55 protein-coding genes and 5 tRNA genes (2 of these 60 only partly in view) are annotated in these 55073 nt (G+C 70.0%); 36 read left to right on the top strand and 24 right to left on the bottom strand.

The window, feature by feature from the left end; genetic code table 11:
• From EDF28_RS09620 to csrA, 11 genes are all read left to right on the top strand, one after another.
• On the top strand, positions 1–529 hold the 3' portion of the coding sequence (locus EDF28_RS09620; RefSeq protein ID WP_123938087.1) for a flagellar motor protein MotB. It extends 401 nt beyond the left edge of the window; the window shows 529 of its 930 coding nt (coding positions 402–930); the start codon falls outside the window, past its left edge; it ends in the stop codon at positions 527–529.
• Between the two features lie 87 nt (positions 530–616).
• Positions 617–1495: a flagellar motor switch protein FliM gene (locus tag EDF28_RS09615; RefSeq protein WP_123292756.1), complete on the top strand. Its 879-nt coding sequence runs from the start codon at positions 617–619 to the stop codon at positions 1493–1495.
• Positions 1495–2199, top strand: a complete 705-nt coding sequence (fliN, locus tag EDF28_RS09610; RefSeq protein WP_123292757.1) for a flagellar motor switch protein FliN — start codon at positions 1495–1497, stop codon at positions 2197–2199. Before EDF28_RS09615 ends, fliN begins: the two co-directional genes overlap by 1 nt.
• Before the next feature lie 7 nt (positions 2200–2206).
• Entirely contained in the window at positions 2207–2734 is a 528-nt protein-coding gene (locus EDF28_RS09605) for a flagellar biosynthetic protein FliO (protein WP_123938086.1), read from the top strand.
• Positions 2731–3549 carry a flagellar type III secretion system pore protein FliP gene (gene fliP, locus EDF28_RS09600; RefSeq protein WP_123339579.1) on the top strand — a complete coding sequence of 273 codons (819 nt, stop codon included), beginning with the start codon at positions 2731–2733 and terminating at the stop codon, positions 3547–3549. The genes EDF28_RS09605 and fliP overlap by 4 nt, the downstream gene beginning before the upstream one ends.
• A 9-nt stretch (positions 3550–3558) precedes the next feature.
• Complete coding sequence (gene fliQ / locus EDF28_RS09595) at positions 3559–3834, top strand: flagellar biosynthesis protein FliQ (RefSeq protein WP_111084131.1); 276 nt, start codon at positions 3559–3561, stop codon at positions 3832–3834.
• Positions 3834–4592, top strand: a complete 759-nt coding sequence (locus EDF28_RS09590) for a flagellar biosynthetic protein FliR (protein ID WP_123292760.1) — start codon at positions 3834–3836, stop codon at positions 4590–4592. Before fliQ ends, EDF28_RS09590 begins: the two co-directional genes overlap by 1 nt.
• 6 nt (positions 4593–4598) lie before the next feature.
• Positions 4599–5792 (top strand): flagellar biosynthesis protein FlhB, encoded by a 1194-nt coding sequence (locus EDF28_RS09585; RefSeq protein WP_123938085.1) that lies wholly within the window; start codon positions 4599–4601, stop codon positions 5790–5792.
• Positions 5789–7843 carry a flagellar biosynthesis protein FlhA gene (locus EDF28_RS09580; RefSeq protein WP_123938084.1) on the top strand — a complete coding sequence of 685 codons (2055 nt, stop codon included), beginning with the start codon at positions 5789–5791 and terminating at the stop codon, positions 7841–7843. Before EDF28_RS09585 ends, EDF28_RS09580 begins: the two co-directional genes overlap by 4 nt.
• The gene (locus EDF28_RS09575) at positions 7818–8750 is read left to right on the top strand and encodes a hypothetical protein (RefSeq protein WP_123938083.1); all 933 of its coding nucleotides are present in this window, start codon (positions 7818–7820) and stop codon (positions 8748–8750) included. The genes EDF28_RS09580 and EDF28_RS09575 overlap by 26 nt, the downstream gene beginning before the upstream one ends.
• Positions 8751–8754: 4 nt before the next feature.
• Complete coding sequence (csrA, locus tag EDF28_RS09570) at positions 8755–9030, top strand: carbon storage regulator CsrA (RefSeq protein WP_123938082.1); 276 nt, start codon at positions 8755–8757, stop codon at positions 9028–9030.
• A gap of 22 nt (positions 9031–9052) precedes the next feature.
• Here the strand turns inward: csrA and EDF28_RS09565 are convergent, their stop codons facing one another.
• Positions 9053–11188 (bottom strand): acyl-CoA dehydrogenase, encoded by a 2136-nt coding sequence (locus tag EDF28_RS09565; RefSeq protein ID WP_123938081.1) that lies wholly within the window; start codon positions 11186–11188, stop codon positions 9053–9055.
• A 215-nt stretch (positions 11189–11403) separates the two neighbouring features.
• On the opposite strand from EDF28_RS09565, the gene EDF28_RS09560 reads away from it, so the two are divergent.
• Positions 11404–12867, top strand: a complete 1464-nt coding sequence (locus EDF28_RS09560; RefSeq protein WP_123938080.1) for a peptide MFS transporter — start codon at positions 11404–11406, stop codon at positions 12865–12867.
• A 181-nt stretch (positions 12868–13048) separates the two neighbouring features.
• On the opposite strand, the gene EDF28_RS09555 is transcribed toward EDF28_RS09560, so the two are convergent.
• The 5 genes from EDF28_RS09555 to EDF28_RS09535 form a co-directional block, all read right to left on the bottom strand.
• The gene (locus EDF28_RS09555) at positions 13049–13348 is read right to left on the bottom strand and encodes a hypothetical protein (RefSeq protein WP_123292766.1); all 300 of its coding nucleotides are present in this window, start codon (positions 13346–13348) and stop codon (positions 13049–13051) included.
• Positions 13349–13710: 362 nt separating this feature from the next.
• A complete protein-coding gene (locus EDF28_RS09550; protein WP_123938079.1) occupies positions 13711–17076 on the bottom strand; it encodes an ATP-binding protein in 3366 nt (1121 codons plus the stop codon).
• Positions 17073–17921, bottom strand: a complete 849-nt coding sequence (locus EDF28_RS09545; protein WP_123938078.1) for a DUF4194 domain-containing protein — start codon at positions 17919–17921, stop codon at positions 17073–17075. Before EDF28_RS09545 ends, EDF28_RS09550 begins: the two co-directional genes overlap by 4 nt.
• Entirely contained in the window at positions 17918–19447 is a 1530-nt protein-coding gene (locus EDF28_RS09540) for a DUF3375 family protein (protein ID WP_123938077.1), read from the bottom strand. Before EDF28_RS09540 ends, EDF28_RS09545 begins: the two co-directional genes overlap by 4 nt.
• A gap of 100 nt (positions 19448–19547) precedes the next feature.
• A tRNA-Val gene (locus tag EDF28_RS09535) sits at positions 19548–19620 on the bottom strand.
• Positions 19621–19979: 359 nt separating this feature from the next.
• Between EDF28_RS09535 and EDF28_RS09530 the strand changes: the two genes are divergently transcribed.
• The 3 genes from EDF28_RS09530 to EDF28_RS09520 all read left to right on the top strand — a co-directional run bounded on the left by EDF28_RS09530 (position 19980) and on the right by EDF28_RS09520 (position 20330).
• Positions 19980–20051 (top strand) — tRNA-Gly (locus EDF28_RS09530).
• An 82-nt stretch (positions 20052–20133) separates the two neighbouring features.
• A tRNA-Cys gene (locus EDF28_RS09525) sits at positions 20134–20207 on the top strand.
• 48 nt (positions 20208–20255) lie between these two features.
• Positions 20256–20330, top strand: a tRNA-Val gene (locus EDF28_RS09520).
• An 874-nt stretch (positions 20331–21204) separates the two neighbouring features.
• Here the strand turns inward: EDF28_RS09520 and EDF28_RS19565 are convergent.
• On the bottom strand, positions 21205–21318 hold the full coding sequence (locus tag EDF28_RS19565; RefSeq protein WP_260154805.1) for a hypothetical protein: 114 nt from the start codon (positions 21316–21318) through the stop codon (positions 21205–21207).
• A gap of 327 nt (positions 21319–21645) precedes the next feature.
• Between EDF28_RS19565 and EDF28_RS09510 the strand changes: the two genes are divergently transcribed.
• Complete coding sequence (locus EDF28_RS09510; protein ID WP_123938076.1) at positions 21646–22224, top strand: NADPH-dependent FMN reductase; 579 nt, start codon at positions 21646–21648, stop codon at positions 22222–22224.
• A 150-nt stretch (positions 22225–22374) separates the two neighbouring features.
• Here the strand turns inward: EDF28_RS09510 and EDF28_RS09505 are convergent, their stop codons facing one another.
• Positions 22375–22587 carry a hypothetical protein gene (locus EDF28_RS09505; RefSeq protein ID WP_123938075.1) on the bottom strand — a complete coding sequence of 71 codons (213 nt, stop codon included), beginning with the start codon at positions 22585–22587 and terminating at the stop codon, positions 22375–22377.
• 126 nt (positions 22588–22713) lie between these two features.
• Between EDF28_RS09505 and EDF28_RS09500 the strand changes: the two genes are divergently transcribed.
• Positions 22714–22929, top strand: coding sequence for a hypothetical protein (locus EDF28_RS09500; RefSeq protein WP_123938074.1), 216 nt, complete (start codon positions 22714–22716; stop codon positions 22927–22929).
• A gap of 647 nt (positions 22930–23576) precedes the next feature.
• Positions 23577–23807 (top strand): hypothetical protein, encoded by a 231-nt coding sequence (locus tag EDF28_RS09495; RefSeq protein WP_123938073.1) that lies wholly within the window; start codon positions 23577–23579, stop codon positions 23805–23807.
• A gap of 261 nt (positions 23808–24068) precedes the next feature.
• On the opposite strand, the gene EDF28_RS09490 is transcribed toward EDF28_RS09495, so the two are convergent.
• Positions 24069–24266 carry a hypothetical protein gene (locus EDF28_RS09490; RefSeq protein WP_123938072.1) on the bottom strand — a complete coding sequence of 66 codons (198 nt, stop codon included), beginning with the start codon at positions 24264–24266 and terminating at the stop codon, positions 24069–24071.
• Between the two features lie 151 nt (positions 24267–24417).
• Positions 24418–24543 (bottom strand): hypothetical protein, encoded by a 126-nt coding sequence (locus EDF28_RS19560; RefSeq protein ID WP_260154802.1) that lies wholly within the window; start codon positions 24541–24543, stop codon positions 24418–24420.
• A gap of 237 nt (positions 24544–24780) precedes the next feature.
• Here EDF28_RS19560 and EDF28_RS09485 point away from each other — a divergent pair, with 237 nt between their 5' ends.
• A complete protein-coding gene (locus EDF28_RS09485; protein WP_123938071.1) occupies positions 24781–25344 on the top strand; it encodes a hypothetical protein in 564 nt (187 codons plus the stop codon).
• 319 nt (positions 25345–25663) lie between these two features.
• On the opposite strand, the gene EDF28_RS09480 is transcribed toward EDF28_RS09485, so the two are convergent.
• The gene (locus tag EDF28_RS09480; protein ID WP_123938070.1) at positions 25664–26911 is read right to left on the bottom strand and encodes an MFS transporter; all 1248 of its coding nucleotides are present in this window, start codon (positions 26909–26911) and stop codon (positions 25664–25666) included.
• Positions 26912–26984: 73 nt separating this feature from the next.
• Positions 26985–27500: a GNAT family N-acetyltransferase gene (locus EDF28_RS09475; protein WP_260154797.1), complete on the bottom strand. Its 516-nt coding sequence runs from the start codon at positions 27498–27500 to the stop codon at positions 26985–26987.
• Positions 27501–27637: 137 nt separating this feature from the next.
• Here EDF28_RS09475 and EDF28_RS09470 point away from each other — a divergent pair, with 137 nt between their 5' ends.
• Both EDF28_RS09470 and EDF28_RS09465 read left to right on the top strand, forming a co-directional pair.
• Complete coding sequence (locus tag EDF28_RS09470; protein ID WP_123938069.1) at positions 27638–28039, top strand: NUDIX domain-containing protein; 402 nt, start codon at positions 27638–27640, stop codon at positions 28037–28039.
• Between the two features lie 150 nt (positions 28040–28189).
• A complete protein-coding gene (locus EDF28_RS09465; protein ID WP_123938068.1) occupies positions 28190–28837 on the top strand; it encodes an HAD family hydrolase in 648 nt (215 codons plus the stop codon).
• Positions 28838–29024: 187 nt separating this feature from the next.
• Here the strand turns inward: EDF28_RS09465 and EDF28_RS09460 are convergent, their stop codons facing one another.
• The 3 genes from EDF28_RS09460 to EDF28_RS09450 all read right to left on the bottom strand — a co-directional run bounded on the left by EDF28_RS09460 (position 29025) and on the right by EDF28_RS09450 (position 31595).
• Positions 29025–29510: a GNAT family N-acetyltransferase gene (locus EDF28_RS09460; protein ID WP_123938067.1), complete on the bottom strand. Its 486-nt coding sequence runs from the start codon at positions 29508–29510 to the stop codon at positions 29025–29027.
• 616 nt (positions 29511–30126) lie between these two features.
• Positions 30127–30585 carry a hypothetical protein gene (locus EDF28_RS19235; RefSeq protein ID WP_123938066.1) on the bottom strand — a complete coding sequence of 153 codons (459 nt, stop codon included), beginning with the start codon at positions 30583–30585 and terminating at the stop codon, positions 30127–30129.
• Between the two features lie 149 nt (positions 30586–30734).
• Entirely contained in the window at positions 30735–31595 is an 861-nt protein-coding gene (locus tag EDF28_RS09450) for an esterase family protein (protein WP_123938065.1), read from the bottom strand.
• 64 nt (positions 31596–31659) lie between these two features.
• Between EDF28_RS09450 and EDF28_RS09445 the strand changes: the two genes are divergently transcribed.
• Positions 31660–32259, top strand: coding sequence for a nucleotidyltransferase domain-containing protein (locus EDF28_RS09445; RefSeq protein ID WP_123938064.1), 600 nt, complete (start codon positions 31660–31662; stop codon positions 32257–32259).
• Positions 32260–32371: 112 nt separating this feature from the next.
• Here EDF28_RS09445 and EDF28_RS09440 read toward each other — a convergent pair whose 3' ends face one another.
• Together EDF28_RS09440 and EDF28_RS09435 are read right to left on the bottom strand one after the other, a co-directional pair.
• A complete protein-coding gene (locus EDF28_RS09440) occupies positions 32372–33187 on the bottom strand; it encodes a hypothetical protein (protein ID WP_123938063.1) in 816 nt (271 codons plus the stop codon).
• Positions 33188–33380: 193 nt separating this feature from the next.
• Positions 33381–34004 carry a hypothetical protein gene (locus EDF28_RS09435; RefSeq protein WP_123938062.1) on the bottom strand — a complete coding sequence of 208 codons (624 nt, stop codon included), beginning with the start codon at positions 34002–34004 and terminating at the stop codon, positions 33381–33383.
• Between the two features lie 577 nt (positions 34005–34581).
• Here EDF28_RS09435 and EDF28_RS09430 point away from each other — a divergent pair.
• Positions 34582–35046: a hypothetical protein gene (locus tag EDF28_RS09430; RefSeq protein WP_123938061.1), complete on the top strand. Its 465-nt coding sequence runs from the start codon at positions 34582–34584 to the stop codon at positions 35044–35046.
• A gap of 147 nt (positions 35047–35193) precedes the next feature.
• Positions 35194–35955 carry an SDR family NAD(P)-dependent oxidoreductase gene (locus EDF28_RS09425; protein ID WP_123938060.1) on the top strand — a complete coding sequence of 254 codons (762 nt, stop codon included), beginning with the start codon at positions 35194–35196 and terminating at the stop codon, positions 35953–35955.
• Here EDF28_RS09425 and EDF28_RS09420 read toward each other — a convergent pair.
• A complete protein-coding gene (locus tag EDF28_RS09420; protein ID WP_260154795.1) occupies positions 35940–37391 on the bottom strand; it encodes an MFS transporter in 1452 nt (483 codons plus the stop codon). The genes EDF28_RS09425 and EDF28_RS09420 overlap by 16 nt on opposite strands.
• Positions 37392–37526: 135 nt before the next feature.
• Positions 37527–37949 (bottom strand): helix-turn-helix domain-containing protein, encoded by a 423-nt coding sequence (locus EDF28_RS09415; protein ID WP_123938059.1) that lies wholly within the window; start codon positions 37947–37949, stop codon positions 37527–37529.
• A gap of 109 nt (positions 37950–38058) precedes the next feature.
• On the opposite strand from EDF28_RS09415, the gene EDF28_RS09410 reads away from it, so the two are divergent.
• The 3 genes from EDF28_RS09410 (at position 38059) to EDF28_RS09400 (ending at position 42493) form a co-directional block, all read left to right on the top strand.
• On the top strand, positions 38059–38931 hold the full coding sequence (locus tag EDF28_RS09410; RefSeq protein ID WP_123938058.1) for an oxidoreductase: 873 nt from the start codon (positions 38059–38061) through the stop codon (positions 38929–38931).
• Positions 38932–39004: 73 nt separating this feature from the next.
• Complete coding sequence (locus tag EDF28_RS09405) at positions 39005–41077, top strand: GMC oxidoreductase (RefSeq protein ID WP_123938057.1); 2073 nt, start codon at positions 39005–39007, stop codon at positions 41075–41077.
• Between the two features lie 36 nt (positions 41078–41113).
• Positions 41114–42493, top strand: a complete 1380-nt coding sequence (locus EDF28_RS09400; RefSeq protein ID WP_123938056.1) for a hypothetical protein — start codon at positions 41114–41116, stop codon at positions 42491–42493.
• Positions 42494–42528: 35 nt separating this feature from the next.
• Here EDF28_RS09400 and EDF28_RS09395 read toward each other — a convergent pair whose 3' ends face one another.
• Positions 42529–42735 (bottom strand): hypothetical protein, encoded by a 207-nt coding sequence (locus tag EDF28_RS09395; protein WP_123938055.1) that lies wholly within the window; start codon positions 42733–42735, stop codon positions 42529–42531.
• A 192-nt stretch (positions 42736–42927) separates the two neighbouring features.
• On the opposite strand from EDF28_RS09395, the gene EDF28_RS09390 reads away from it, so the two are divergent.
• Positions 42928–42999: transfer RNA gene (locus tag EDF28_RS09390), tRNA-Gly, on the top strand.
• A gap of 274 nt (positions 43000–43273) precedes the next feature.
• Here EDF28_RS09390 and EDF28_RS09385 read toward each other — a convergent pair.
• Genes EDF28_RS09385 through EDF28_RS09375 form a run of 3 tightly spaced genes read right to left on the bottom strand, consistent with a single transcriptional unit; the run spans position 43274 to position 44960 of the window.
• Positions 43274–43543 carry a DUF6510 family protein gene (locus EDF28_RS09385; RefSeq protein ID WP_123938054.1) on the bottom strand — a complete coding sequence of 90 codons (270 nt, stop codon included), beginning with the start codon at positions 43541–43543 and terminating at the stop codon, positions 43274–43276.
• The gene (locus EDF28_RS09380) at positions 43543–44370 is read right to left on the bottom strand and encodes a ferredoxin reductase (protein ID WP_260154794.1); all 828 of its coding nucleotides are present in this window, start codon (positions 44368–44370) and stop codon (positions 43543–43545) included. Before EDF28_RS09380 ends, EDF28_RS09385 begins: the two co-directional genes overlap by 1 nt.
• Positions 44367–44960 carry a molybdopterin-dependent oxidoreductase gene (locus tag EDF28_RS09375; protein ID WP_123938053.1) on the bottom strand — a complete coding sequence of 198 codons (594 nt, stop codon included), beginning with the start codon at positions 44958–44960 and terminating at the stop codon, positions 44367–44369. Before EDF28_RS09375 ends, EDF28_RS09380 begins: the two co-directional genes overlap by 4 nt.
• Before the next feature lie 155 nt (positions 44961–45115).
• Between EDF28_RS09375 and EDF28_RS09370 the strand changes: the two genes are divergently transcribed.
• From EDF28_RS09370 to EDF28_RS09335, 8 genes are all read left to right on the top strand, one after another.
• Complete coding sequence (locus EDF28_RS09370; protein WP_123938052.1) at positions 45116–46717, top strand: ABC transporter substrate-binding protein; 1602 nt, start codon at positions 45116–45118, stop codon at positions 46715–46717.
• Positions 46714–47742: an ABC transporter permease gene (locus EDF28_RS09365; RefSeq protein ID WP_123938051.1), complete on the top strand. Its 1029-nt coding sequence runs from the start codon at positions 46714–46716 to the stop codon at positions 47740–47742. Before EDF28_RS09370 ends, EDF28_RS09365 begins: the two co-directional genes overlap by 4 nt.
• Entirely contained in the window at positions 47739–48623 is an 885-nt protein-coding gene (locus tag EDF28_RS09360; RefSeq protein WP_123938050.1) for an ABC transporter permease, read from the top strand. The genes EDF28_RS09365 and EDF28_RS09360 overlap by 4 nt, the downstream gene beginning before the upstream one ends.
• Positions 48620–50401, top strand: coding sequence for an ABC transporter ATP-binding protein (locus tag EDF28_RS09355; protein WP_123938049.1), 1782 nt, complete (start codon positions 48620–48622; stop codon positions 50399–50401). The genes EDF28_RS09360 and EDF28_RS09355 overlap by 4 nt, the downstream gene beginning before the upstream one ends.
• Entirely contained in the window at positions 50398–52467 is a 2070-nt protein-coding gene (locus EDF28_RS09350) for a CocE/NonD family hydrolase (RefSeq protein ID WP_123938048.1), read from the top strand. Before EDF28_RS09355 ends, EDF28_RS09350 begins: the two co-directional genes overlap by 4 nt.
• Positions 52464–53168 carry a TetR/AcrR family transcriptional regulator gene (locus EDF28_RS09345; RefSeq protein WP_260154793.1) on the top strand — a complete coding sequence of 235 codons (705 nt, stop codon included), beginning with the start codon at positions 52464–52466 and terminating at the stop codon, positions 53166–53168. The genes EDF28_RS09350 and EDF28_RS09345 overlap by 4 nt, the downstream gene beginning before the upstream one ends.
• A 29-nt stretch (positions 53169–53197) precedes the next feature.
• A complete protein-coding gene (locus tag EDF28_RS09340) occupies positions 53198–53611 on the top strand; it encodes an SIP domain-containing protein (protein ID WP_123292793.1) in 414 nt (137 codons plus the stop codon).
• A gap of 156 nt (positions 53612–53767) precedes the next feature.
• Positions 53768–54268, top strand: a complete 501-nt coding sequence (locus EDF28_RS09335; protein WP_111084072.1) for a Dps family protein — start codon at positions 53768–53770, stop codon at positions 54266–54268.
• Between the two features lie 215 nt (positions 54269–54483).
• Here the strand turns inward: EDF28_RS09335 and EDF28_RS09330 are convergent, their stop codons facing one another.
• On the bottom strand, positions 54484–55073 hold the 3' portion of the coding sequence (locus EDF28_RS09330; RefSeq protein WP_123938047.1) for a response regulator transcription factor. The gene runs 73 nt beyond the window's last position; 590 of the gene's 663 nt are visible here — the last part of the coding sequence; its start codon lies off the right edge, out of view; it ends in the stop codon at positions 54484–54486.

Genomic DNA, 55073 nt, shown 5'->3' with positions numbered 1-55073 from the left:
CCAGAAGGAGCTCGACGACCTCACCGCGATCGAGCAGGCGATCAAGCAGAACCTCGCGAAGGCCGGCCAGACCGCGAACGTGCAGTTCACCGTCGACGCCCGCGGCCTGATCGTCCGCCTCGTCGGCAGTGAGACCTACTTCGGCACGAACAGCGCGGACCTGTCCGAGCAGGCGAAGTCGATCATGGACGCGATCGCACCGGTCCTGAAGACGAGCCACCACGACGTCAGCGTCGAGGGGCACGCCGACCAGCGGAGCTCGACGGCGCCGTACGCCACCAACTGGGAGCTCAGCGCGGCCCGGGCGACCGGGGTGCTGCGCGACCTGGTCGAGCGCGGCGGGATGCCGGGCGACCACGTGCAGAGCGTCGGCTTCGGGTCGAGCCGGCCGCTCGCGAAGGGCGGGACCGACCAGGACCTCGCCCTGAACCGACGGGTCGACATCGTGGTGCTGTCGAACGCCGACCAGGACGTCAGCGCGCTGATGCCGGCACTGGCGAAGGCGCAGGACGGGGCACGCCAGGGCTGACGCAGACCGACGGGGCTGGAGACCCCGCATCCCCAGTACGGGGTACAGCACTGACGGGTGCCGCACAGCCGACCGATAGACGCACCCGTGACCGAGACCCTGCCAGCGCCCGAGGTGTACGACTTCGCGCGTCCGTCGACGCTCGCCCGCGAGCACGCCCGGGTCCTCGAGCTCGCGTTCGAGACCTTCGCGCGGCAGTGGGGCACGCAGCTCACCGCGAAGGTGCGTGCCGTCAGCCAGGTCACCTGCGAGCAGGTGCAGATGGTGACGTACGACGAGTACGCCGCCTCGCTGCCCGCGCTCACCGGCATGGTGCTGCTGCCGATCGCGGACGTCGTCCCGAAGGGCGTCCTGCAGGTCCCGCTCGACGCCGCCCTGACCTGGGTCTCGCACGCGCTCGGCGCCTCGAAGCCGCTGCCGACCCCGGAGCGCACCTTCACGCCCATCGAGCAGGCCCTCGTGCGCAAGATCGTCGAGGACGCCCTCGACGACCTCCGCTACTCGTTCGGCGGGTTGCTCGCGCACGACGTCACGGCTGGTGGCTTCCAGTTCAACTCGCAGTTCGCCCAGGCCGCCCAGAAGGGCGACCTGATGATCGTCGCGGCGTTCTCGATCCGCGTCGGCGACCGCGTCGCCCCCGGCACGCTCGCGCTGCCCGCCGAGGCCGTGCTGCCGCAGCTCGGCGAGGCCGCCGCCCACGTGTCGCCCGCCGACGCCCAGGCCCTGCTCGACGCGCAGCTCGCAGGCGTCCCCGTCGGCGTCAGCCTTCGCTTCGCCCCGGCGACGGTCCTGCCGACGCAGGTCCTCCGGCTCGCGGTCGGCGACGTCCTGCCGCTGCCGCACCCGCAGCACCGCCCCCTCACCATCGCGGTCGACGGTGAACCCGTCGGCACCGCCGCGGTCGGCGCGAACGGCTCGCGCCTCGCCGGCATCGTCGTCACCACCACGAGCACGGAGCAGCACTGATGACCGAAACGACCACCCTCCAGACCACCGCGGCCGAGTCGCTCGCGGCGCAGCTCCCGACGGCCGTCCCGCTGGGTGCGCTGCTGCTGCCGGGAGGCGCGACCCCGGTCGTGCTCGAAGCGGCGACCGACGCCGTGGTCGCGTCGTTCGTCGGCGGCCTGTCGGCCGATCTGGCCCTCGTGCTCACCGACCTCGAGGCCGTCATCGCTGCCGGTGGCACCGACCACGGGATCGTGGCCGTCACCGACGTGCTGCGTCCGTCGCTCGAGGCCGCCGCGTCCGTGCTCGGCGTCGGGGTCCTCGGTGAGGCGAGCCGCGAGTCGGCGGCCGCGCTGCTGGCCGACCCCGACACGGTGGTGTTCGAGCTGACCGCCGGTGGTGTCCCGAGCGGCTGGTTCGGCATCCGGGTGCGCGAGCACGGCACGGTCTCGGCCGCCGCACCCGTCGGGGTGCCCGCCGGCAACCTCGGCCGCATCAACAACGTCGAGATGACCCTGACCGTGGAGATCGGCCGCACCCGCATGTCGGTCCGCGACGTGCTCGGCATGGAGCCCGGCGCGGTCGTCGAACTCGACCGGAGCGCCGGTGCGCCCGCCGACGTCCTGCTGAACGGTCGCCTCATCGCGCACGGCGAGGTCGTCGTCGTCGACCAGGACTACGCCGTCCGGATCACCCGCATCCTCGACGTCGCCGAATCCCTCTGAGCCCCGCGTGGACACCCTCCTCATCACGCTCCGCGTCGCGCTGTCGCTCGGCGTCGTGCTCGCCCTCATGTGGGTGCTGCACCGTGCCAGCAAGAAGCGCTTCGCCGGCAAGACCTCCGGGCGCCGTGCGGCGACCGTCGAGGTCGTCGGTCGCCAGGGCCTCGGCGGCAAGGCGAGCGTCGTGGTGGTGGACGTCGAGGGGGAGCGCCTGGTGCTCGGGGTCTCCGAGCAGGGCGTCAGCCTGTTGACGAGCGGGCAGGCGCCCGCTCCGGAGCTCACCATCGTGACCGGACCCGTGCAGCTGCCCGTGCGTCCCGCCCCGTCGGCCGACGCGTTCGGTCAGGAACTGACACTGCAGACGGACGCAACCGAGAGCCTCCCGGCCGACGCGGCGACGCCGCTGCCGATGCGCCCGCGCAACCGTCGTCCGCAGCGCACCACGGTGCCGACCGCGCAGCAGCTCCAGGGCTCGATCCTGTCGGTCGACACCTGGCGGCAGGCGGCCGCCGCCCTGCGGAACCGGCGCGCCGGGTGACCGCGGTCCGCACCGGACGTACCGCCGCCCTCGTCCTGCTCGGGCTGGCGGTCGTCGCCGGCTTCCTCATGCTCACCGCGACCGGTGCCCACGCCGCCGGCGTCGTCGAACCGACCGCCCCCGCGACGCCGACCGCTCCCGCGAACGGCGACTTCAGCGTCAGCGTGAACGGTCCGGACGGCACCCCGTCGTCGGCCGTCGTGACGCTCATCGGCATCACGCTGCTCAGCGTCGCCCCGGCGCTCATGCTCATGATGACGTCGTTCACGAAGATCTTCGTCGTCCTCGCGATGACGCGGAACGCCCTGGGGCTGCAGTCGATCCCGCCGAACCAGGTGATCGCGGGCCTGGCGCTGTTCCTGTCGCTGTTTGTGATGGCGCCGGTGCTCGGGCACATCAACGACGACGCCCTGCAGCCCTACCTGGCCGGCCACCTCGACTTCAACCAGGCCGTCGAGATCGGCACGAAGCCGCTCCGGACCTTCATGCTGCACCAGACCCGTGACGAGGACGTCGCCCTGATCACCCGCGCCGCAGGGCTCGACAACCCGAAGTCGATGGCCGACGTGCCGATGACGACCGTCATCCCGGCGTTCATCATCTCGGAGCTCCGCAGCGCGTTCATCATCGGGTTCGTCATCTTCATCCCGTTCCTGGTGATCGACCTCGTCGTCTCGGCGGCACTCATGTCGATGGGCATGATGATGCTCCCGCCGGTCATGATCTCGCTGCCCTTCAAGATCCTGCTCTTCGTCCTGGTCGACGGCTGGGGCCTCATCATCACGTCGCTCATCGAGAGCTACCACGTTGTCTAGGGGGCAGGCATGAACCAGCAGGCCGTCATCGACCTGGTCCTCCAGGCGCTCCTGGTCGCGGGCAAGCTCGCCGCTCCGGTGCTCGTCACGTCGCTCGTCGTCGGGTTCGCGATCTCGCTGTTCCAGTCCGTGACCCAGATCCAGGAGGTCACGCTCTCGTTCGTGCCGAAGGCGGTCGCCGTCGCGATCGCCCTGGTCGTCTGCGGCAACTGGATGATCTCGGAGATGGTGGCGTTCACGCACGTCGCCTTCGACATGATCCCGAAGCTCCTCGGCAGCGGCTGATGGAGCTCGCGATCAACGCCGACCGTCTGGAGGCGACCATGCTCGCCGGCGTCCGGCTCGTCGCGTTCTTCATCATCGCGCCGCCGTTCTCGTACCGGGCGTTCCCCGGCACCGTGAAGGTGATCCTCGGGCTCGGCCTGGCGATCGGCGTCGCCCCGCGCGTCGCCGTCGGCTACGAGTCGCTCGACACCGGGCCCTTCCTGCTCGCGCTGCTCACCCAGCTCGTCGTCGGGTTGTCGCTCGGCTTCCTCGTGTTCCTGGTGTTCGCCGCGGTGCAGTCCGCCGGTGCGCTCATCGACCTGTTCGGCGGGTTCACGCTCGCGCAGGCGTTCGACCCGCAGTCGCAGGTCAACGGCGCCCAGTTCACCCGGCTGTTCCAGATGGCGGCGCTCGCGCTCCTGTTCACCTCGGGCGGGTACCAGCTCATCGTCGGTGGGCTCGTGCGGTCCTTCGACGCCGTGCCCCTCACCGGCAGCTTCGCGGTCGACGGTCTGGCCCACCTGCTCGTGGCGGCGATGTCGCAGATGTTCCTGGCGACGCTGCAGATCGCCGGGCCGCTGGTGGTCGTGCTGTTCCTGGCGGACGTCGGCCTCGGGCTGCTCACCCGTGTCGCACCGGCCCTCAACGCGTTCCAGATGGGGTTCCCGATCAAGATCGGGCTGACCGTCCTGTTCGCCGGAGCGCTCTTCATGGCCCTGCCCTCGGTGGTGTCGTCGCTGACCGGCGACGCCGTCCAGGCGATCACGGGACGGGGGTGAGGCGCCGTGTCCGACAGTGGTGAGAAGTCCGAGAAGGCCACCCAGAAGCGCATGCAGGAGGTCCACCGGAAGGGCCAGCTCGGCCGGTCCCAGGACCTCGGTGCGTGGATCGGCATCGCCGTCGTCGCACTCATGGTGCCGTCGATGATCGGCAACGCGGCAGCCGCGGGCACGGCACAGCTCGTCGCCGTGCAGTCCGTCATCGCGAACCCGACCATCGGCACCATGAACCACGTGTTCGGCGATGCGATGGCGAGCGTCGGCGCGACCCTCGGCCCGATGCTCGCGGTGGTGCTCGTCGCCGTCACCGCGGCCGCCGTCGCGCAGGGCGGGGTGCACGTCCGGAAGCTCGCGCCCGAGGCCTCGCACTTCGACCCCATCGCGGGCCTGAAGCGCGTGTTCGGCGTCCAGGCGCTGTGGAACGGGGCGAAGGCCCTGCTGAAGACCACCGTCGTCGGGCTCGTGCTCTGGTTCGCCGTGCAGGGCCTGATGCCCGTGCTCATGACCAGCGGCTCGCTGCCGTTGTCCGCCGTGCTCGAGGCGGCAGCGGACGGCGCGGGCACCCTGCTCCGCGCCGCGATCGCCGCCGGGCTCGTCCTCGCCGCGATCGACGTGCTCGTGGTCATCCGCCGCAACCGCAAGCGCACCATGATGACCAAGCGCGAGGTCAAGGACGAGCAGAAGAAGAGCGACGGTGACCCGCTCGTGAAGGGCCAGCGCCGCTCCCGCCAGCTCGCGATGAGCCGCAACCGGATGATCCAGGCGGTCGGCACCGCGGACGTCGTCATGACGAACCCGACCCACTACGCCGTCGCGCTCAAGTACGAGCCGGGCAAGGCCGCACCGCGGGTGGTCGCGAAGGGCGCCGGGCCCGTCGCCGACGTCATCCGTGCCCGGGCGGAGGAGGACCGTGTGCCGATCGTGCGCGACGTCCCGCTCACCCGCGCGCTGCACGCCGCGTGCGAGCTCGGGCACGAGATCCCCGTCGACCTGTACACGCCGGTCGCCCGGGTGCTGTCGTTCGTGATGGCCCTGAAGTCCCGCGGCGCAGCGGCCGGCACCCACGCACCGCCGAGGCCGACCACGCCCGACGAGGTCGCGAGCGTCATCGACCCGGCCACGTTGACCGGTGACCTCCGCCCCCGAAAGCTCCGCGCACCGCGCATCGCCGAGACCCCGACCGAAGGACTGCCCGCATGAACCGCAAGGACCTGCCGAAGCTCGTCGTCCCGGTGTTCATCGTCGGCATCATCCTGCTGCTGATCCTGCCGGTGCCGTCGTTCCTGCTCGACTTCCTGATCATCATCAACATCCTGCTGGCGCTGGTGATCCTGCTCACGACGCTGTTCGTGAAGAAGCCGCTCGACTTCTCGGTGTTCCCGTCGCTGCTGCTCGTCGCGACGCTGTTCCGCCTCGGCCTGAACGTGGCGTCGACCCGGCTCGTGCTCGGCGAGGGCTTCGCCGGCGACGTCATCCAGGCGTTCGGCCACGTCGCCGTGTCCGGGTCGATCATCATCGGCGCGGTGATCTTCCTGATCCTCATCGTCATCCAGTTCGTCGTCGTGACGAAGGGTGCCGAGCGCGTCGCCGAGGTCGGAGCACGGTTCACCCTCGACGCCATGCCCGGCAAGCAGATGGCGATCGACGCCGACCTGAACGCCGGGCTCATCACCGACCAGCAGGCGAAGGACCGCCGTGCCGCGGTCTCCGCCGAGGCCGACTTCTACGGCGCGATGGACGGCGCCTCGAAGTTCGTCAAGGGCGATGCGATCGCCGGCATCCTGATCATCATCATCAACCTGGTCGGCGGCATCGCGATCGGCATGCTGCAGAACGGGCTGTCCGCCACCGATGCCCTGTCGAAGTACGGCATCCTGACGATCGGCGACGGTCTCGTCACGCAGATCCCGGCCCTGCTCATGGCGGTCTCCACCGGCATGATCGTCACCCGCTCCGGCGCGGAGTCCGAGATGGGGGCCTCGGCCGCCACCCAGCTGTCGCAGTCGCGCAACGCCCTGATGATCGCCGGCGTCGCCGCCATCGCGATGGGGTTCATCCCCGGCATGCCGATCCTGCCCTTCCTGCTCGTCGGTGCGACCCTGCTGTTCACCGCGTGGCGCATCGGCCGGAACGCCGCGAACGCCGAGTCCGCCGCCGCCGAGCAGCAGGCCCTCGAGGCCGCCGCGCCCTCCGGCGACACCCCCGAGGACCTCATCGAGCAGATGCGCGTGCACGCCCTCGAGATCCTGCTGGCGCCCGACCTGGTCGACATGGTGTCCGGCGCCTCCGACGACCTGCTCGGCCGGGTCCGTGCCCTCCGTCGCAAGATCGCCGTCGACATGGGCATCGTCGTGCCGCCGGTCCGCACCCGCGACAGCATCGACCTGCCGCCGTCGACCTACGCCATCCGGATCGCCGGCGTCGAGGCCGGCCGCGGCACCGCCCCGGCCCGCAGCGTCCTGGCGCTCGGCGACCACCTGGACGGGCTGCCGGGCACCTCGACGGTCGAGCCGGTGTTCGGCCTGACCGGCAAGTGGGTGCCCGCCGAACTCCGGCACGCCGCCGAGATGACCGGCGCCACCGTGATCGACCGGGTGTCCGTGCTCGTCACGCACCTGCAGGCCGTCATCGGCGACAACGCCGCCCGCCTGCTCACCCGCGAGGACGTCAAGGTCCTGACCGAGGGCGTCAAGCAGGTCAACCCCGCCGCGGTCGAGGAACTCGTGCCGGGCATGCTCTCGATGGCCGAACTCCAGCGCGTGCTGCAGGGCCTGCTCGCCGAACGCGTGCCGATCAACGACCTCGGCCGGATCTGCGAGGCGCTGACCCTGCGCGCCAAGGCCTCCACCGACCCCGAGGGGCTGGTCGAGGCCGCCCGCGCCGCACTCGGCCCCGCCCTCGCCGCCCGGTACACCGACCAGGGCACCCTGCGCGTCATCATGATCGACCCGCTGCTCGAGCAGTCGATGCTCGAGGGCCTGCGACCATCCGAGCAGGGCAGCCAGATCGTCCTCGACGCCCACCGCATCGAGCAGGTCCTGGGCTCCGTCCGCGATGCCGTGCGCAGCATCGAGGACCAGGGCCTGTCCGCCGTCCTCGTGTGCGCCCCGCAGCTCCGCCCGGCCGTGCACCGCATGGTCGCCGCCCAGTCGAACGGGCTCCCGGTGCTGTCGTACCAGGAGGCCACCGCCGCGGGCTCCACCATCGAGACCGTGGGAGTGGTCCGTGCCGCCGACCCGATTGCAGCGTAACGGCGCAACGCTCGACGAGGTCCGCGACGCCGTCCGGACCGAGTTCGGCGCGGGTGCACGGATCGTCGCCGCCGAGCGGGTCACAACGCCGGGCATCGGCGGGCTGTTCCGCAAGGCCCACGTCGAGGCCACCGTCGAGGTGCCGGAACCGGGGGAGACCCCGACCGCACGCGTCGTGATCGCCGACTCACCCGTCCAGCGGATCGGCATCGCGGCGCTGCTCGCCGACGCCGACGCGGCCGAGGCCCGCATCGCGCGCGGTGACGGCACCCAGGCCACGCGTGCCGACGCGTTCGCGTCGGTGCTCGACGGCTTCGTGGCGGACGGGATCACGGGGAGTGCCCCGCGCCCGACGCGCGCCCTGCCCGGAGCGGACGGGCCTGCTGACGTCGACCCGCGCCTCCAGGCCGTCACCGACACCCTGCCAGGAGGCCCGGCCACCGTCCCCGACGTCGCGCCCGGCCGGCGCGCGGCCGGGCCCACGGCGCCTGCCGTGCGGTCTGCTGTCCCGGCAGTGCGGTCGGCTGACGGTGACCTGGTCCTGTTGGTCGGCCGGGCGAACGACGTCGACGCCGCGGCCGGGCTGTTCGCCGTTCGGCACGCGCTGCGGCCGACGGACGCCGCCGACCGGCGGTCCGCCATCCTCGCCCGCGCCGACGGTGTGCGCGACGGCCACGCGGTGCTCGCCGTCGCCGCGTGGGACGACCGCGCGACCGGCGAAGGGATCGAGGCCGACCAGGTCTGGGTGGTCGTCGACGTCGGACGGAAGCCCGAGGACACCGCGGCGATGGTGTCCGCGGTGGCCGCACGGCTGCCGGTGGCCGGTGTCGTCGCGATCGGCGCGGGCGAGACCGCCACGCCGGAGTCCGTCGACCTGCTGGGGGTCCCCGTCCTGTCGCTAGGCTGAGCGGGTGCTGGTACTCACGCGGAAGGTCGGCGAGCGGATCCTCGTCGGTGACGACATCGTCATCACGGTCCTCGACGCCCGGGGCGACGGCGTCCGGATCGGCATCGACGCACCACGCGGGGTGAAGATCCAGCGTGAAGAGGTCGTGCGGGCGGTCACCGAGGCGAACGCCGAGGCCGCTGCGGCTGCCGGCGCGACCGGTGCCTCCGGCGACGACGCCGAGGCACGGCTGCGTGCCGCGCTCGGCGGGTCCGCCCAGCCGACGGACCCGACCGAGTAGTCGCTCGCGCCGGAGCCCGTCGCTAGCGCCGGGGCTTCTTCTCCTGTTCGGGGAGTCGTCCTGCTGCCGCCTCGGCGGCGAACCACGCACGGGCCTCGTCCTGGCGCGCCTGCTCCTCGCCGAGCGCGATCGGCGCCCGCACGTGGCCGGGTTCGTAGCCGAAGGTCTCGATGAGCTGCGGGACCACCGGACGGAGCCGCGCCACGAGCCGGTCGATCGACGCCGACACCGCACGGGCACGCTGCGCGCTCAGACGCCCGTGCACCAGGTACCAGTCGAGGTGCTGCTCGAGCAGCCCGAGCGCGAACAGGTCGCGCAGCCACACGAGGACCCGGCGGGTGTCGCCCTCGGGGACCGCGTCGAGCCCCTCGGTGAAGGCGTCCCACTGCATGAGTTCCGCGTGGGCGCGTGCGGCCTCGATCAGCTCGTGCTGCGACCGGTTCAGGAGCACGGCCTGGCGGGCGCGGTCCTTGCCGGCGGTGTTCAGCCGGAGCCCGATCTCGGTGACCATCGTGTCCACGCGGCCGGCGAGCAGCGCGCGCTGCGTGGCGGGGTCGTGCAGGTCCGTGACGCTCGCGGCGAGCGACCCGCGGTCGGCGACGGTCTGGCCCAGGCGACGGAGGCCCGAGGCGTCCGCGAGCTTGGCGCCCACCTGCGAGGCGACGAACTTGGCGGTCGACGCAGCGTCGCGCGGCGCCCGCTTCCGGAAGTCGGTGAGCAGCCGCTTGCCGACGAGCTGCAGGAGGACGGTGTTGTCGCCCTCGAACGTCACGTAGACGTCGAGGTCGGCGCGCAGGCTCGTCAGGCGGTTCTCGGCGAGGAAGCCCGCGCCGCCGCAGGCCTCACGGCACTCCTGCAGGGTGTCGAGGGCGGACCACGTCGACAGCGACTTGAACGCGGCGGCCTGGGTCTCCAGGTCCTCGCGGCGCTCCGGGGTGTCGGCGCGCCCGCTGAACACGTCGTCGAAGGTGCGGAGCAGCTGCTCGTGCGCGAACGACTGCGCGAACACCGTCGCCAGACGGGGGATCAGTCGGCGCTGGTGCCGGCCGTAGTCGAGCAGGACGCCCTCGACACCGCCCGCCGTCGGGAACTGCCGGCGCTGCATCGCGTACATCAGCGCGATCTGCAGCCCGATCTTCTGGGCGACGACCGCGGCACCGTCGAGCGACACGCGGCCCTGCACCAGGGTGCCGAGCATCGTGAAGAAGCGGCGTCCGGGCGAGTCGATCGGCGAGCTGTAGGTGCCGTCCTCGGCGACGTCGCCGTAGCGGTTCAGCAGGTTCGTGCGGGGGACGCGGACGTGGTCGAAGTGCAGCCGGCCGTTGTCGATGCCGTTCAGGCCGCCCTTGACGCCGTCGTCCTCGCCGCCGACGCCCGGCAGGAACGCGCCGTCGTCGTCACGGAGCGGCACGTAGAACGCGTGCACGCCGTGGTCGACGCCGTGGGTGACGAGCTTCGCGAAGACGACGGCCGCCTTGCCGTGCAGGGCCGCGTTGCCGATGTAGTCCTTCCACGCCCCGCGGAACGGCGTGTGCACGACGAACTCCTGCGTGGCGGGGTCGTACGTGGCCGACGTGGCTATGTTCTGCACGTCCGAACCGTGGCCGGTCTCGGTCATGGCGAAGCAGCCGGGAACGTCGAACCCGATGATGCCGGGCAGGAACTCCTCGTGGTTCCGTGCGGTCCCGAGGTGGTGCACCGCGGAGCCGAACAGGCCCCACTGCACGCCGGCCTTGATCTGCAGCGACGGGTCGGCGGTGGTGATCTCCTCGAACGCCGCCAGGTTGCCGCCGTGGTTGTCCTGGCCGCCGAGCTCGGGCGGGTAGGGGCGCTGGATGGCTCCGGCGTCGACCAGGATCTGCAGCTGCTCGAACGCGCGGGCACGGTGCTCGATGGTGCCGAGTCCCTCGGTCTTGTGCAGTGCGGGGTCGAGCACGAGGCGGCGGGAGATCCGGCGGTCCTCGGCCCAGCGGCCGAGCAGGAGGGTCTCGACCATGTCGACGTCGATGCGGATGTCGGTGTGCTTGCTCGGGTTGTCGCTCGTGTGCTTGCTCGCGTTCTCGCCCGATTCTTCGCTGGCGTTCGTGCCCGGGTTCACGCCGGCGTCGTGCTTCGCCGTGGGCGTGCCGGTGTGCTGCGCGGATGCGGTGTCGACCATGGTCGGAGTCCTCCTGAACTGCGGTGTCCGGTGTTGCGCTCCCCACGCTAGACACCACCGCCGGGAGCCGGCGGAACGCCGTGCGGGCCGCACAACGCTGCCCGGCACGGACCGACCACGATGGTGGGAACCCTCCAACTGCACGCGTCGATCGATTTGATGAGCACCCATCAACGATTGGGCGCGCCACCGGCCCGCGGGGCAGACTGGCCGACATGTCAGGCTCCACCACGGGACACGATCCCAAGCCCAAACGCACCTTCTTCGGACAGCCGTTCGAGCTGTCGACGCCCTTCGCGGTGGAGCTCTGGGAGCGCTTCTCGTTCTACGGCATGCAGGGCATCGTCCTGATCTACATGTACTACACGGTCACGCAGGGCGGCCTGGGGATCGACAAGGGCATCGCGACCGGGATCATGGGCGCGTACGGCGGCGCCGTGTACCTGTTCACGATCATCGGCGCGTGGATCGCCGACCGGCTGCTCGGTGCCGACCGCACACTGTTCGGCAGCGCGATCGTCGTCATGCTCGGCCACATCGCCCTGGCGCTCATCCCCGGGGTGGCCGGCGTGGGCGTCGGGCTCGTGCTCATCGCGCTCGGGTCCGGCGGACTCAAGGCGACCGCCACGACGATCGTCGGTGGGCTCTACAGCCGCGAAGACCCCCGCCGTGACGCCGGGTTCTCGCTGTACTACCTCGGCGTCAACCTCGGTGCGTTCTTCGGGCCGCTCCTGACCGGGCTGCTGCAGAGCTCGCTCGGCTTCCACTACGGCTTCGGGCTCGCCGCCGTCGGCATGGCAGCCGGCCTGGTCCAGTACGCCATCCGTCGGAAGAACCTGCCCGACACGGTCCGCCACGTCACGAACCCGGTCGATCGCCGACGCTTGCCGCTGATCGGCGTCGGGGTCGTCGTCGCCCTGGTCGTGATCGCGGTCGCCGTCCTGACCGGGCTGCTGAACGTCGGCAACCTGCCCACCGTGGTCGTCGCGATCGTGATCCTCGCGACGATCGGGTACTTCGTCGTCATCCTGACGAGCGGCATCACGGCGCAGGAGCGCTCGCGGGTGTTCGCGTTCATCCCGCTCTTCATCGGCAGCGCCGTGTTCTGGTCGCTCTACCAGCAGCAGTTCACCGTCGTCACGGTGTACTCCGACGAGCGACTGAACCGCTCGCTCTTCGGGTGGGAGATGCCGGTCTCGTGGGTGCAGTCGATCAACCCGGTCTTCATCATCGTGCTGTCCGGGGTCTTCGCGGCGCTCTGGACCAAGCTCGGCGACCGCCAGCCGTCGACCCCGACGAAGTTCGGCCTGGGCACCGGCATCATGGGCGTCGCGTTCCTGCTGTTCTTGCCCTTCGTCGGCTCGGGCCAGAACGGCACGCCGCTGCTCGCCCTGGTCGGCATCCTGCTCGTCTTCACGCTCGCCGAGCTGCTGCTGTCACCCGTCGGGCAGTCCGTCGCCACGAAGCTCGCGCCGCCGAAGTTCCAGACGCAGATGGTCGCGCTGTTCTTCCTGTCCGTGTCGCTCGGCACCGCCGTCACCGGGGTGCTGTCGCAGTACTACGACCCGGCGAACGAGGCGCCGTACTTCGCCGTGCTCGGTCTCGTCGCCGTCGCGGTCGGCGTGGTCCTGCTCGTCCTGGCCAAGCCGGTCCTGAAGCTCATGCGCGGTATCCGCTGATCCGTCGCGGCATCCGCTAACCTGAGGGAAGCCACACGGCCGAAGCAACCAAGGAGTCACCCCATGCTCGAACTCATCGCCGGCATCATCATCGGCATCGGCGTCCTCGGTGGTGTGGGCTGCTGCATGGCGGTCGCCGCCATGATGAAGAGCGGCTCCGAAGAGTACTGAGCCCGCTGGGCTACTCGCCGCTGCCGGTCGTGATCGGCACCAACTGACGACTCAGGACGGTCGCGCGCTCGAAGGGGCCGCGGCCGTCCTTCGTGTACACGGGCTCCTCGAACGCGACGGTCCACGACAGCGGTTCGCCGACGCCGGGGTAGCCGACGATCTGGTTGCCACCGGGAGCCACGATCACACCGATCGGCTCGTCGGCCCACCGCTCGCCGCCCTCCGCGGAGTCGATGACCTGCACGAGCGCACCGATGCCGAGGCCGGGGGCGTCGTCGGGGCGGGGCTTGGGGGAGCGGCGTCCGAACACGCCCTCACCGTAGCGGCGAGTGGTCAAGGAACGTCTGTGCGGCGCCTGTCGACACGCTGACGGCCCGCCCGCCGGGTGGTCAGTACACCCCGCCGGGGCGCGCCGAGCGGTCGCAGACCGTCGGCGGCGGCGCCGCCAGGCGACGCATCGTGACCAGTGCGCGAAGGTGAGCAGGGTGTTGCGACCGGCAGGACGACGGCCGGGAGGCCCGTGGCGGGCTCGCCCCGCGCCTCCAGGCCGTCACCGGGCGCCCCCACAGCGCGTGCCGGGTGGTCAGGACACCCCGCCGGTAGCGCGTTGAGTGGTCACCAACTGTCGGCGGCGCCGCCGCCATCCGACAGTTCGTGACCTCTCGGCAAGCGTCAGGCGTCGGCGGGGACCCGGGCGATCTCGGTGATGGACGAGTGACCGGTCTCGGGGTGCTTGCGCATCGAGAGCAGCCGCTCCATCGAGGGCTCGAGCGCCGTGACCTTGTCGAGCGGCGCACTCACGACCAGCTGGAACCCGAGCCGGAGCCACGCGGTGACGGCACGGCCGGCGAACTCCGAGTCCGCCTTGATGAACGCCTCGTCGAGGAACACCGGGGCGAACCGCGGCCGGGGCCGGGTCTCGTCGCCGAGCTGGTAGCGGAGCGCCGCACCGACGATGAACGCCACGAGCTCCTGCGTCTCACCACCGGACTTGTCACCGAGCGACGAGTACACACCGAGGTCGTTGCCCGACGTGTCGTAGCGGACCGCCGTGATCTCCATGTGCCGCCGGACGTCGAGCACGGCGTCGCGCTGCGTGGTGCGGCCACGGGCGGCGTCCGGGTCGGGGCGGATGACGGCCATGAAGCGTCGGAGCCGGCGGAACCGGGTCTCGAGCACGTCGTCGGTCAGCTCGGCGTCGACCGAGGCGGACAGGGCGCGGAGCTCGCGGCGGAACGCGGTGACGTCCTCGCGGGTGACCCGCCGGATCTGGATCTTCAGACGGTCGCGGTTCGCGCCGAACGGCAGGTCCCGCAGGATCTCGTTGACCGGTTCGAGGCGCTCCTCGATCTCGACGACGGCCCGGTCGAAGGCCCCGGCGAGCGGCACGAGGTCCTCGCCGCTCCACTGCGACAGCCGCCGACGCCACTCGGTGCGACGTGCGTGCAGGCCGGTCGCGACGATCTGGTCGAGGATGGCGTGGTAGTCCGGGTACGACGCGACGCCGGTGCCGAGGTTCGGGTCCGGCCAGGCGTCCTGGTACCGCTGGAACGTGAGCGTCAACGACGTCGAGGCCGCTGCGGCACCGTCGAGTGCTTGCGACAGCCGCTCCTCGAGGCGTCGTCGGAGCCGTCGGGTGGCGTCGTCGAAACCGTCCACACCGTCCGGTGCCCCGACCTCGGCGAACGTCTCGGCGAGCAGTCGCGACTGCTCGTCGTCGGGCAACGACTCGGGGGTGTCGTCGAAACGCGACAGGATCTCGGCGGCGGCGTCCTGGCCGTCGACGAGCACGGCGTGCCGCTCCTCGAGGCGCTGCACGGAGAGCCGTGCGGCTGAGCGGCGGTCGGCGGTCTCGTCGAGCGACTTCCGCAGGCGGGCGACCGAGGCGCGCAGGGTCCGGAGGCCGTCGTCGGCGGCGAGGAGCGCCTGGCGTTCCTCGTCGAGGCGGGCGAGCGACGTCGCGACGCCCTCGACGTCGATGGCGTCCCACGTCACGTCGACCACGTGCTGGTGCGCGGCCCGCAGGACGTCGAGCGCGGTGAGGTCCTGTGCCACGTCGGTGCGACGGGCCTCGAGCGTGGCGAGGTCCTGCGCGATCGACGCGAGCTCCTGCTCGACGGCGGCGACGCGGGCCTCGTTCGTGAAGCCGATGACGTTCGCCTGGCGGCGGTCACCGTGCGCACCACGTCGGCCGTCGCGGAGCTGCCCGGACTCGGTGACGCGCCGACCACCACCACCGAGCTCCGAGGCGTCGGTGACGCAGCGGGCGTCGGTGCGGTCCGACTCGATCCGCTCCCGCACCCAGGTGCTGAAGGGCGACTGCTTGATGGCCAGCTTGCCGGAGACCATCGCGGGATCGCCGTCGAGGTCCAGGTGCGGTCCGGTCGGCACGCCCTCGAACTGCACGCGGACGGGCAGGCGGAGTGCGTCGATCGCCTCACTGAACGCGCCGAGGCGGTCCTGGTCGACCAGCAGCGTGCGGGCGACGGGGGCCAGCACGGACTCGATGGCCGTGCGCCAGCGCTCCTCGCCGGGCTGCACGTCGAGCAGTTCGGCGACGAACGGCAGGTCGGCGGGGTCGATGCCGGCGGCGCGGGCCATCGCGAGCCGGGCCTCGTGCATCGGCAGGGGCATCGCGCCCTGACGATGCTCGAGCGACTGCCGCTCCTGGCGCAGCGAGCGCTCCCGGTCGAGCAGCGGGTACTCCTCGCGCGTCAGGGCGTCACGGCGGTCGTCCAACGACGAGCGCGAAGCAGCGTAGGAACCGAGGAACTCGTGCGAGCTGCGCTGCGCGGCAGTGAAGTCGGCCTCGGTCGCGACGGACGTGCCGAGCACCGCTGTGCGCTCGTCGAACGTCGCCCGGGTCCGGACCACCGCGTCGCGCTCACGGGTGAGTCGCTCGATGCGGTCCTCGAGCTGGGCGAGCGCGTTGCCGCCCTGGTCGCGCAGCCGCGCCTCGGCGTCACGCAGCTCGATCTCCACGGCGGCGTGCCGGGCCTCGGCGGCGGCGACCTCGGCACGGGAGGCGGTACGCTCCCGGCCGTTGCGGTCCACCTCGGCGTCGAGCAGGTCCCGCTTCCGCGAGGCCGTCCAGTGCGCGAACGGGGAGACCTCGGCGCCGGTGGCGATGCCGTCCAGGGCCTCGGCCGCGGCCTTCGAGCGTTCGATCTCGTCGTGCAGGTCGGTGATCGGGGAGAGGATGCGGACCTTGCGCTCCTCGGTGTCCATCGCCTCGTACGCCTCGTCGAGCGCGGAGAAGTGCGCGAGGGCACGGTCGGCCGCCTCGTAGGTGCCCGGGGTCTCGAGCACGAGCGACTTGTACAGCGCGTCGACCGTCGGCAGGTGCTGTCCGGCCTGGATGCGTGCGAGCAGGCGCATCGCCCGGTTGCCGCCGCCGGAGTCACCGATGCCGAGGCGGGTCTGCAGCGTGTACGCGAGCTCCTGGTAGGTGTCGCGGATCACGAGCCCCGGCACGCGGCCGGTCAGCTCGAGGTGGTGGAACCGCGTCGGCACGAACTCCTCGAGCCGACGCAGGTCGAACGTGTCGTCGACCGTCGCCATGGTCATCTGGATGTCGCCGACGCCGCGCGCGCGCTTCGGCACGATGTACGCCCGCAGCACCGTGAAGCGCCGCTCGTCGTCGTTCCGGAACGTGACCGCGGCCGCACCCCAGGTGGTCTGGTCGTCGCCGCGCAGGTTCACGTCGCGCAGGGCACCGGACTCGGGATCGCGGCGGGTGTCGACCTTGCCCCGCAGGTACGTGAGCAGGTTTCGCTGGTCGGCGCTGCGCGCGCGACCCGTCGTGGCGTCGTTCGAGGCGCCGTTGAACGGCACGTCGGACGGCATCATCACGGCCAGGTACGCGTCCATCAGCGTGGACTTGCCGGTGCCGGACGCGCCGGAGATGAGCGTCGCGGTGCCGGACAGCTCGACCTGCCGGTGGCCGTGGAACCCGCCCCAGTTCACGACCTGCATCGACTCGGCGCGCCACTGCGCGACCGTGTCGAACAGCGCGGGGATCTGGAAGGTGTCGGTCATGCTTCCGTCTCGCCGTCGTCATCGGTGTCGGTCTCGGCTTCGCCGTCTGCCTGGGCCCACGTCGCCGGTTCCTGGTCGACGCGCCAGCGGCGATCAGGCCGTGCCGATGGGGAGAGGCCCGGGTCGGCTCCGTCGGTCGGCTCGCCACCCGGCGTGGCCGGGTCCTCCTGCGCGGTGGTGGTCCGCAGCCACGTGTCCAGTTCCAGCAGGCGCTCCAGGGGGAGCAGCACCTCGACGACGCTCGCCACCCGGAAACGGTCCGGGTCCGAGGTGCGGATCAGGATGCGCGCCGTGACGAGGCGTTCGACGGCCTTCGCCACCCGGCCCTCGTCGCGCGTGCGGTCGGTCGCGGTCGCCGGTCGGAACCCGGCGACGTGCCCGAGGATCTCCGCGCGGTCGACGACGACCTGGTCCGGACCCGGTCGGGCGTCGGCGCGCAGGCGCATCCGCAGGTAGACGAGGACGATCGTCTCCTCGCGGGTGTACGGCAGGTCGCGCAGCAACGTGGGGAACGTGCGGCGCTGGCTCTCCGAGCGGGCCTGGCGCTTCCACGCGACCTCGCGGTCACGGTCGACGTGCAGCTCGAGGAACAGGTCGTTCAGACGCGACCGCAACTGGTACTCGGCGTCGAGCACCGCACGCCACTCGTCGGGGTGCGTCCGGGAGCTGACGTACGAGTGCCGGAGCAGCGCCACCAGCGCGCGGCGCTGGTGCTCGTCGAGCCGGCCCTCGTCGCCCTCGAAGAGGGCGAAGCTGGACTCGTCGCGTTCGTCGTCCTGCACGACCGTTGCGGGGTCGTCGTACGGGACGGTCTCGTCGACCGGTGCCGGCGTCGTGTCGCTCACCGTGCCTCCTGTGCGTTGTCGTCGTGGGGATCGCCGACCGGCGCGTGCTCGGCAGCGAGCGCAGCGGTGGGCATGTGGAAGGTGACCGGGCTGCCGTCCGGGCGCACCGTGCGGTGCTCGGCGACGTGCGCGGCGGACTCGAAGTCGTCGCGTCCGGTGAGCAGGTGGGCGAGGCCGAACAGCTCGACCGGTCGACGCTGTTCGGGCGGCAGCCCGTGGAAGGCGTCGACGCTCGAGTCGGCCTCGGCGAACCGGAGCGCGGCTCGCAGCTCGGTCAGGAGCGGGCCGCCGTGCTTGCGGAGCATCTCGACGTCGAGGTCCTCGAAGACGTCGTCGTCGGGTTCCTCGATGGGTGGCGGCACCGACTCGGCGTCCGGGTCGTAGAAGCGCTCGCGCAGGGTGCCGACCTCGGCCGCCGCCGGCAGCAGCGGGAGCGGGATGCGGTCGCGCGCACCGCCCTGGTCCATGAGTGTCGCCAGGCCGCGGTTGATCGAGCGGATCACGGCGTCGAGCTCACGGTCGCGGACCACGTCGTGGGCGACGATCTGGTCGCGCAGTGTCGCGGTGAGCTGACGCCGCTGGGCGAGGACGTCCTCGATGCCCTGGCGCAGGATCGTCACGGTGTTGCGGAACGCGCGACGCTCACCGGCTCCGAGGCCGTCGGCGAAGGAGTGGGACAGGATCGTCGCGATGTCGTCGCGCAGGCGGAGCAGCAGGGCGTCGTCGCGCAGGAGCTCGAAGGCGCCCTCGAACGCGCGGCCCTCGGGCGTCGCCTGCATCAGGTTGTCGGTGCGTGCGAGGTAGTCGTCGAGGATCTCGCCGATCGGGCGGACCTCTTGTCGGAAGTCCTCGACGATCGAGCGGTGCATCGTCGCGACCGCCTCTTCCACGCGCTTGAAGTCGCTCGGGAGCTGCCGGATCAGGTCGGAGATGTTCGTGTACCCGTCGCGCATCCGGTCGTCCTCGACGGTGACGACGTCGTCGCCGTGCTCCAGGCGCTCACGCTCGGCCCGCAGTTCGGCGATCTGGGCGTCGATGCGGCGGATCTGCACGTCGGGGTCCGGCTCTGCGCGGGCGGCCCAGCGGTGCACGGCGTCGACGATCATCGCCAGCCGGCTCTCGCTGATCAGGGCGCGGTCGGCCGACAGGGCGTCGACGAGGCTCAGGGCCTCGAGCGCGTGACTGGTCAGCGAGTACTGCTCGTCGCCGTCGGGGGAGTTCGAGCGGACCAGCCACTGGGCCGCCACCCACTCACGGCAGAGGGCACGGCCGTTCGGTCGGGGGTCCTGCTCGCTCTGCTCGTGCTGTTCACTCGCGGGCACGCGTGCACCCGATGCCTGCAGGCGGGCGACGTGCTCCTCGACCTGCAGGTGCATCCGGTCGGCGGGGACGTACTGGACGTCGCGGTCGAACACCGTGCGGAACACGGCGAGGACCGTCGCGCTCGTCGGGCGGGACATGAGGCGCAGGGTCGGACGGTCGAGGACCGCTCGGACCCGGGCGAACTCGAGGTCGACGTCGGTCATGCGCCCCTTCGTCCGATCGTGCTGGTGGTGTCGCCCGCGTACTGCGGCCGGGTGAGATGACAAGAGCCCGACGCTGCTGCGTCGGGCTCTGTCTCAAGGGTGGGCGATACCAGACTCGAACTGATGACCTCTTCGGTGTGAACGAAGCGCGCTACCAACTGCGCCAATCGCCCCCTGCACTGTTCGTGCGAGTCGATAGTAGCGGAAGTCCGGCGGTGCATCGAACACGGCGCGCGCCCCGGGTGTGGCGCGCCGCGCGTGTGCAGCGGCGCACCGTGCGGCGTTGGGGCACGTTCGCACGGTGCGGCATTGGCGCCTCCGTGCGAGCTTGACCGCATGGTGCGGGCCTGAAAGCAGGCACGGAGCACGCAACCGCGCACCACATGGCGAAGACTGCGCCGTGCGAGGGGGCTCGAACCGGCCGGATCCGCATGAAATCGGGGGACACGCCCGGTGAACGGGAAGGATTTTGGCGGATGCCCCTGGGTTCGTATAGAGTTTACGTCGTCGCCGCGACAGCGGAAAGACAAGTGCGGATGTGGCGCAGTGGTAGCGCATCACCTTGCCAAGGTGAGGGTCGCGAGTTCGAATCTCGTCATCCGCTCGAGTGTGGGGCTTTTCGAAGCCCTGCGACTCACCAGAGGGTATCCCACCGTTCGGGTACTCACGGAGACGTGAACCTCGATGGTGGGGTGGCCGAGAGGCTAGGCAGCGGCCTGCAAAGCCGTCCACGCGGGTTCGAATCCCGTCCCCACCTCCAGCAACACCCTCCAGATCCTGTGCGAACTCCGGTTCAGACAGGGAATCTGGGCGATTGGCGCAGCGGTAGCGCGCTTCCCTGACACGGAAGAGGTCACTGGTTCGATCCCAGTATCGCCCACCACGAGAAAGCCCCCGGCAGGACCACAGGTCCGGCCGGGGGCTTTCGTGTTCCTGCGGCCACGTCCTCTGATTCACGCAGGACGCTCGGCACGGATCTGGCACGTTCTGCTTTCCCACCGCATCGGAATCGCGCTGTCCCTCCGCGCGTCGCTCTCGCCCGATAGCCTCCTCCGCGTGAGCATCTCCGACTTCGACGTCGAGCCCAGAACCGGGTCGCGCTCCGGGGCGGTCTTGCTTGGAATCGCGAGCGCAATCGCCGGAGTTCTCGCGATCATCGGGTGGCCGTTGCCTGTCATCTCGTCGACACATGGCCGAGGTCAGCATGCTTGGGCACGGACCATCCGTGGGGTCCAAGACTGGTTCGCACACGACGGCTGGCGGATGTCCGGAGCATCGTGGATCTACGGTGCTTTCGCGGTCGTCGCCGCGGCCTCCTTGGTCGTTCTGCTTCATCCTGCTTGGAGCGGCCGCCGCGCCTTGCTCATCGTCGTCGTACCGGCCGGAGCGCTACTCGTAGCGGGCCCTGCACTGCAATGGACTCTCGGACTGCCCTGGTCAAACTACGGAAGCGAGTCGACCGGCGATACGGCCATTGGCATCATCGCGACGGTTGTGTGCGGCGCCGTGCTCATGGGCTTCCGTCGGGCAACGAGGCGTAGGGCCCGACGTGACACAGATCAGGGGACGCGCGCTCACTGACCTGGTGAGCCAGCGGACGGCCTCGTGAGGGGCTGCGGAATTGCCTGGCCACCATGCGCCGTCGGCGCGAAGACCACAACGGTCGCAAGAAGGGACCCAGGGCTGACGTCGTTGTACTCGTCGCAGCACCTGCAGCATGCATGTCCCGATGACCGATGCGCTACTGCGACAGGGTTTCATTCCTGGAACGTGGTTCGGTACGCGGTGGGGAAGGCGCCGACGATGCTGCCGAAGTGGCGGCGGAGGTTTGCGTCGGATCGCAGCCCGGTCGCTTCGGCGATCTGGGTCATGGTGAAGTCGGTGCGTTCGAGGAGTTCTCTGGCCAGGTCGATCCTGGCGCGGAGGACCCACTACATCGGGGTGACGCCGGTGTCGGCCGTGAACCGGCGTGAGAACGTCCGCGCCGACACGTTCGCTTGGCGTGCAAGGGCGGCGAGGAGAGATCGTCCTGGAGGCGGTCGAGTGCCCAGGCTCGCCGTTTTGCGAGAGTCGCGGACGTCTTTGTCGGTCACACGATCAGCCAATCGGACTCGGTCCTGCGGCACCAGCGAGCGTCGTGACACCGGCCGTACAGATCGCGCCAGTTCGACCTGCGAACAACTCGGTACCGTGACCTGATGGTCTCCCTGCGCCTGCCCGTCATTTCATGCAGCCTCGACCCCGCCAGCTGCAGTCGCCGTCTCGCCGAGCAATCGGCAGCCCTCCTGACCGCGACGGGACACCGATCCGACGTCATTGACCTCGCATCGGTCGCGTTGCCGGCTTTCGACAACGACCGGGTGTTCGACAGTGATGCGTTCGGCGCGCTCCACAGTCTCGTCCGTGAGGCTGACGGGGTGGTGCTGGCGTTCCCGATTTACAACTGGGCTCCGTCGTCCACCGTTAAATCGCTCATCGAGGCCACAGGCGCGACCGGCGACGGCCGTTGTGCGGCTTGGTTCGACAAAGTGGTCACTTTCGTGTGCGCTGCCGGTCTGCCACACAGTTACATGGCGACCGGCGCGCTCACACAGTCCCTGATGTTGGACTTCAAATGCGTGGTGAACCCGTACACGGCGTACTTCTCGGAGCGGGACAGGGAAGCAGACACGCTCAGCGAGGACCGGGCCGCCCGCCTGAGCAAGACCATGACGGTGCACGCTGAGCTCGCGAGTCTGCTCAGCGGCAGAACCTACCGGTCGGACTGGGAGGTGTGAGCCTGCCAATTCGGTGTTCGGTGAGCGATCGCTCATCGGGACGCGGATTGGGGTGTGCGCCGGCGGAGAGTGGCGACGAGGAAGCGACAACCAGCGCGGCCGGTAGCCGATCGCCGATCGGACACTCCCATCGGCTCAGGATTGTTCCGTTCACTCACCGTCGGATCGGGCGGACCCGTGCAGTGCGAAGCCAATCGCACCAACGATCGCGGCCAGGAATCCCATCGCACTGATGACCAGCCCTCCGGCCATGAGCCCGACGTACCCGACGCCGGCGCCGATGAGCGCAATGACGAGTCCTGCGGCCAGAGCCCCCGCGCCGATTGCAAGGCCGAGCACACGAGGCGGCAGGCGGGACAACATGCTTGCATTCAACCCTCCACTCGCGGCGTCCGGTAGCTGATCGGCCAACGGAACTCGTCGAGGCGTGAAGCCGCACAAGTTCGCCGAGGCCACTTTGCCTGTCGTCGCCGGAACTACGCTCGCGTCGTGAGCGATGTTGACGAACCTGACGGCCCCATCCCAAAGACATGGACAACGCGCTATCGAATCCCCATTGCAGTCGGCACCGGGTTCTTGACCGCGCTGTGCTTCTGGCTGCTGTTCACCGGTGGCACGACCGCGAAGTGGATCGGTGGGGTCGGGTTGGCCGCCCTCGTCGTCTGGGTGTTCGTGTTTCAAACGCTCTACCGCCGCGGCTACTGACCCATCCGCGGCGGCGTCGCGTCACCGTCCCGCTGACCGAGCGGCTATCGACACGTTGCTGGATCGTGACCGTTGAGCGCTTCCATATCGGCCATGCTCATCTCGTGGACAAGCGTCAGATCATCGGGGCAGGGCTCGCGCTCGTCGTTGTGGCGCTCCTCGCAGCCTGCAGTGGCACCCCCGCTGATCCCGTCGACGCCGCTCGGAAACTCGACGGAGCACCGAGCTGGGTACACGTACCGACGGGGAAGGACTGCGGGCAGGTGGAAGTTCACGGGAACGGTGAACTGCCAGGAGAGGCACTGCGGTGCCTCGATCAGGTTGCACGTCACGGACGAACTGCCACCCTTGCCTGGATCCAGCGAACAACCGAAGGCGATCCCGTCCCGTTCTTCGCGCAAGTGAATGGCACCGCAGTCAAGGTCGCTTCCACATCTGCATACGACTCCTACGGTCAGAGCGGTTGGACCGTACATAGCTGCGCGGAACTCCTAGCACTGCCAGCGTGTAAGTAGAGCCGGTCAACGCCGCGAACGCCCGGCGAAGGATCCGCCAGCAGGGCGGGCCGGAGCTGCTTCCATCGCTTGCCTTGGCTATGCGTCGACGCTCTCAGCAGCGCGGCGGATCCATCGGCCATGCTCGGATGCATGCAGCGGTTGTGGGCTTGGATTTCGGCTTTCCTGGGCCTGGTCATCCTGGCCGTCGACTACGTCGACGGCGCGATCCTCGGGACCTGGTTCGACGAGCATGCTGTTTTTGATGCCCCGGACGTCATCGGCGAATTCTTCATCGCCGGCCTCGGTCTCGTCCTCCTTGTCGGCGGTGTGCTCACCGCCGTGCTCCCTCGGCGTCCCGCAGACCACTCGAGCGCCCCTTAGCAGATCGGCTATCGAGCCGGCGAGGCGCTGTTGATGGTAAGCAGACGCATGCGCATCCGCCCTTGGACTCTCACGCTCCTGATCGTGCTCGCGGCTTGCGGAGTTGGGCTCTTCGTGTTGCCACCAGGTGTACCGACAAAAATCATCGGAGCAGCGTGCGTCGTTATGGCGTTCGTGGTGTTGATCTCTTCTGAACGAGCTGGTCGGTCAGGCCGCTGACAGCACCGGCAGGTCATCGCTCGGTGCCCGCTAATCGATCCTTCAGCGGACCGGCGTCCTACTGACCGCCACGATCACTGCGACGACCCCGCACACGGCGATGATGGACCCCACCGCACCGAGGAATGGGCCCGTGTCGGTGAATCCAACGACAGCCATGGCGACTCCTGCCACAAACAGGATGAATCCGGCTACGACCAGCGTCGTCTTGGAATGTTGAGAAGCATTCGGGTTGCTCATGGCCCTCAACATAGCTCCCAGGGTCGGCAACCGACCGTCCCGATGACCGGTGGCTCAACGAACGCCGCCCAGCCCGCGTGGCTTCGCCCGGTGGAGGGTCGCGAAACGCGACAGCTTCACCGTCAGCCCGTCGTCGACCACGGTCCACTGGTCAGGTCGCGATGGCGGAGGACTGGGTCGCGAGAGCCCACACGATCACAACGATGATGGCGACGAAAGCGGCTACGCAACCGATGATTGCCGCCAGCCGGTCAGCCCGGCGTTCTTCGTCGCTCATGATCCCACTTTGTACCGGATGTGAGGCACGGGAGGTTCGATGACGGATCGTCCTCCGGACACCGTCAGACTCGCGCAACACGCCGCCTGTGAGCGGGGTCGTTCGGTGTCGTCGTTTCCGCACCGCCCCGTGTCCCGGTGGCCGACCCTCCTGCTTTACGACGCGGTAACGAGTCGTCTGAGTAGGCGCTGTCCCAGGACTGCCGAGCCCACGGCGCTGCTCGCAACGACAATCGCGGTGGTCCACGGGGGAAATCTCAACATTGATACGAAGAACGCGCTCGGCCAGATCGTTCCGATCTCGGCGAGGATGGCCGCCGCCCACAGGCTTGGAGTCATTGGCGCCAGCATGCTGGAGGACCGCGAACACGAAGAACACGAACAAAGTGGCCATGAGCCCGACGCTGAAGCCGAGAACGAGTGCCGGCAGTCCGGTATAGAACAACACGGCGACCGTGCTCAGGATCGCTTCTGGGAACGCAGACCATGGGCCTCGGAGGCGGGCTCCGGGCAGGAGCGTCATGCGGTACCAACGTGTCTTACACTTGGTAAAGTTGTAGGTGCCATCATGAATCCACATGTTTTCTTCGGAGTAATCGGGATTGTCGCCGTTGTGGTCGGATCGATTGTTAACATTTTTCCAGACGCAGCGCGCAAGGCTGTTCTAAAACAGCCTTCTTTACTGCCGAAAGAAAGCGTGAAGTGGCTCCATAGCCGAACCCTTGTTCGCACTGTCGGCATAGGCCAGGTGATAATTGGGGTCGCCTTTATTTTTCAATGGGTTGTCAGTGAGGCTGGGTAACCTGGATCTGTCAGGCGCAGCCCGCGATCCGGAGTCGCCCTTCCTGTGTGCGACGAATTCCGCGGCTACGACGTCCCGATTGGCTTCCGCATACCCCACAACGATCAACAAGCAATCACCATCGGTCGCTGGCTTGCGAGACGACCGCGGACACGATGACTGCGACGATCAGCGGGACGCCAACACACGGCACTCATGGGAGCACTCCCGCACCCATCGTCACTCCTCCCGCTCACCACGTCGGCAGGACCGGACTGCAATCAACCTAGCGACCAACGCCGTGCGGGGCAGTTCGACATGGTGTCCGTAAGCCGATCCTCTATCGAACGGCGTTGGTTCTGAGGGGCGAGCACATCGCGACGACGACGGCGCCAGCGAACACGAGGGTCACCGCTAGCAGCGCGAAGCCATCCCCAGCGACGGTCATGAGTGCGCCGCCACCCACTGCTCCCGCAGCCGCAAGGGTTCTGTTCGCGCTGCGCATCGTGCCGTTCATCCGGCCGAGAAGCGCGTCGGGTGTGACGGTCTGGCGGAGGCTCATTTCGTTCGCGTTCTCGCAGCCCGCGGCAGCGCCGTGTACGGCGAAGGCGACGAACAAGACCACGACGGTCGCTGGTGGTGCTGCGACGCCGAGGCCAACGGTCGTGAGCGCGATCGCTGCCCACGCGATCGGGTACGCGGCTCGAGCGGCGATGATCGTCCGGCCGGCGCCGAAGCGGTTGCCGAGACGCGGCGCCGCAGTGGCGCCGAGGAGCATTGTGACGCCGCTGACGGCGAGGATGGCCCCGTATACGGCCGCTGGGAGCGCGAGGGTGCGGAGCGTGTGTGTCGCGAACACTGTCAATCCGGCGGCGTTGGCGAGGAACCAGAGATGTGTCGACAGCGCCAGCGGTGCGAGCGTCGCATGGCCGTACGTCCACCGCAGACCATCAGCGATGTCGCTCCGCAGCCGCGCACCCGCCACGCGTGCTGCCGTTTGCTCGACAACGCGGACCCGGGCGATGAGGACAGCGTCGACGAAGTAGCTCACCGCATCGAGCGCTATGGCCACCGGGGCGGTCACGATGCTGACCAGGACACCTCCGAGAGCCGGGCCCACCGTCTGCGCTGCCGCGTCACTCTGATCCACCCGCGCATTCGCTGCCAGCAGGAGAGGACGAGGAACGATCCGAGGGAGGAGGGACTGCGCGGCGGCGAATCCCACGACGGACAAGATTCCGAACACGAACAACGCCGCCGCCGTCACCCAGAGGTTCAAGAGCCCGGTCAACCAAAGCACCGGAATCGCGCTCAGGCACACGCCACGACCGACACTCGCCCAGATCAGGAGTGGCTTGCGCCGGAACCGATCGACGTACGCGCCGACGATCAGACCGAACAATGCGTACGGCAGAAACTGGGCAGCGTTGACCAGTCCTACTTCGAACGGGCTAGCGTGCAGCACCGTCACCACGAGAACCGGCACGGCTACCGCGGTCACTGCTGATCCGAACGACGAGACGGTCGCGGCAGACCAGTACGGGCGGAACCCGGGCACTCGACGCAGCGTGGTCACGTCGTCGCCCATGCGCCAACGCTGGCAGACCGCAACGCTGCGAGCAAGAGAGGCCGCCCCCGTCCCTGTCTCGGTAGCCGACCGGCTACCGGACCAGCTCGTGTTCGTAGAGGCTGGACGCGAGTTGCCGCCCGCCCTCGAGGGCTGTCACCGTCACGTCGCGAACGTGCCGGAACCCTTGCTGTTCGTAGAAGCGCCGCAAGCCCGGGTTTTCCGTCGCACAGTCGAGCCGCACGAGGGCCGCCCCGCGCTCGGTAGCTCTGTGTTCTGCCCACACCAGCAGTCGTTGTCCGAGCCGGCTGCCACGATGAGTCTGCGCAACGGCCAGTCGGTGCACGTACACAGCGGAGCTGCTCTCCATGCCCCACGTCTCGGAGTCCGAGTCGGACACGGTGACCATGGCCACGATCACCTGGTGCTGACGCACGACGAAGAGATTCCCCTGCTCGGCGTCGCGGAGTAGAACACCATCCGGCACGGGGTCTTGCCACTGGTCTATCCCACGCGAGCGCAGCCACTGCCTCGCACCGTCGATGAGCGCTTGAGCTGCAGGAATGTCCGCGGCGCTGGCCGCTTCGACCACCAGCACGTCTTGATCCATAGGACGACGCTACGGGGTGATTTAAGCGGATACGAGCGGAAGCGCCGTCGCCGACCGCCCAACAGCCGATCGTCAGTCGGGACACCTTGACGCCGGGCTGTGGGACACGGCCAGGCGTTTCGTGGTGTGCTGGCCGGATGCGCGTCAGATCAGCGGCCGTCGTCATCCGAGGCGAGAGCCTGCTCGTCATCGATCGTTTGAAGGACGGTCGGAACTATTGGGTGCTTCCTGGTGGTGGGGTGGAGGAAGGTGAGAGCCTCCGTGAGGCTTGTCGGCGCGAATTGCTTGAGGAGACTGGCCTTGAGGCGATCATCGGCGATCTGCTCGACGTGCCAGTGGACAGCGCCGTTCCAGTGGCCTACTTCGCTGCCCAGGTGCGTCCTGGTCCGTTGGTGCTCGGTGGCCCAGAAATCGAACGAGCATCAGAACTGAACCAGTACGAGCCGAGGTGGGTGGAAGTGGCTTTCCTCGCTCAGATCCCGTTGGTACCGGAAGCGGCAAGACAGGCGGTGCAGCTGGTCGTCGAGGCCCGCCGGTAGGGGATCGGCTGTTGAGGCAAACTTGCCTCGAAGGACGAGAACTTGCGTTCCCCGATCGTCCCGGCAGTAGCGTCACGTGATGATCATTGATGTCCAGCTCCGTCCGACGGGCCGCGCCCCGGGCGCGCGCCGGATTACTGAAGTCCTCTGATGGCTCGGGCCGTCCTGCTGGACTTTTTCAATACCTTGGCGATCCGTTCCTCGAAGGGTCTCTGGATCGATGCCGCGCTGAGACAAATCGGCAGCGGCGATGAGGTCGCTCGCGAGGCGCTCACGGCAAGACTGTCGCAGGTGTGGTTGGTGGCGCGGTCGCTCTTCCCGGCCGAGAACTGGGACCTGCACCCGGCGAAGCACCGCAGCACGTTCATCGCTGCCATCAGTCACGACGGTGTCGCAACGCCAGCACTTGCAGAGGCGCTGTACGACGTCATGCCGGACCAGGTGGAGATGAACAGGGGTGCTGAGGACTTCGTGCGAGCGATCCACGATCAGGGAAAGAAGCTCGCCATCGTGTCGAACACGGCGTTGGATGTTCGCCCGATCCTGCAGCGCTGGGGGCTCGAGTCGCTGTTCGACGCGGTGGTCCTGTCCTACGAGGTTGGATGCGTGAAGCCGGACCCAGCGATCTTCCGGGTGGCGGCGCGCGAGTTGGGGGTCGAAGCGCCGGACTGCGTCATGGTTGGCGATACGCCAGTGGACGACAGCGGAGCCGTCGCGGTGGGAATGCAATCCGTCATTGCGCAGCCCGAGCAGATGTGGAGAGCGTTCGAACTCGTGCTGGGCGGATCGAGGCGCTAGGTACATCGACGAACGGCTTGGTTGTCGGAATCTGCGGCACACTCGATCGTGGCGTAGGCGCCCGAGTTGCACGACAGGTCCGGGAACGGATCGACGCGCTCTGGTGAGTGCTCTGGGGACCCGCCTGCGGAATCCGCCCGACGACTGCCGGCGTCTCACATGCCGATCGGCTACCGGGACGGCACGCTCAGGAGCGGATTGCGTAGCGCCGCACCCGGACGTCTCCGTGCTGTTCGACCGCTTTAAGTTTCGCGCCGTGGTGCTCGAGTGTCGCGATCGATGCCGCGTTATTGTCGAGGCAGAACGCCAGCACCGGGTTGATGCCCGACGACTCGGCGTGAAGCAGGACCTCGCCAAGGGCCCAGGTCGCCACGCCTCGTCCTCGGGCGGACGGGCGGATCCCGTATCCGATGTGTCCGAAGCGGTGCACGCGCTCGTCGTCAGCGGAGCGGAGCGCGATTCCGCCGAGGACTTTCCCGTCTTCGACGATCCACCACAGTTCGCCTGAGCTCTGCTGGGTCCACGCGATCCAGGCTTGGAAGCCCTCAAGGGTGTCGACGTCATCCTCCGCGCCGATGCCGAAGCCGTCTTCGTGTAGCCCCGGACCCCATTCCCGGTGCGCCTCGCTCCATGCCTCGAACAACTCCGCGCGCGGTCTCACCAGTTCGATCACAGTTCATCCTCGCAATCAGCCAGGCCGAGAACCAGGACCAGGCAGCGCCTCGTCGACGACAGGACAGTGGTTCACCGAACGAGAGATCGTTGTCCGTGTCCTGCGGGACGATCAGCGCCCAAACTTGCCAGTGGTTCGCTTGGACTCCCATCGAGCTGGTGCGGCTCATTCCGAGAGTGCTCGACCGCGGCCATAGCCTCCTTGATGCGCGCGAGCGACAGGTCTGCGGCGGCCGCTCGTTCCAACAGCCGCGGCATCATCTCGTCGCTCTGGCTGTTGCGATCCCACCCGTTGTTGCCGATGAAGTGCAGCGTCTCGAGAAGGTCGCGCTGATCCTTGGTGAAACCGATCCAAGAGAGATCAGCAGGAGGGGCGTCATGACTCGATTCTGCTGGTCGACTCTGGTGTTCGATGACCGATCGGCTGCCGGCCGCGCTGGTTGTCGCTTCGTCGTCGCCACTCTCCGCCGGCGCACACCCCAACCCGCGTCCCGATGAGCGATCGGCTACCGGACTCACACCGGCGAAAGTTGGAGGACGACGAGTCGAACCACGGCGGTCATCCGACAACCACGACTCGGGTTGGCGACTCGTCTTGGACCGGCGATTAGGGTGAGTCAACGTCGAAACGCGTCGCTGCCGTCGGTCTGCTCGCGGCCGCGCATCACCCACCCCTGGAGGAATGGAAGGCCCACCGCCACCACCAGTCCGATCACGTAGACGAAAATCGTGGAGCGGGCGTCATGGTTCTGTGAGTAATTCGACCACCGAATCCCCAGCACCACCTGGACCAACGGGCCCAGCGCTGCGATCACTCCGCCCGGTAGCACGGTCAGCAACCACGTCTTGCGCCAAGTCCGTTCCTTCCCGTCCCAAATCCCAAGCGCACCAATTGTCGCGCCTATCGCGACCCCGCCCCAAAGCCATGACGCCCCTGACATTCGCCAACCGTCGTGTGTCCACCACGCTTCGATCAAGGCGGTCGTGCGTGCCCATGCATCGGACGACACGTATCTTCCCGGCGCCGCCGGCAGTGGCCACCCGATGATCGCAAGAACACCAGTGGCAGCAGCCACCAGACCGACCAACCAACTAAACAACCTGCGATGGTCGACCGGCTCAACGTCGAATGACTCGATTCTCACCGTCGCACAGACCAAGGCGTTCTGAAGCTCATGGTCGAAGCGTATCGGCCACTCTGTCCCCAGGCTCGATAGCTGATCGGCTATCGGACGGACGCGGGGTGAGTTTGCCAGAGCCAGCGGAGCGCGTCGGGGAGAAGTACTCCGCCGTGGTTGGGTGAATGGCCGCCGTCGCCGACAACGAGGCGAAAGTCGTAGCCCTCGCGCGCGAGTGAGGCCGCGGTGTCCAGGCTCTCGGCGAACCAATTCCACTCAGGCTCGTTCCAGTGCAGATCGCGGTGACCGGCGTGGAGGAACAGACGTGTCTGCCTGCGGGGTTCGGTAGCAAAAAGGGCCGGGTACGGGTTGCCGCCGGGCATCTGCGCGAAGCTCGGGTTGAAGGCGATCGCTCGACCTAGGCCCTCGGGTCGGCTCCACGCCGCGGTGACGGCAGCGTTCCCGCCGCTACTGCCACCACAGATGCCGCGCATCATCGGATCGTCCGAGACGGCGTAGCGCTCTCGCACGATGGGGAGCACCTCGTCGAGGAGGAAGCTGGCGTACGTGTCGTTGAACGCGTCGTACTCGGCGTTGCGGTGCTTCGTCGGCGTTCCGTTGACATCGAGCACGCCAGGGTCCACAAATACGCCGATCATCTGTGGCAAGTCACGGTTGGCAGCGAGGTTGTCGAGGACGATCCCACCGCGGACGTCGCCGTCGGGATCGAGGTACCACCAGCCGTCGTTGAAGAACATGACCGCGCTCGGCTCGTCGGCCCGATGCCCTGCTGGGCGGTGCACCCACACACTTCGCGTGGTGCCCGGGAAACGCTGGCTCTCTTCGAGCTCGAACTGTTCGGTCGAGCCTGGCTCAACGCCGACGCGTGTCACAGAGTCAGGTCCGTACTCGTACGAGACGTTGTCCTGAGACAGAGGTAGAGCAGCGAATGGTTGCGGCGTCGACACGCTCGGATGCTACCGGGATCGCTTCGTCCCGCAGAGCGATCGCCCGGGCACCTATGGTGGCGGCATGCGCCGACGCTACGACCCATCCGTGGACCGATGGGCACCATTGTCTGTGGCGAGCGTGCGAGAGGTCATCGCTGGTAGCCCAGCGTGGCTCTCCGGTGGGTTCGGCCTCGATGCCCTCCTCGGGTACACCTCACGCGCGCATGGCGACATCGACGTGAGCATCGTCGATGAGGACTTCCCCGCCCTCGCCGCGGCACTGCCCGGTTGGATGCAGCTCTTCGCCGCGCAGTCAGGGCAGCTCGCGCCGATTGACGAAGCCGTCGACACGGAACCGCTGGACAACATCTGGTGTCTCGACGGACGATCAGGACTCTGGTGCTTGCAGATCAACCGAGAGGCCGGCGACAGCGACAGGTGGCTCTACCGCCGAGTTCCGGCGGTCCAGCGCCCGTGGTCCGCGGCCGTCCTCGACGTCGAGGGATTACGGGTCGTCGCGCCCGAGGTGCAACTGCTCTGGAAATCCGCCGACCCGTCCGCGAAAGACGAATCGGACCGAGCAGCAGTGACACCGTTGCTCGACGACGAGGCACGTCAGTGGCTCCACGAGGCGATCACACGGGCGCACCCTGGATCAGCATGGGCCAACGCGTTCCGTTGACGTCTCGATCGCCGATCGTCGATCCGAAAGAATCCGCAAAGTCTGATCTGTCGGCTGGCTGACCTCCATATGGCGGGGAGAACAGGCGGGAGGAGTCCGTGCGCTCGATGCTTCAACCGAGGTCGAAGTCGACGATCGCTGCGACGTGGGCGGTCGCGGTGACCATGCGAGCTCGCCATTCCCGAGGATCCTCGTCGCGACGGTCGATGGCGCCGAAGTCATCTCGAGCCAGGAACCGGATTCCGTCGCCTTCGACGTAGCCGACGCTCGCCCCGCGTGCACGGACCAGCATCGGCCAGGTCACATCGTTCGTGATCGACGTGTCGCGACTCTGATCGACGATCAACTGTGCGGTGTCCCGGGTCATCAAGCGCATGGCGATCATCAAGTCCCACCGATTCGCGAGGCCGTTTGCAAGCCCGTACACGTGGTTCACGATCTCCTCAGTTCGGCGAAGCCGATCCGAGGCAGCCTCCATCGCCACAGCGGAGCGTCCAACGACGAGGAAGTCGACGTCGCGTCGAGCGAGCGTGCGCTCCGCTTCCCCTCGAGCACCGCTCACCCATCGCAGGATGTGGTCCAGGTCCGAGTGGAACAGCCATCCGCAGTCGCTTTGCAACCCGAGGTCCAGCGCGTTCTTCCTCGCCGTTCCGATCCCGATCGTGCCCGCAGCGTGTTCGTCGCGGAGCAACGGCACAGCCAGCGCACGCAGTGCCGCGATCGTCGCCGGATGAGTTTCAGCGGTGGCGTTCACTGCCACAGCACCGAACACCTCCGCGAGGGCGGGTCCGGCGGCCCCGACACCCGCAGCGAATTCTCCGAGCGGGTCGTGACAGGTCGCAACCAGGCACACCGACTCCGGAGCCGCGTGATCACCGAACGTCCCGGCGGCCCGAGTTGCAACCACGTCGTCTTTGAAGCCAGGCATCACCCGACCATACGACGTTGCTCCAGGACACCCGACGAAGCGAGTGCTCGAAGGTTTGCCAGACTGCGCCATCCGTCCGGTGGCCGATCCCCTTCCGAACGCCCGCCGCCGCCGCAGGTGACCACTCGTGCCGTCGAAAGCGGTGCCAGGTACCGGCTCCCGTTCGTGTCGCGGAGGTCGGCGTCAGACAGTCTCAGCCGTCCTCGCGTTGAACGCCAGGGACGTGCGCGATTGCCTCACGCACTCGCTGCCACCGACGTCGTTCGATCCAGCTGACGACCGCGATGAAGACGCTGACGCCCAGGAAGCCGAGCAAGAGAACCCCCGAGGTGAGGTTCGCGCCAACGAGGGCGACTCCGAACCCGATGAGCGTTGGCCAAAGGTTCCTCGCTGATGCTTGCTGCCGACGCGTCAGGAGGTCGACGAGCTCCATCGAGTACGGAGTGGGCGCTGTCTTCCCGCGCATCTGCAAGCGGACGGCACGCCGTTGATCACGCTCGAGGAGTGAGGTGGGGGTTCGCTCGCCGCTGCCGAGGAAGGGCTCCAAACCGTCGTGCCGGCGGGCCCACAACCACCCGAGCAGAGCGATGGTGACCCCCGCGCCGCTGACTATTGCCTTCCAAGGCGATGGCTCGAGTGTCGCCAGGATTGTACCGAGCGCGAAGGAAATAGAGGCTAGTCCGGTCAGGACGGCCTGCACTGATGGACCGACGACTATCGGCCCTCGGTCTACAAGCACCCTGGCTTGCTGCGCGGCAGCGACCCAACTCGAATCGACTTGCTCCTCACGGAATAGAGGTTCTCTCGGATCGCTCACGCGTCGAGCGTACGACCCAGTGCGCGCATCAGACCGATCTCAACGAGTAGAGACGGTCCCGCGCAACCCCAGGCTCGCGGCATCGGGGCCTGCACAGGGGTGCCCGGAACTATCACGTCCCATAGCTGGACATGAGTCTCCTCCTGGTCCTGCCCGGGCCTCGAGGACACCGATGATGAATCGACTACCGCGCGGCGGCGGAGAGGGACAAAGTCCGTCCGCGTCAGTCCGTTGGGAAAGGGCGCCGTGCAAGCCACGCAGTGAACCCGACGAGGAGTAGCGCATCGAGCGCCAGGAGGAAGAAGCCCCACCCGGCTCCGAACCCGGCTGCAAGTGATCCGACGCCGACAAGGACGAGCGCGATAGCTCCCAGCGCGAGGAACACGGGGAGGATCCCGCTCAGACGGGGTTGGGCGTTCAGCGTGAGCTGAACCTCGCGAACCCATCGTTCATCCCGGCGACGACGGTGGCGAAGAGCCGTCCCGATAGCCGGATCGGTGGACGCTGTCAGGATCGAGCGGGTTCGGGACATCTCTCAGGAGAAGCACCGATCCGATCGCTCGAAGGAGTCAGCACCATGCAGACCCACGTCCGTCCCCTCGTCGCCGCTGCGGCGGCCGCCGCGCTCGTCGCCGTCCTCACCGGCTGTGCCGCAGCATCGCAAGCCGGCCCGGCGGCCTCCACGCCGGACCCCGTCGGGACCAGCACGTCGACGAGCCCGACGCCGACCGAGACGACCACCCCGTCCCCGACCGCCATCGCGACGGCCCCGTCCCCGACCGCGTCCGCGACACCCACGGTCTCGGCGCTCGCCCAGCACATCCACGACGAGTGCAACAAGGGCGCCGACGACGCCGGGGTCGTCCTGGAGTTCACCGCGGAGCCGTCCGGGTACACCAGCGACGGCAAGTACCTGCTCGTGTACCCGATCAAGCAGTTCACGGACGGCCACACCGACCCGTGGGCGATCTACAACTGCACCCTCACCGACGACACGGTCGGCTCGACGTTCGTCGGCGGCGGCGTGACCGACACGCACTGAGCGACCAGAGGCGGTGGACGTGACCAGCGCGGGAGGCGCGGCGCGCGACGGACGCACGCCGCGCCTCCCGGCCGGGTCGTGTACGCAGGGCGGTACCTCGTCGACGCGGTGCACCGCGCCGACCCCGCTCAGGAAGGCGCCCGCTCCATGACCTCACCCTTCGACCTCACCGGCAGGACCGCCCTCGTCACCGGCGGCAACCAGGGACTCGGCCGGGCCTTCGCCTTCGGCCTCGCCGAGGCCGGCGCCCGCGTCGCGATCGTCGGGCGCTCCGCGGAGCGCAACGCCCGGGTCGCCGCCGAGGCCGCGGATGCCGGCCACGACTTCGTCACCATCACGGCGGACATCACCGACGGCGAGCAGGTGGCGCGCATGACCGAGGAGGCCATGACCGCCCTCGGCCGCCTCGACGTGCTCGTCAACAACGCCGGCACGTGCCACCACCGGGACGCGTTCGACGTCCCCGACAGCGAGTGGGACGACGTGTTCGACCTCAACGTCCGCGCACTGTGGAAGACGTCGACGGCGGTCGGCGCGCACATGCGCGATGCCGGTTCGGGCTCGATCGTGAACATCGGCAGCATGTCGGGCCTCATCGTGAACCGGCCGCAGTGGCAGCCGGCGTACAACGCGTCGAAGGCCGCCGTGCACCACCTGACGAAGTCGCTCGCGGTCGAGTGGGCGAAGTACGGGATCCGCGTGAACGCCGTCGCCCCCGGGTACGTGAAGACCGAGATGGCCCCGGTGGACTCCCCGGAGTTCCGGCGGTACTGGATCGAGGACGCACCGCAGCAGCGCTTCGCCCTGCCCGAGGAGATCGCGCCGAGCGTCGTCTTCCTGGCGAGCGACGCGGCGTCGTTCATCACCGGATCCGTGCTCGTGGCGGACGGCGGCTACAGCGCCGTCTGAGCCGGTTCGGCCACCGGCGTGCCCGCGCGGGTCGTCGCGCGGGCCATGCCGACGGCGACGAGCACGGCGGCGACGACCGTCAGGACGACGCCCGCGACGGTGATCCCGTCCTCGAACGCGGCCAGCCGATCGACGCTCCAGGACGTCGTCGCGATGCTGCCCGGCACGAGCAGCGCCAGGACCGTCCCGGTTGCCGCGATGCCCACCGCGGTCGCGAGCTCGCTCGAGGTGTCGACGAGCGCCGCCCCGACCGACGTCCGGTTCGACGGCAGGCCCTGGAGCACGTTGTTGCCCGCGACGACCCCGACGACCCGCATCCCCGCGGCGACGAGGACGAGGGCCGCGGCGACCCAGCCGTACCCGGCACGCCCGCCGACCGTGAAGAGCGCGAGTCCTGCGACGACGGCGCCGGCGCTCAGCCAGGCCGCGCGGCCGAGGCCCACCCGCTGCACGAACGGGCCGACGAAGCGTCCGGACGCCAGGAGCACCACCACCTGCGGCAGCGTGCCGATCGCGGCGAGCGCCGGCGACCACCCCCAGGCGAACTGCAGCTGCAGCGTCACCAGGTACGACAGGCCGGAGACGGCCAGTCCGGAGGCCGCCTTGTACGCCAGACCACTCGCGACGAGCGGACGGGCGAGCAGGCGCAGGTCGAGCAGCGGCTGCGCCGCGGTGCGCTCCCGCCGCACGAAGGCCGCCACCGCAGCGACCGTCACGACGACGCCGGTCCACCCCGGCCAGGAGGCGCTGCCCGCCTCCGCGAAGAGGGTGGGCGTCCCGAGTGCACCGACCAGGGCCGTGGTGCCGAAGAGCGCGCCGGTCACGTCGATCCGGTCGGGGTGCAGGTCCTCCGGTCGGTCAGCGGGCACGCCGGCTCGGATGCCGATGAACGCGAGCGCCGCGATCGGGACGTTCACCAGGAGCAGGGCCTGCCACGGCGCCACCGCGAGGGCGAAGCCGCCCGCCGTCGGACCGACCGCGAGCCCGACCAGGCCCGCGGTGGAGATGACCGTCAGCGCCCGGACCCGCAGGGCGTCGGTGTCGAAGAGCCGGAAGGCCAGGGCCATCGACCCGGGCGTCGTCATGGCCGCTGCGAGCCCCATGAGCGCGCGGACCGCGATGAGTTCGCCGGTCGTGGTGACGAGCGTGGTCGCCAGCGCGGAGAGCGCGAGCAGCACCAGGCCGACGAGCATCACCCGGCGTCGGCCGAACCGGTCGGCGACCGCACCGAACAGGAGCATGAGGGCGCCGAACACGACCGAGTAGGCGCCGGTGACCCACTGCAGGCCGGGCGTCGACGCGTGGAGCTCACGGCCGATGGTGGGCAGGGCGACGTTCAGCACCGAATTGTCGAGCATCTCGAACAGGAAGACGGCGGACAGGCCGGCGAGGGCGATCCCGGCGTCACGGAGCCGGGCGGGGGAACGGGTGGACACGTGCACTCCTTCGATGAAGAAGTGGCGACTCGTCCGAGACCGCGTGTGGGTGCCTGGCCGACGGAGCGACGAGGCGTTTTGCCCTCTGCGAAGACCATACGTCCCGCCGGACGTCCGGTGCAAGCGCGCCGGAGGCTAGCCGGTGACGTCGTAGCGCTCCTGGTGCGCGGCCACCTCGTCGCGGTGGGCTTCCGACCAGCGCTTGAGCTGCCGCACGGTGCCGTGCAGCGAGAGCCCCAGATCCGTGAGCTCGTACGTCACCGTCACGGGTACCGTCGCCGTCGCCGTGCGGACGACGAGGCCGTCGCGTTCGAGCGACTTCAGCGTCTGCGACAGCATCTTCGGACTCACGCCCGCCAGGACGCGACCGAGTTCGGAGTACCGCATCGGCCTCGGGTCGCCGTCGCAGTCCGGGCCGCTCCCGAGTGCCGACAGCACGAGCGTCACCCACTTGCCGGAGACCCGTGCGAGCAGCTGCTGGCTCGGGCAGGCTGCCAGGTAGGCGTTGTACTGCGCCTTGGCGTCAGCTCGTTGCTCGGCGGCGGTCGTGGTCGGCACAGGGCTCCTCGGGTAGCAACGCACTTCTGGGTAACTCCTTCCGAACGGGAAGCAGTTCGTCAAGAGTGGAACACGAGCAACCGCTCCACAAGTCCTCGAAGGAGATCCGATGACCACCACCACCCCTCGCCTGCCGGGCGGCACCTGGACCCTCGGCGACCGGCCGGTCGCACGCTTCGGCTACGGCGCGATGCAGCTCACCGGTCCGTGGGTCGTCGGGCCGCCGAAGGACCACGACGAGGCCGTCGCCGTGCTCCGGGACGCCGTCGCCGGCGGCATCTCGCACATCGACACCGCCGAGACGTACGGCCCGCGTGTGGTCAACGAGCTGCTGCACGAGGCGCTGCACCCGTACGCCGACGACCTCGTCATCGCGACGAAGGTCGGCGCGCGGCGCGACGCCCGAGGCGGTTGGCCGACTGCTCGGGAACCCGACCAACTGCGTGCGCAGGTCGACGACAACCTCGAGACGCTCGGCGTCGATGTGCTGGACCTGGTCAACCTGCGGTTGGGCGATGCGAACGGTCCGGTCGCGGGGCCGATCACCCCGGCCTTCGAGACGCTGGTCGACCTGCAGCGACAGGGGGTCATCCGGCACCTCGGGGTGAGCAACGCGACGACGGACCAGGTGGCGGAAGCGCAGGGGATCGCACCGATCCTGTCGGTCCAGAACATGTACAACCTGGCCAATCGGCAGGACGACCCACTCATCGACCGGCTCGCGGCCGAGGGAGTCGCCTACGTGCCGTTCTTCCCGCTCGGCGGCTTCGCCCCGTTGCAGTCCGAGGTGCTCTCGACCGTGGCGACACGGCTCGGGTCGACGCCGATGTCCGTCGCCCTGGCATGGCTGCTGCGCCGGTCGCCGAACATCCTGCTGATCCCGGGCACGTCGTCGCGGGCGCACCTGCGCGAGAACATCGAGGGTGCCTCCGTCGTGCTGAGCGACGACGACCTGCTTGACCTCGAGGGCATCGGCGGCTGAGCCCGGCCCGTACCCCGCCGTGTCCGTTACGGTGCTCGTGGGCGGCACCGGCGCTGCTCGAGAGGCAGGACCGATGACGGACCACGCGGCCACCGCGGCGCAGGAGTTCCTCCGCACGCACGAGGAACGGCTCCGTGCCCTGGTCGACCGGGTGGTGCCGGCGGACGAGTACCCGTCGGCGTCCGAGGCCGGCGCACTCGACTTCCTGGCCGGGGTCCTGGTCGACCGGCCGGACTGGCTGGACCGTCTCCGTGCCGTCGTCGCGCACGCGGACGACCACGAGGGCGTCGACGAGCCCCGGGACGAGGACGATCCCGACTGGACCTGGTTCGCCGAGCTCGTCGCCGCGGGGTACTACGCCGACGCGGGGAACGGCGGGAACGCGGGGGAGCGGTCCTGGGACATGGTGGGGTGGCAGCCCGGTCCGCCGGACGGATGGAGCGTGCCGGTACCGGTGGCGACCGCAGCGCCCTCGGTCGTGCACCCGTCGCAGCTGGCCGACCGGTACGACGCGGTCGTCGTCGGGTCGGGCGCCGGCGGGGGTGTCGCGGCGTGCGGGCTCGCCGAGTCCGGTCGGCGCGTGCTCGTGGTCGAGGCCGGTGGGTGGCCCGGCACCGCGGAACTCAGCCGTGACCACATCCGGAACCCGCGGTCGAGCTGGGGCGTCGCACCGCGGTCGGGGCCGTCCGACGTCGGCAACCCGCGGACGGTGGCGGACGGTCGCGAGCTCCTGGTGCTCCGGCCCTCGTCGCCGGGGTGGCACAACAACGCCGTCACGGCCGGCGGCGGCACACGGGTCTACGGCGCCCAGGCCTGGCGGTTCGGGCCGCGGGACTTCGCGATGGCATCGACGTACGGCGTGCCGGACGGCAGTGCGCTGGCCGACTGGCCGTTCGGGTACGACGACCTCGAGCCCTGGTACGAGCGCGCCGAGTGGGAGATCGGGGTCAGCGGCGGTGACGTCGACGGTCCGTGGTCCGGGGAGCGCTCGCGCGCGCGACCGATGCCACCGCTGCCGTCCGGGGCAGCGCGGGACAGGCTCGCCGCCGCCGCGGACGCCCTGGGCATCTCGACGGTGCACGTCCCGCTCCTGATCAACTCGACGCCGTACCTGGGTCGCCGCGCGTGCGAACAGTGCGGCATGTGCGTCGGCTTCGCGTGCCCGGTCGACGCCAAGAACGGCAGCCAGAACACCATGCTGACCCGCGCGTTCGCCACCGGGAACGCGTCGATCGTGCTCGAGTCGCGGGTCGCCCGACTGCGCACGGACCATGCCGGCCGCGTGGTCGGCGTCACGATCGTCGGCACCGCGGACGGCCGCGACTGGCGGGCCGAGGTCGACGCCGCCGAGGTCGTCGTCGCGGCCGGAGCGGTGGAGTCGGCACGGCTCCTGCTGAACAGCCGGAGCGACCAGGAGCCCGACGGCATCGGCAACGGTGCGGACCAGGTCGGCCGGCACCTGCAGGGCCACGTCTACGGCGGCGCGATGGGGGTCTTCGACGACGTGGTGGACGACGGTCTCGGACCGGGGCCGTCGATCGCCACCACCGACTACCGGCACGGCGTGCCCGGGCAGATCGGTGGCGGGATCCTGGCGAACGAGTTCATCGCGACGCCGTCGAACACGTACCAGTACCTCGTCGGCACGGGGCTCGCGCCGCGATCCGGGCTCGACGGCAAGCACACGATGCGGGACCTGGCGCGGCGCAGCATGCGGATCATGGGGCCGATCCAGGAGGTCACCACGGCCGACGCACGCGTCCGGGTCGATCCGGCGGTGACGGACCGGTACGGCATCCCGGTGGCGTCGTTCAGCGGTGGGGTCCACGCCGAGGACGTCCGTGCTCGCGACCACACCAGCGCCCGGAGCGGCGACTGGTTGCGCGCGGCCGGAGCCACGCGCGTGGCGGAGCTGCACGGTACGGTCCGGGGCACGAGCGGTGGCCAGCACCAGGCCGGCACGCTCCGGATGGGGACGGATCCGGCGACGTCGGTCGTCGACCCGTTCGGCCGCGTGTGGGGACACGACAACCTGCGCGTGACCGACGGCTCGGTGCACGTGACGAACGGCGGGGTGAACCCGGTGCTCACCATCCTGGCGACCGCGATGCGGAGCGTCGACGCGATGGTCGCGCAGCACGGTTGACCACGTGCCCGGTCCGCCACCGATACGGTGGCGTCCGTGACCGACGACCCTGAAGCCGCCATCGCCCAGCACGTCCACGACGCGTGGGACGGTTCCCTGCGGCTCGTGCACATCACGATCTCGGACGAGGACGGCGACGCCTACCCCGGCCAGGACGTCGACCGGTGGGTGATCGACGTCCGGGTGCCCATCACCGACGACGAGGCCGAAGCGGTGTCGGTCGCCGAGGTCGCCGCGTACACGAGCCGGTCACCGGAGTCGGTCGAGGCACTGGTGCTCGGCTACCAGGTGTCCGACGTCGACGGGGACTTTGCCGCGGCGATCGTGGTGCCGGACGCCACCGGCGAGACCTTCCTGTCGCTGCAGACGCACGCCGCCGAGATGCTCGGCAAGCCGGACCTGCTCGCGCTGGACCGGCTCACCGTCCGTCCGGCGTACCGCGGGCTGCCCGGGCTCGTCCCCGCCGTGCTCGACGCCGTGCGCCGTGGCCCCGCCGGTCGTTCGGCGTCGTGGGTGCTCGCGGACCCCTCGGTGTGGAACGTGCCGTTCGAGGACCAGGACCGTGCGGCCGGCGAGTTCGTCCAGTGGGCGGACACCCCCGTGCTCGCGTCGATGAACGCAGACCACGAGGACCTCGAGCGGTTGGCCGCCGTGCCCCCGACGGGCGGCATCGTCATGGGCTCCCGCTCGGACGAGGTGCACCTCGGCGACGCGCTCGACGAGGCGTTGGCACGTCCGGCGATCGCGGTGGCGTTCGCCCTGCCGCCGAAGCTGCCGGCGAGCATCTGGGCCGCCGCCCCCGAGGACGTCCACGGCGTGCACCCCGACGAGGCCACCGGGTCCATCACCGTCGAGACGCACGACGAGCAGCTCGAGGTCGTCGGTTCGCCGGGCACGGCACCGCAGCTGGTCGGGACCTCGGCCTCGGCCGACGCCGCGACGCAGGACTGGCTCCGGGCGGTGCACCAGCGCTGGTGGCAGTACGAGCCCGGACTGCACGACCGGATCCACGAGGTCGTCGACGAGTACCTGACGTCGGGGGAGATCGAGTCCGTCACCGACGAACGCGCGCCGCACCTGCACGCACCGGACCTGCCCGTGTTCCGCACCGAGTGGCCCGGGATCGGCGAGGTGCACCTGGAACCCCTCGGCGAGGACACCGAACCCGTCGTGTACGACGCCGTGCTCGAGGTCGGCGATGCCCACGACCACATCGGGGTCGTCGTCGTGCACGAGTCCGGGCACGTCCGCGCGTCCCTCCACGACGAGTGGAACCCCGCTCTGGTCGACGTGGGCGGTGCGCTCACGCACCTGGTCAGCCTCGGTGCGGGGGAGTTCTTCGCGGACGCGCTGCACGACGAGCTGTCGGCCGGCGCCGAGCACGCGATCCTGACGGGCGACGTCCGGGGCCACTGACCCGGACGGGCACCCGGCCCACCGCCGAGCGCGGCTCAGACCGGGCGGTAGATCGCGATCGGGGGCGCCTGGTCGTCACCGTCGTCGTGCGCGTCGCCGGTGGCGAGCCAGGTCCGCCCCTCGTGCTCGATCGTGGTCGGCAGGTCGCCGTGCACCAGGATGCGGATGGCGGGGGCGTCGCCGTCGATCAGGTCGACGCCGTGGGCCTCGGTCCCGCCCGGGTTGTCGTGCACGTAGCTCATGCTCCGATCGAACTCCTCGGTGCCTGATGACCGTGCCTGATGACCGTGCCTGATGACCGCGCCTGACGACCGCGTCGGGCCGCGCCGGGCCGCGCCTCGCGACACCGGACACGCCCGGATCTGCCGCAGAACACGTCCGTGGGCCCGGGATCGGGTACAGTCGACTCCGCACGGCCCACACGGCGTGCGAATGCGGATGTGGCGCAGTGGTAGCGCATCACCTTGCCAAGGTGAGGGTCGCGAGTTCGAATCTCGTCATCCGCTCGGACGGAACAGGACCCCCGGGGTTGCTCACAGAGCAGCACCGGGGGTTCTGTCGTTCCCGGGCGCCGTGAGCGGGCGCATCCGGGGGCGCAGGCTTCGGGTACCCGCGCCCGCCGGACGCAGAGGCCGCACTGCCCCGAGCGGAGACGCCGGGTGGGTGGCCCAGCGATGTCCCGAAGAGTCATCCGGAGCATCGTCGCGGTCGGATTGGACCCCAGTTCGGGGCGTGCGGAAAGCCGCAAGAACTCCGCACGACATGCGGTCGGCGATTGCGCTAGCCGCGATCCTCGGGTATGGGGATCAGCGTGGCACGGGTACCGGGGAGGCTGATCCAGCGCGCGGAGCCGGCCTCGACCACCGTGACGAGCACGGTGTCGCACGTCCGGCACCGTGCGACGGAGCCCATCGCCGAGCAGTACACGGCGGTGCGTGCGACCGATCCGCGGGACCCGCACCCCGCACAACACAGCACCGCCACGGTCGGCTCCGGACCGAGCACCTCGGACAGGACCCCCGCGAGCGCGTTGCCATCGACGACCGTCATCAACTGCCCCCGAACCGTTCGGCACGGACGTCGGTGGTGTCGTGTCCGAGGTCGGCGAGCCAGCGGAGCACCTGCTCGACGAAGGGCGTCGAGCCGCACACGTAGACGAGCGCCCCGGCGTCGGGTGGGAAGACCGCGGCGGCGAGCGCATCGCGGGTCAGCCGTCCCGCGGGCACGGCGGACCCGGGCGGAGCGATCCGGCTGTACACGGTGGTCACCTCGAGCGGAGCGTCGGAAGCGACGGCCCGGTCGAGTTCGGCGCGGAAGAAGACGTCGTCGGGGGTCCGGACGGCGACGAGCAACCGGAACGGTGCGGGGTCCCCGGCCTCGGCGTGCGCGGTGACCATGGCGACGAGCGGCACGATCCCCGAGCCGCCGGCGATCAGCTGCACCGGACGGTCGGACGCGCCGGGGCGCCACACGAACCAGCCGCCGAGCGGCCCGTGCACCTCGAGCGCGTCGCCGGCCTCGACCGCGTCGACCAGGAACGGGGACACCTCGCCACCCTCGACGCGGTCGACGGCGAGGACGACGTCGGTCCGGTCACCCGCCGAGGCGATCGAGTAGGAGCGGGATGCCTGGTAGCCGTCCTCGGCCGTGAGTCGCAGGTCCAGGTGCTGGCCCGGGTCGTTCCCCGGCCACGTCGGGACGTCCAGGACGACCCGACGGGCGTTCGGGGTCTCGCGTTCCACCGAGGCGACCGTCGCGGGGTGCCAGGCCGGCCGTCTGCGGGGCGCGGGCCGGGTGGCGGGCGCGATCCGGGCCTCCAGGTCGGTGGACGGATCCGTGGACACGTCGGTGGACACGTCGGTGTCGGGAACCGTCACCAGTACCGCTCTTCCTTCCACGGGTCGCCGTGCAGGTTGTAGCCCGCGTTCTCCCAGAAGCCCGGTTCGTCGTCCGCCTGCATGACGATCCCGCTCACCCACTTCGCGCTCTTCCAGAAGTACAGGTGCGGGACCAGCAGGCGCGCCGGACCGCCGTGTTCGGGCTCGAGCGGTTCACCGTCGGCCTCGAACGCGATCCACGCCTTGCCGTCCAACAGCTCGTCGAGCGGCACGTTCGTCGTGTACCCGCCGGTGCTGTGCACCATGCAGTAGTCGAGCGACGTCTCGACGTCCTCGAACAGGCGGTCGAGGGGGACGCCGCGCCAGGGCATGTCGAGCTTGGTCCAGTGGGTGACGCAGTGGATGTCGACGGTGACGTCCTCGACGCCGAGCGCGTGCACCTCGTCCCACGTCCAGGTGTGCAGACCGTTCTCGGTGCGGATCGAGAAGACCCACGACGCCGGATCGACGTCGGGCGTGGCACCGGCCGACAGGACCGGCCAGTCGCGCACCAGGGTCTGGCCGGGCGGGATGCGGGTGTCGTCGCGGTCGGCTCGACGGCCACCGAACCCCCTGGTGAACGTCGCCATGATCCTCCTCGGACGGGATGGTCCGATCATGCTCCGTGCCGGCGGCGCCCGTGTAACGAGTTCGTAAACACTCGGACGGACGAGGAGCAGGAGTTGGGGGATCGCCGGTCTCCCTCTATCGTTCACCGGAACGATTACAGGAGGGGCCACCCCGAATGCAGCCCATCGTCCCCGAACCCCGGAACGCCCGCGGCCCGAGCCGCCGAGCGCTCCTCACCGGCGCCGCCGGTCTGGCCGGCCTCGGCCTGCTCACCCTGACGGGGTGCAGCTCCGGCGCGAACGCCGGCACGCCCACCATCCCCGAAGCGGCGGCCACCGGCGTCGCCCGACGCGGCGGTCGCCTGCGCATCGCGCGTCCGGCCGCCTCGGCCGCCGAGACCCTCGACTCCGCCAGCTCCCTGTCGGCGTACGAGTACCTCGGCGCGCTCTACAACCGGCTCGTCAAGCTCGACGAGCAGGGCACCACCGTGCCCGACCTCGCCGAGGAGTGGTCCGCGAACGCCGACGGCACCGAGTGGACGTTCTCGCTCCGCCGTGGCGTCACCTTCCACGACGGCAGCCGCTTCACCGCGGACGACGCCATCGCGAGCATCCGGCACATCCTCGACGAGAAGACCGGCAGCCCGCAGGCCGGGGTCCTCGGCGAGGTGATGGACGCCGACTCCATGCGTGCGACCGACCCGTACACGCTGCGGTTCTCGCTGACCAAGCCGAACGCCGAGTTCCCGTCGCTGCTCACCGCGTACCAGTGCTACATCGTGCCGGCGGCCGCGATCGCCGACATCGGCCGCACCGGGATCGGGACGGGTCCGTTCCGGCTCTCCGCGTTCACCCCCGCCGGTGCCGGCAGTGTCGAGGCGTTCGACGGCCACTTCGCCGGGCGTCCCGCGCTGGACGGCATCGACTTCTACTCGATCCAGGACACCACCGCCCGGGTGAACGCGCTCCTCGCCGGCCAGATCGACCTGATCTCGCAGACGAACCTGGACTTCGCGACCGCTCGGGTGGTGTCCGCGTCCGACCGCGCCACCGTCGCCCGGTCGAAGAACGCCCAGTGGTACACGATCCCGATGCTCGCCACGAGCGACGAGTTCAGCGACCCGCGGGTCCGCCAGGCGATGAAGCTCGCCTACGACCCGCAGCAGATCGTCGACACCGCCCTGCAGGGCACCGGCTCGCCCGGGTGGGACAACCCCGTCCCGCCGCAGCTCGCCGCGTTCGTCGACGACCACCGCGAGTACGACCCGGACAAGGCGAAGGCACTGCTCAAGCAGGCCGGTCACGAGGGGTTCCGGACCTCGATCTACACGTCGAGCTACGAGTCGGTCTTCACGCCGATGGCGGTCGCCTACCGCGACGCCGTCGCCGACGCGGGCATCCGCCTGACCGTCCGCAACGCGAGCTCGGACTCGTACTACACGCAGATCTGGATGCAGAAGCCGCTCATGGTGAGCTACTGGTTCACCGGCCGGCCGATCGACCAGCTGCTCAACCAGATCTTCCGCACGGGCTCGTCCTACAACGAGAGCGCGTGGTCGAACGAGACCTTCGACGGCCTGCTCGACGATGCCCGCGCCGAGATGGACGACGCGAAGCGGCTGACGCTCTACCAGGACGCCCAGCGGCTCGTGGTCGAGGACGGGGCCGACATGACCCCGATGTTCGGCGACCGGCTCGTGGGGTTGTCCCGCGACGTCGTGAACTACTCGGAGTACGGCTTCGAGTTCGACTACCTCCGGATCGGACTGCGCCGATGACGACCAAGAACACCGCGTCGGACGTCCTCGTCCCCGTCCTCCGCCGGGTCGGCATCGCCGTGCTCACGGTCGTGCTCGCCTCGCTCTTCGTGTTCCTGGCCGTGCAGGCACTGCCCGGCGACGTCGCGCAGCAGCTCCTCGGCCAGAACGCCACCCCGGATGCCGTCAAGCAGCTGCGCGAGACGCTCGGTCTCGACCAGAACGTCTGGCTCCGCTACCTGCAGTGGCTCGGCGGTGCGGTGCACGGCGACTTCGGCACCTCGCTCGTCAGCGGTGAACCCGTCGCCCCGACACTGTTCACGGCCTTCCGCAACAGCATGCTCATCGCCGTCCCCGCGATGCTCGTCGGCGTCACGGTCTCCCTGACGCTCGGCGTCCTCGCCGGGGTCCGTCGGGGTCGCCCGTCCGACAAGGTGATCTCGATCGTCAGCCTCGTCGTGATGAGCGTGCCCGAGTTCATGGTCGCGACCGTGCTCGTGCTGCTCTTCGCGATCGGCCTGCCGGTCTTCCCCGCCGTCGTGCTGCGGGGGAGCGACGCCACGGTCGGCGAACTCCTGCCGACGATCTGGCTGCCGATCATCGTGCTCACCCTGGCGATGGCCGCCTACATCGTGCGCACCGCCCGCTCCTCGACCATCGACGTGATGGCGTCAGAGTTCGTCACCACGGCGGAGCTCAAGGGCCTGACGATGCGCCGCGTGGTCTGGAAGCACGGGGTGCCGAGCGCGCTGCTGCCCACGCTGAATGTCGTCGCGCTCAACGTCGCCTGGCTGCTCGGCGGTGTCGTCGTCGTCGAGAACGTCTTCAACTACCCGGGCATGGGCAAGCTCATGCTCGAGTCGGTCTTCAATCGCGACCTGCCGACGATCGAGGCGATCGCGCTCCTGAGCGCCGTGATCTACGTCGTCTGCAACCTCGCCGCCGACCTCGTGGCGCTCGCCCTCGACCCGAAGCTGCGGACCCGCCAGCGGCGACCGCGCACGCGCACCCGCACGACGCGCAGCACCAGGAAGGCCGCCGCATGACCGCCACCGCCACCCGCCGCCCCGGACGCGTCGTCCTCGCCAGGGCCCTCGCGCCCCTGCGCGGCTCGACGGCGCTGAGCATCGGCCTCGGCCTCATCGCCCTGCACGTCGTGCTCGCCCTGCTCGCACCGCTCATCGCCGGGTACGACCCGGTGGCCACGAACGCCGGCGACGTCCTCGCCGGCCCGACCTGGACGCACTGGCTCGGCACCGACCAGTACGGCCGTGACGTGCTGTCGCGGACGCTCAACGGCGGCCGGTACGCCCTGCTCGTGACCTTCCTGGCCACGACGATCGCCGTCGCGGTCGGCACGGTGCTCGGTTGCATCACGGCGTACGCGGACAACTGGTTCGACGAGGCCGTCATGCGCGTCGTCGACGCCCTGCTCAGCGTGCCGTCGATCCTCGCCCTGCTCGTCGTCGTCACGGTCTTCGACGCCGGGCTCTGGGTGATCGTCCTCGCCGTCACCGTCGTCTACGCGCCCGCCGTGACCCGCGTCGTCCGTGGTGCCGCCCGCACCGTCATCACGCAGGACTACGTGACGGCCGCCCGGGCCCGGGGTGAACGCGCGCTGTCGATCGTGTTCCGCGAGATCCTGCCGAACGTCCTCGACGTGGTGCTCGTCGAGTTCGCCATGCGGGCCTCGTGGATCGTGCTGCTCGTCGCGTCGCTGTCCTTCCTCGGCTTCGGCGCCAACCCACCGACGCCGGACTGGGGGCTGATGGTGCAGGAGAACCGCACCGCGCTGACCGTGGTGCCGCTCGGCACGCTCGCACCGATCGTCGCCCTGGCGACCCTGGTGATCGGGCTCAACCTCGCCGCCGACGGCCTGAGCAAGTCGCTCGGCGTCGACCGCGCCACGAAGGGAGTGAGCGCATGACGCACACCGACACCGCACCGGCCGCACCGGCGACCGCGACGGACCCCATCGTCCGCGTCGACGACCTCGCGATCTCCTACGCGGCCGGCAAGCGCCTGGTCCCCGTGGTGCGCGGCGTCTCCTTCGCGATCCCCGCCGGGCGCACCCTCGGCCTCGTCGGGGAGTCCGGCAGCGGCAAGTCCACCGTCGCCCGGACCCTGCTCGCGCACCTCCGGGCGGGCTCGACCATCGTCGGCGGCTCGGTCCGCGTCGCCGGCGACGACGTCTTCGCGCTGTCACCGTCCGGCCGCCGCGAGCTCCGCGGCGGCGTCGCCTCCGTCGTCGCGCAGAACGCCGGCCAGGCGCTCACCCCGTCGATGCGCGTCGGCGAGCAGATCCGCGAGGCCCTGCGCGCCCACCGCGAACCCGACGGCCCCGAGCGCGTCGCCGAGCTGGTCCGGTTGGTCCGGCTGCCAGACCCCGACGCGATCGTCCGCCGCTACCCGCACCAGCTCTCCGGCGGGCAGCAGCAGCGCATCGCGATCGCGATGGCCGTCGCCGCACGCCCGCGGGTGCTCGTGCTCGACGAGCCCACGACGGCGCTCGACGTCGTCACCCAGGCCGCCGTCCTCGACCTGATCGCGGACCTCGGCCGGCAGCTGGGCATGGCCGTCCTGCTCGTCAGCCACGACCTCGGGGTCGTGTCGGCGATGGCGGACGAGATCGCCGTCATGCGCGACGGCGAGATCGTCGAGCACGCCGCCACGGCGGCGCTCTTCGCCGCCCCGCAGCACGAGTACACGCGTGCCCTGCTGGCCGCGGTGCCGGACGGGCGACGGCCGGGAGGATCGGGGCACGTGCCCGAGACGGCGACCGTCTCGTCGACGGTCGCCTCCACGGCCGGCCGAACCGTTCCTCCCGAACCGCTCGTCCGTCCCGTGGTGACCGCCGAGGACCTGGTGATCCGCTACGGACGCGGCCTGCCGGCCGCCGTCGACGGCGTCTCCTTCACGATCGCACCGCGTGAGACGCTCGCGGTCGTGGGGGAGTCCGGAAGTGGCAAGTCGACGCTCGCGACCGCCCTCGCCGGCCTGGTGCCGGCCGAGTCGGGCACGTTCTCGTTCGACGACGGGACCGTGAGCGGCGACCTGCGCGAGCCGATCGCCGGACGGTCCCCGGACCTTCGTCGTGCGGTGCAGCTCGTGTTCCAGAACGCCGACACGTCGCTCAACCCGCGGCGCACCGTGGGCGCGGCGATCGGGCGACCGCTCAAGCTGTTCACGGGCACGTCCTCGCGGCAGCGCGTCGGCGAGCTGCTCACCCAGGTCGGCCTCGGCCCGGAGTTCGCCGAGCGGCTGCCGGCACAGCTCTCCGGCGGGCAGCGGCAGCGCGTCGGCATCGCCCGGGCCCTCGCCGCCGAGCCGCGCCTGGTCATCGCCGACGAGATCACCACCGCACTCGACGTGCAGGTGCAGGCCGGGATCCTCGCGCTCCTCGCCGACCTGCAGCGCTCGCGCGGGCTCAGTTGCCTGTTCATCAGCCACGACCTGGCCGTCGTCCGCGGCGTCGCCGACCGGGTCGCCGTGATGACCGGCGGCCGGATCGTCGAGATCGGACCGACCGAGCGGGTCTTCACCGGCCCGAACCACCCGTACACGTCGACGCTGCTCGCCGCGACGCTCGAACCGGGCAGCACCGAGCTGCCCGACGTCGGCGACGGGGTGCCGCGCTGGCGGCACACCGAGGGCTGGACCGACCACGGCGACGGACACCTGACCCGGAACTGGGAGGACGCATGAGCCGCGATCGCTCGGTGTCCGCCGACGCTTCGACCCTCACCGCCATCGGCGCGCCGGACTCGCTGCCGGACGGCGTGACCGTCCGCGACGAGTGGATCCCGATGCCCGACGGCGTCCGACTGCACACCCGGATCTGGTCGCCGGCGTCGCCCGACGGTCCGGTGCCGGTGCTGCTCGAGTACCTGCCGTACCGGCTCGACGACTGGACCGCGCCCCGCGACTCGGAACGGCACCCCTGGTACGCCCAGCACGGGTACGCCTCGGTCCGGGTCGACATCCGGGGCAGCGGCTCGTCGGACGGGTTCTTCGACGACGAGTACAGCGAGCAGGAGCTCCGCGACGGAGAGGCCGTGATCGCCTGGCTCGCCGAGCAGGAGTGGTCCACCGGCGCCGTCGGCATGTTCGGCATCTCGTGGGGCGGGTTCAACGCCCTGCAGCTGGCAGCGCGGGCGCCCGCTGCCCTCAAGGCCATCGTCACGGTGTGTTCGACCGACGACCGGTACGACAACGACGTGCACTACGTCGGCGGAGCGGTGCTCGGCATCGACATGGCGGCGTGGGGCGCGACGATGTTCGCGTTCAACTCGCGGCCGCCGCGGCCCGAGGTCGTCGGCACGGACTGGGTCGACCGGTGGCGCGAGCGGCTGGAGTCGAACCGCCCGATGACGCCGGTGTGGCTCGCGCACCAGGAACGCGACGACTACTGGCGGCACGGCAGCGCCGCCGAGGACTACGACAACATCGGTGCAGCGGTCCTCGCCGTCGGCGGCTGGGCGGACCCGTACCGCGACGCCGTGCTCCGACTGGTGTCGAACGTGCAGTCCCCGGTCAAGGGCATCGTCGGACCGTGGTCGCACCAGTACCCGGACCGCGGCCTCGCACCCGGACCGTCGATCGGGTTCCTGCAGGAGACGCTGCGCTGGTGGGACCGCTGGCTCCGCGGGATCGACACCGGCGTGGAGGCGGACCCCGCACTCCGCGCCTGGATCAACGAGGGCGAAGCACCGGCGACGTACTACGCGTCGCGACGAGGCCGGTGGGTCGGCGCCGAGGCGTGGCCGTCGGCTGCGACGCACCGGCGCGCGCTGCCGCTCGCGACGCTGCGCGGCGGCGAGGACGGGCCGGTCGTCGTCCGGTCGCCGCAGCACACCGGCGCCGACGCCGGACGGTTCTTCCCGTTCGGCAACGCGACCGACCTGCCACCGGACCAGCGTGCCGAGGACGGCCGCTCCGTCTGCTTCGACCTGCCCGTCGGCCGGGCGTTCGACCTGCTCGGCAACGCGCTCGTCACCCTGTCGGTCACGAGCGACCAGCCCCGCGCCACCCTGACGGTGCGCTTGTGCGACGTCGCGCCGGACGGCTCGTCGACCCTCGTGACGCGCGGGGTGCTCAACGCGGCGAAGCGGGACGGCATGGACCGGAACGACCCGCTGGTCCCCGGTGAGCCGGCGTCGCTGCCCGTGCAGCTCGTCGCGACCGGTCACCGGTTCGCCGCCGGGCACCGCCTGCGGATCGCGGTGTCGTCGTCCTACTGGCCCTGGGTCTGGCCGCACGGCACCGAGGCCACCCTCACGATCGACCCGACGGCGTCCGAGGTGTGCCTGCCCGTCTGGACGCGCGACACCGACGACGACGTGCGCTTCGACGAGCCCGAGCGGTCGACGCCGCTCGCGATCGAGCGCGTGGCACCGACCGAGCAGCTGCCCCAGCGCACCGTCACGCACGACGTCGAGACGGGGGAGTGGACCCTCGACGTCGACCCCGGGTACGGCGGTGGGCGGGTCTACCCCGACGGGCTCGTGTTCAGCGAGGACGCCCGCGAGACGTACCGCATCCGGTCGGACGATCCGAACTCGGCCGTGGCGTCGTCGCGTTGGGCGATCGGCCTGGAGAAGCCGGACTGGTCGGCACGGCTCGAGACGTCCTCCGAGGTCACCGCCGACGCCGAGGCCTTCCACGTCGTGAACACCGTGCGGGCCTGGGCCCGTGACGGCGGCGCGGACGTCCCCGAGGTGCTGGTCACCGAGCAGGCCTTCGTCGACGACGTCCCGAGGACCTCGGCGTGACCGGGGCAGCGGGGGCTGCACCGGGCGCGGCAGCGGACGCCGCAGCGGGTGCGGCGCCGCGCGTCCGGCAGCGTCCCGCGGTCCGGCGCGCGATGATCGTCGCGGCCGCCCGTGCCGTCATCGTCCGCAACGGCGTCGGGGCGACGGGCCTGCGGGACATCGCCGCCGAGGCCGGAGTGTCCGTCGGCACCGTGACCTACCACTTCGGCAGCGTGGCGGAGATCCTCAACGAGGTCGTCGTGCTCGAGACGGAGCGCTTCTACGGGGCGATCGTCATCGCCGTCGACGCCGAGTCCGACCCTGTCGAGGCGCTGCGGATGCTCGTCGCGCCGCTGTTCGGCGACACCGAACAGGTCCGGCAGCACTGGCGGATCTGGTCCGACTACTGGACCGCGGTCGCCCGCCGGCCCGAGGTGGCCGCCGAGTACGCCGAACGGATCCGCGTCTGGGAGGCCTGCCTGGTCCGGGTGATCCGCCGCGGTGCCGACGCCGGCACGTTCCCGGGCGGCGCCGGACCGATCGAGCCGGACACCGTGGCCCTCAAGCTCGCGGCCTACAGCGACGGTGTCGCGACGCAGATCGCGCAGGGCGTCCCGGGGCTCACGAACACCGTCGCGCTGTCGTGGATGTGGACCTTCCTGGCGCACGAACTCGGTGTGCCGGCTGTGGAGATCGCCGGAACCGGCCAGCAGCCCTTGTGATGAGGTAAGGCTTGCCTTACCGTTGCAGCATGGCACGGACCCGGCGACAGCCCAGCGAACGCATCCTCATCGCCGGCGGCGTCGAGGACCTGCCGGAGATCCGCCGTCAGCTCGAAGACCTGCCGGAGAACGCGTACGGACAGGTCTTCGTCGAGGTCGCCCTCGACGAGCAGATCCGCATCCTGCCCGCGCCGCCCCGCGTGACCGTGACGTGGCTGGTCCGCAGCGCCCGCACCTCGGCGGTGTCGCCGCTCGTCTTCGCCGACCACGGCGAGGCCCTCGCGCACGCCCTGACCGGCTGGGCGGCCGAGTGGTGCGTCGCCGACTGCGAGCCGCGCACGAGCGTCTGGATCGGGTGCACCGACAGCCCCTGGGTCGAGCGGGCGCGTTCCGCCGTCCAGATCGAGCTGAGCGACGCCGGCTTCGACACGCTCGTCGGCTGACCGCTGCCGGCTGGCGGCTGCTCGCCGCCGGTAAGGGCAGCCTCCGCTTCCTTGCGGCATACAAGAGAAGCGGGCATGGTTGTGTCCATCGGCAGCACCGAACTGGTCAGGACAGGCCCAGCGATCCGGTGTAACCACGACGCAGGAGGTTCAGACATGACCACGACTACCACCAGCACCACGACCACCACGTCCCCGTTCTCGACGACGCCGGAGCTCGCCGCCGGAGTGGCACAGTTCCTCGCCCCCGTCGTGATCGACCTCGAGGCACTCGTCGTCAACGGCAAGCAGGCGCACTGGCACGTCCGCGGCCGCAACTTCGTCGGTGTGCACGAGCTCCTCGACGACATCGTCGAGCACGCCCAGGCCTACGCCGACACCGCCGCGGAGCGCATCGTCGCCCTCGGCCTGCCGGTCGACTCGCGCATCGCGACCGTCGCCGCCAACACGACGCTGCCGCCGCTGTCGCAGGGCTTCCAGAACTCCGACGTCACCATCACCGAGGTCATCGCCCAGATCGACGCGGCCCTGCTGCAGGTCCGTCGCGCCGTCGAGGGTCTCGACGAGGTCGACCTCAACAGCCAGGACGTCGTCATCGAGATCGAGCGCGGTCTCACGAAGGACCGTTGGTTCCTGCAGGCGCACCTCGCCGCCTGAGTCGCGACCAACCCCTGACGGGAGGCCCGATGCCAGCTGGCACCGGGCCTCCCGTCTGTCTGTCGTCGCGTCTGCCCACCGCGACCCGCGTCGACCCCGTGCGCGGCTGGGCGACACGCCGCTGGCGCGACGCCGAGGTTCCACGGACCGACGTTTCGGCGCGTGAGATATGCAGATTTCGGAACCTCGGGGGACGTGAGCGGCGCGGCGGCGCGTCAGGCGGACGGGCGGACCAGACCGGCCTCGTACGCCAGCACCACGGCGTGTACCCGGTCGCGCAACTGCAACTTCGCCAGCACCCGCCCCACGTGGGTCTTGACGGTCTGCTCCGCGATGAACAGGTCACTCGCGATCTCGCCGTTCGACCGCCCGCGCGCCATGAGCAGGAACACGTCGCGCTCCCGGTCGGTCAGGACGTCGAGCACCTCGGTGCGCGGAGCGGCGGTGACCGGTCCGGCGACGAACGCCTCGACCAAGTGCCGGGTCACGCGCGGCGCGAGCAGTGCCTCGCCCGCGGCCACCGTGCGCACCGCCGCGACGAGCTCGTCGGCGCTCGCGTCCTTGAGCAGGAAGCCGCTCGCCCCGGCCCGCAGGGCGTCGAACACGTAGTCGTCGATGTCGAACGTCGTCAGCATGACCACGCGGACGGGTCGGTCCGTCGGCGCCGCCGTGATCCGTCGGGTCGCCTCGATCCCGTCGAGTTCCGGCATCCGGACGTCCATCAGGATCACGTCCGGCTGCAGCCGGATCGCCGCGACCACCGCCTCGGCACCGTTCGCGGCCTCGCCCACGACCTCGACGTCGT

It is taken from the genome of Curtobacterium sp. PhB137 (assembly GCF_003814955.1).
Lineage (GTDB): Bacteria > Actinomycetota > Actinomycetes > Actinomycetales > Microbacteriaceae > Curtobacterium.
This window is presented reverse-complemented; position numbering and strand designations above follow the sequence as displayed.

What these genes read in the sequence shown, in the direction of transcription:
- EDF28_RS09355 (WP_123938049.1), top strand. Translation starts at nt 48,620, where the DNA reads ATGACGCACACCGACACCGCACCGGCCGCACCGGCGACCGCGACGGAC.
- EDF28_RS09360 (WP_123938050.1), top strand. Translation starts at nt 47,739, where the DNA reads ATGACCGCCACCGCCACCCGCCGCCCCGGACGCGTCGTCCTCGCCAGG.
- EDF28_RS09505 (WP_123938075.1), bottom strand. Translation starts at nt 22,587, where the DNA reads ATGTTGTCCCGCCTGCCGCCTCGTGTGCTCGGCCTTGCAATCGGCGCG.
- EDF28_RS09510 (WP_123938076.1), top strand. Translation starts at nt 21,646, where the DNA reads ATGGTCTCCCTGCGCCTGCCCGTCATTTCATGCAGCCTCGACCCCGCC.
- fliN (WP_123292757.1), top strand. Translation starts at nt 1,495, where the DNA reads ATGACCGAAACGACCACCCTCCAGACCACCGCGGCCGAGTCGCTCGCG.
- EDF28_RS09395 (WP_123938055.1), bottom strand. Translation starts at nt 42,735, where the DNA reads ATGAGCTACGTGCACGACAACCCGGGCGGGACCGAGGCCCACGGCGTC.
- EDF28_RS09590 (WP_123292760.1), top strand. Translation starts at nt 3,834, where the DNA reads ATGGAGCTCGCGATCAACGCCGACCGTCTGGAGGCGACCATGCTCGCC.
- EDF28_RS19565 (WP_260154805.1), bottom strand. Translation starts at nt 21,318, where the DNA reads ATGACCCAGATCGCCGAAGCGACCGGGCTGCGATCCGACGCAAACCTC.
- EDF28_RS09490 (WP_123938072.1), bottom strand. Translation starts at nt 24,266, where the DNA reads ATGAGCAACCCGAATGCTTCTCAACATTCCAAGACGACGCTGGTCGTA.
- EDF28_RS09350 (WP_123938048.1), top strand. Translation starts at nt 50,398, where the DNA reads ATGAGCCGCGATCGCTCGGTGTCCGCCGACGCTTCGACCCTCACCGCC.
- EDF28_RS09425 (WP_123938060.1), top strand. Translation starts at nt 35,194, where the DNA reads ATGACCTCACCCTTCGACCTCACCGGCAGGACCGCCCTCGTCACCGGC.
- EDF28_RS09405 (WP_123938057.1), top strand. Translation starts at nt 39,005, where the DNA reads ATGACGGACCACGCGGCCACCGCGGCGCAGGAGTTCCTCCGCACGCAC.
- EDF28_RS09385 (WP_123938054.1), bottom strand. Translation starts at nt 43,543, where the DNA reads ATGACGGTCGTCGATGGCAACGCGCTCGCGGGGGTCCTGTCCGAGGTG.
- EDF28_RS09340 (WP_123292793.1), top strand. Translation starts at nt 53,198, where the DNA reads ATGGCACGGACCCGGCGACAGCCCAGCGAACGCATCCTCATCGCCGGC.
- EDF28_RS19560 (WP_260154802.1), bottom strand. Translation starts at nt 24,543, where the DNA reads ATGAGCGACGAAGAACGCCGGGCTGACCGGCTGGCGGCAATCATCGGT.
- EDF28_RS09335 (WP_111084072.1), top strand. Translation starts at nt 53,768, where the DNA reads ATGACCACGACTACCACCAGCACCACGACCACCACGTCCCCGTTCTCG.
- EDF28_RS09480 (WP_123938070.1), bottom strand. Translation starts at nt 26,911, where the DNA reads ATGGGCGACGACGTGACCACGCTGCGTCGAGTGCCCGGGTTCCGCCCG.
- EDF28_RS09445 (WP_123938064.1), top strand. Translation starts at nt 31,660, where the DNA reads ATGCGCCGACGCTACGACCCATCCGTGGACCGATGGGCACCATTGTCT.
- fliQ (WP_111084131.1), top strand. Translation starts at nt 3,559, where the DNA reads ATGAACCAGCAGGCCGTCATCGACCTGGTCCTCCAGGCGCTCCTGGTC.
- EDF28_RS09410 (WP_123938058.1), top strand. Translation starts at nt 38,059, where the DNA reads ATGACCACCACCACCCCTCGCCTGCCGGGCGGCACCTGGACCCTCGGC.
- EDF28_RS09565 (WP_123938081.1), bottom strand. Translation starts at nt 11,188, where the DNA reads ATGGTCGACACCGCATCCGCGCAGCACACCGGCACGCCCACGGCGAAG.
- EDF28_RS09470 (WP_123938069.1), top strand. Translation starts at nt 27,638, where the DNA reads ATGCGCGTCAGATCAGCGGCCGTCGTCATCCGAGGCGAGAGCCTGCTC.
- EDF28_RS09495 (WP_123938073.1), top strand. Translation starts at nt 23,577, where the DNA reads ATGCAGCGGTTGTGGGCTTGGATTTCGGCTTTCCTGGGCCTGGTCATC.
- EDF28_RS09465 (WP_123938068.1), top strand. Translation starts at nt 28,190, where the DNA reads ATGGCTCGGGCCGTCCTGCTGGACTTTTTCAATACCTTGGCGATCCGT.
- EDF28_RS09365 (WP_123938051.1), top strand. Translation starts at nt 46,714, where the DNA reads ATGACGACCAAGAACACCGCGTCGGACGTCCTCGTCCCCGTCCTCCGC.
- EDF28_RS09375 (WP_123938053.1), bottom strand. Translation starts at nt 44,960, where the DNA reads ATGGCGACGTTCACCAGGGGGTTCGGTGGCCGTCGAGCCGACCGCGAC.
- EDF28_RS09475 (WP_260154797.1), bottom strand. Translation starts at nt 27,500, where the DNA reads ATGGATCAAGACGTGCTGGTGGTCGAAGCGGCCAGCGCCGCGGACATT.
- EDF28_RS09540 (WP_123938077.1), bottom strand. Translation starts at nt 19,447, where the DNA reads ATGACCGACGTCGACCTCGAGTTCGCCCGGGTCCGAGCGGTCCTCGAC.
- EDF28_RS09440 (WP_123938063.1), bottom strand. Translation starts at nt 33,187, where the DNA reads ATGCCTGGCTTCAAAGACGACGTGGTTGCAACTCGGGCCGCCGGGACG.
- EDF28_RS09430 (WP_123938061.1), top strand. Translation starts at nt 34,582, where the DNA reads ATGCAGACCCACGTCCGTCCCCTCGTCGCCGCTGCGGCGGCCGCCGCG.
- EDF28_RS09550 (WP_123938079.1), bottom strand. Translation starts at nt 17,076, where the DNA reads ATGACCGACACCTTCCAGATCCCCGCGCTGTTCGACACGGTCGCGCAG.
- EDF28_RS09560 (WP_123938080.1), top strand. Translation starts at nt 11,404, where the DNA reads ATGTCAGGCTCCACCACGGGACACGATCCCAAGCCCAAACGCACCTTC.
- EDF28_RS09370 (WP_123938052.1), top strand. Translation starts at nt 45,116, where the DNA reads ATGCAGCCCATCGTCCCCGAACCCCGGAACGCCCGCGGCCCGAGCCGC.
- EDF28_RS09580 (WP_123938084.1), top strand. Translation starts at nt 5,789, where the DNA reads ATGAACCGCAAGGACCTGCCGAAGCTCGTCGTCCCGGTGTTCATCGTC.